This window comes from Colwellia sp. C1TZA3, from assembly GCF_007954265.1.
Lineage (GTDB): Bacteria > Pseudomonadota > Gammaproteobacteria > Enterobacterales > Alteromonadaceae > Cognaticolwellia.
Genome location: NZ_VOLS01000002.1, coordinates 1 through 57,671, shown reverse-complemented (window position 1 = coordinate 57,671; position 57,671 = coordinate 1). Strand labels below are relative to the sequence as shown.

At 38.9% G+C, this 57,671-nt stretch carries 42 protein-coding genes and 3 pseudogenes (1 of these 45 running past the window's edge); 6 read left to right on the top strand and 39 right to left on the bottom strand.

All coding sequences use genetic code 11. The annotated features are described in order from the left end of the window. Together asnB and ESZ39_RS01205 are read left to right on the top strand one after the other, a co-directional pair. Nucleotides 1–368, top strand: the end of a protein-coding gene (gene asnB / locus ESZ39_RS01210; protein ID WP_146877966.1) for an asparagine synthase B. It extends 1,297 nt beyond the left edge of the window; the window shows 368 of its 1,665 coding nt (coding positions 1,298–1,665); the start codon falls outside the window, past its left edge; it ends in the stop codon at nt 366–368. Between the two features lie 173 nt (nt 369–541). Further along, complete coding sequence (locus ESZ39_RS01205) at nt 542–1,300, top strand: hypothetical protein (RefSeq protein WP_146877965.1); 759 nt, start codon at nt 542–544, stop codon at nt 1,298–1,300. A 481-nt stretch (nt 1,301–1,781) separates the two neighbouring features. Here ESZ39_RS01205 and pyrD read toward each other — a convergent pair whose 3' ends face one another. From pyrD to yceD, 35 genes and pseudogenes are all read right to left on the bottom strand, one after another. Beyond that, nucleotides 1,782–2,801 (bottom strand): quinone-dependent dihydroorotate dehydrogenase, encoded by a 1,020-nt coding sequence (gene pyrD / locus ESZ39_RS01200; RefSeq protein ID WP_146877964.1) that lies wholly within the window; start codon nt 2,799–2,801, stop codon nt 1,782–1,784. Between the two features lie 106 nt (nt 2,802–2,907). Next, entirely contained in the window at nt 2,908–7,749 is a 4,842-nt protein-coding gene (locus ESZ39_RS01195) for an NAD-glutamate dehydrogenase (protein ID WP_146877963.1), read from the bottom strand. A 259-nt stretch (nt 7,750–8,008) separates the two neighbouring features. After that, nucleotides 8,009–10,327, bottom strand: a complete 2,319-nt coding sequence (locus ESZ39_RS01190; RefSeq protein ID WP_146877962.1) for an efflux RND transporter permease subunit — start codon at nt 10,325–10,327, stop codon at nt 8,009–8,011. Between the two features lie 5 nt (nt 10,328–10,332). After that, a complete protein-coding gene (locus ESZ39_RS01185) occupies nt 10,333–11,337 on the bottom strand; it encodes a WD40/YVTN/BNR-like repeat-containing protein (protein ID WP_223270192.1) in 1,005 nt (334 codons plus the stop codon). Between the two features lie 217 nt (nt 11,338–11,554). Then, on the bottom strand, nt 11,555–12,943 hold the full coding sequence (locus ESZ39_RS01180; protein ID WP_146877961.1) for a DUF1329 domain-containing protein: 1,389 nt from the start codon (nt 12,941–12,943) through the stop codon (nt 11,555–11,557). A 21-nt stretch (nt 12,944–12,964) separates the two neighbouring features. Next, entirely contained in the window at nt 12,965–15,040 is a 2,076-nt protein-coding gene (locus ESZ39_RS01175) for a DUF1302 domain-containing protein (protein WP_146877960.1), read from the bottom strand. A 306-nt stretch (nt 15,041–15,346) separates the two neighbouring features. Next, nucleotides 15,347–15,562 (bottom strand): DUF2835 family protein, encoded by a 216-nt coding sequence (locus tag ESZ39_RS01170; RefSeq protein WP_146877959.1) that lies wholly within the window; start codon nt 15,560–15,562, stop codon nt 15,347–15,349. A gap of 9 nt (nt 15,563–15,571) precedes the next feature. Next, the gene (gene pepN / locus ESZ39_RS01165) at nt 15,572–18,133 is read right to left on the bottom strand and encodes an aminopeptidase N (RefSeq protein WP_411266849.1); all 2,562 of its coding nucleotides are present in this window, start codon (nt 18,131–18,133) and stop codon (nt 15,572–15,574) included. A gap of 266 nt (nt 18,134–18,399) precedes the next feature. Continuing rightward, entirely contained in the window at nt 18,400–19,857 is a 1,458-nt protein-coding gene (gene nhaC, locus ESZ39_RS01160; RefSeq protein WP_146877957.1) for a Na+/H+ antiporter NhaC, read from the bottom strand. Between the two features lie 446 nt (nt 19,858–20,303). Then, nucleotides 20,304–22,340 (bottom strand): carboxy terminal-processing peptidase, encoded by a 2,037-nt coding sequence (gene prc / locus ESZ39_RS01155; protein ID WP_146877956.1) that lies wholly within the window; start codon nt 22,338–22,340, stop codon nt 20,304–20,306. Between the two features lie 15 nt (nt 22,341–22,355). Next, nucleotides 22,356–23,147 (bottom strand): RNA chaperone ProQ, encoded by a 792-nt coding sequence (proQ, locus tag ESZ39_RS01150; RefSeq protein WP_146877955.1) that lies wholly within the window; start codon nt 23,145–23,147, stop codon nt 22,356–22,358. Nucleotides 23,148–23,167: 20 nt separating this feature from the next. Then, a complete protein-coding gene (locus ESZ39_RS01145; protein WP_146877954.1) occupies nt 23,168–23,455 on the bottom strand; it encodes a hypothetical protein in 288 nt (95 codons plus the stop codon). Continuing rightward, nucleotides 23,455–23,931, bottom strand: a complete 477-nt coding sequence (locus ESZ39_RS01140) for a GAF domain-containing protein (RefSeq protein WP_146877953.1) — start codon at nt 23,929–23,931, stop codon at nt 23,455–23,457. Before ESZ39_RS01140 ends, ESZ39_RS01145 begins: the two co-directional genes overlap by 1 nt. A gap of 203 nt (nt 23,932–24,134) precedes the next feature. Next, nucleotides 24,135–25,328 (bottom strand): 2-methylaconitate cis-trans isomerase PrpF, encoded by a 1,194-nt coding sequence (gene prpF / locus ESZ39_RS01135; protein WP_146877952.1) that lies wholly within the window; start codon nt 25,326–25,328, stop codon nt 24,135–24,137. 327 nt (nt 25,329–25,655) lie between these two features. Further along, complete coding sequence (gene acnD, locus ESZ39_RS01130) at nt 25,656–28,298, bottom strand: Fe/S-dependent 2-methylisocitrate dehydratase AcnD (RefSeq protein WP_146877951.1); 2,643 nt, start codon at nt 28,296–28,298, stop codon at nt 25,656–25,658. Nucleotides 28,299–28,448: 150 nt separating this feature from the next. After that, nucleotides 28,449–29,573 carry a 2-methylcitrate synthase gene (gene prpC / locus ESZ39_RS01125; protein WP_146877950.1) on the bottom strand — a complete coding sequence of 375 codons (1,125 nt, stop codon included), beginning with the start codon at nt 29,571–29,573 and terminating at the stop codon, nt 28,449–28,451. Between the two features lie 125 nt (nt 29,574–29,698). Beyond that, complete coding sequence (gene prpB, locus ESZ39_RS01120; RefSeq protein WP_146877949.1) at nt 29,699–30,589, bottom strand: methylisocitrate lyase; 891 nt, start codon at nt 30,587–30,589, stop codon at nt 29,699–29,701. Between the two features lie 60 nt (nt 30,590–30,649). Next, nucleotides 30,650–31,330, bottom strand: a complete 681-nt coding sequence (locus ESZ39_RS01115; RefSeq protein ID WP_146878027.1) for a GntR family transcriptional regulator — start codon at nt 31,328–31,330, stop codon at nt 30,650–30,652. 273 nt (nt 31,331–31,603) lie between these two features. Then, complete coding sequence (locus ESZ39_RS01110; protein WP_146877948.1) at nt 31,604–32,833, bottom strand: nucleoside recognition domain-containing protein; 1,230 nt, start codon at nt 32,831–32,833, stop codon at nt 31,604–31,606. 394 nt (nt 32,834–33,227) lie between these two features. Next, a pseudogene (locus tag ESZ39_RS17920) lies at nt 33,228–33,344 on the bottom strand (hypothetical protein); the annotation flags it as partial. A gap of 150 nt (nt 33,345–33,494) precedes the next feature. Then, nucleotides 33,495–33,656, bottom strand: a pseudogene (locus ESZ39_RS01100) (TatD family hydrolase); the annotation flags it as partial. A gap of 105 nt (nt 33,657–33,761) precedes the next feature. Then, nucleotides 33,762–33,923 (bottom strand): annotated as a pseudogene (locus ESZ39_RS01095) (TatD family hydrolase); the annotation flags it as partial. A gap of 89 nt (nt 33,924–34,012) precedes the next feature. Then, nucleotides 34,013–34,792, bottom strand: a complete 780-nt coding sequence (locus tag ESZ39_RS01090) for a TatD family hydrolase (protein ID WP_146877947.1) — start codon at nt 34,790–34,792, stop codon at nt 34,013–34,015. A 138-nt stretch (nt 34,793–34,930) separates the two neighbouring features. Continuing rightward, entirely contained in the window at nt 34,931–35,263 is a 333-nt protein-coding gene (locus ESZ39_RS01085) for a PilZ domain-containing protein (protein ID WP_146877946.1), read from the bottom strand. Nucleotides 35,264–35,288: 25 nt separating this feature from the next. Then, on the bottom strand, nt 35,289–36,314 hold the full coding sequence (locus ESZ39_RS01080) for a DNA polymerase III subunit delta' (protein WP_146877945.1): 1,026 nt from the start codon (nt 36,312–36,314) through the stop codon (nt 35,289–35,291). Continuing rightward, on the bottom strand, nt 36,315–36,953 hold the full coding sequence (tmk, locus tag ESZ39_RS01075; protein ID WP_146877944.1) for a dTMP kinase: 639 nt from the start codon (nt 36,951–36,953) through the stop codon (nt 36,315–36,317). Nucleotides 36,954–36,992: 39 nt separating this feature from the next. Next, nucleotides 36,993–38,030 (bottom strand): endolytic transglycosylase MltG, encoded by a 1,038-nt coding sequence (gene mltG, locus ESZ39_RS01070; RefSeq protein ID WP_146877943.1) that lies wholly within the window; start codon nt 38,028–38,030, stop codon nt 36,993–36,995. Between the two features lie 9 nt (nt 38,031–38,039). After that, entirely contained in the window at nt 38,040–38,852 is an 813-nt protein-coding gene (gene pabC / locus ESZ39_RS01065; RefSeq protein ID WP_146877942.1) for an aminodeoxychorismate lyase, read from the bottom strand. 109 nt (nt 38,853–38,961) lie between these two features. After that, nucleotides 38,962–40,194, bottom strand: coding sequence for a beta-ketoacyl-ACP synthase II (gene fabF / locus ESZ39_RS01060; RefSeq protein ID WP_146877941.1), 1,233 nt, complete (start codon nt 40,192–40,194; stop codon nt 38,962–38,964). Nucleotides 40,195–40,359: 165 nt separating this feature from the next. Continuing rightward, entirely contained in the window at nt 40,360–40,593 is a 234-nt protein-coding gene (gene acpP, locus ESZ39_RS01055; RefSeq protein WP_077286054.1) for an acyl carrier protein, read from the bottom strand. Between the two features lie 164 nt (nt 40,594–40,757). Then, the gene (gene fabG / locus ESZ39_RS01050) at nt 40,758–41,492 is read right to left on the bottom strand and encodes a 3-oxoacyl-ACP reductase FabG (RefSeq protein ID WP_146877940.1); all 735 of its coding nucleotides are present in this window, start codon (nt 41,490–41,492) and stop codon (nt 40,758–40,760) included. 6 nt (nt 41,493–41,498) lie between these two features. Then, complete coding sequence (fabD, locus tag ESZ39_RS01045; RefSeq protein ID WP_146877939.1) at nt 41,499–42,434, bottom strand: ACP S-malonyltransferase; 936 nt, start codon at nt 42,432–42,434, stop codon at nt 41,499–41,501. Nucleotides 42,435–42,557: 123 nt separating this feature from the next. Then, on the bottom strand, nt 42,558–43,583 hold the full coding sequence (gene plsX / locus ESZ39_RS01040; protein ID WP_411266848.1) for a phosphate acyltransferase PlsX: 1,026 nt from the start codon (nt 43,581–43,583) through the stop codon (nt 42,558–42,560). A 15-nt stretch (nt 43,584–43,598) separates the two neighbouring features. Beyond that, complete coding sequence (gene rpmF / locus ESZ39_RS01035) at nt 43,599–43,769, bottom strand: 50S ribosomal protein L32 (RefSeq protein WP_077286058.1); 171 nt, start codon at nt 43,767–43,769, stop codon at nt 43,599–43,601. Nucleotides 43,770–43,807: 38 nt separating this feature from the next. Continuing rightward, nucleotides 43,808–44,320: a 23S rRNA accumulation protein YceD gene (gene yceD / locus ESZ39_RS01030; protein WP_146877937.1), complete on the bottom strand. Its 513-nt coding sequence runs from the start codon at nt 44,318–44,320 to the stop codon at nt 43,808–43,810. 119 nt (nt 44,321–44,439) lie between these two features. Here yceD and ESZ39_RS01025 point away from each other — a divergent pair, with 119 nt between their 5' ends. Together ESZ39_RS01025 and ESZ39_RS01020 are read left to right on the top strand one after the other, a co-directional pair. After that, nucleotides 44,440–45,036, top strand: a complete 597-nt coding sequence (locus ESZ39_RS01025) for a Maf family protein (RefSeq protein ID WP_146877936.1) — start codon at nt 44,440–44,442, stop codon at nt 45,034–45,036. Nucleotides 45,037–45,982: 946 nt separating this feature from the next. Beyond that, nucleotides 45,983–46,558, top strand: a complete 576-nt coding sequence (locus ESZ39_RS01020; RefSeq protein ID WP_146877935.1) for a CBS domain-containing protein — start codon at nt 45,983–45,985, stop codon at nt 46,556–46,558. Nucleotides 46,559–47,065: 507 nt separating this feature from the next. Here ESZ39_RS01020 and rluC read toward each other — a convergent pair. Next, nucleotides 47,066–48,028 (bottom strand): 23S rRNA pseudouridine(955/2504/2580) synthase RluC, encoded by a 963-nt coding sequence (gene rluC / locus ESZ39_RS01015; RefSeq protein ID WP_146878026.1) that lies wholly within the window; start codon nt 48,026–48,028, stop codon nt 47,066–47,068. A gap of 677 nt (nt 48,029–48,705) precedes the next feature. Between rluC and rne the strand changes: the two genes are divergently transcribed. Continuing rightward, the gene (gene rne, locus ESZ39_RS01010) at nt 48,706–52,065 is read left to right on the top strand and encodes a ribonuclease E (RefSeq protein WP_191321675.1); all 3,360 of its coding nucleotides are present in this window, start codon (nt 48,706–48,708) and stop codon (nt 52,063–52,065) included. Nucleotides 52,066–52,536: 471 nt separating this feature from the next. Here rne and ESZ39_RS01005 read toward each other — a convergent pair whose 3' ends face one another. From ESZ39_RS01005 to ESZ39_RS00995, 3 genes are all read right to left on the bottom strand, one after another. After that, nucleotides 52,537–53,010, bottom strand: a complete 474-nt coding sequence (locus tag ESZ39_RS01005; RefSeq protein ID WP_262984476.1) for a low molecular weight protein-tyrosine-phosphatase — start codon at nt 53,008–53,010, stop codon at nt 52,537–52,539. A gap of 812 nt (nt 53,011–53,822) precedes the next feature. Further along, nucleotides 53,823–55,832, bottom strand: coding sequence for a TonB-dependent receptor plug domain-containing protein (locus tag ESZ39_RS01000; RefSeq protein ID WP_146877934.1), 2,010 nt, complete (start codon nt 55,830–55,832; stop codon nt 53,823–53,825). A gap of 96 nt (nt 55,833–55,928) precedes the next feature. Then, nucleotides 55,929–56,303: a hypothetical protein gene (locus tag ESZ39_RS00995; protein ID WP_146877933.1), complete on the bottom strand. Its 375-nt coding sequence runs from the start codon at nt 56,301–56,303 to the stop codon at nt 55,929–55,931. 526 nt (nt 56,304–56,829) lie between these two features. Here ESZ39_RS00995 and ESZ39_RS00990 point away from each other — a divergent pair. Continuing rightward, entirely contained in the window at nt 56,830–57,171 is a 342-nt protein-coding gene (locus ESZ39_RS00990) for an RNA-binding S4 domain-containing protein (RefSeq protein ID WP_146877932.1), read from the top strand. Nucleotides 57,172–57,671: the final 500 nt, after the last annotated feature.

The window sequence follows — 57,671 nt, the reverse complement described above, 5'->3', positions numbered from 1 at the left end:
TACGCTCATCTTTTGAAGGTTACTTGCCAAAAGAGATTTTATGGCGTCAAAAAGAGCAATTTTCTGATGGTGTGGGTTACTCTTGGATTGATGGTCTAAAACAACATGTTGAGGCACGAGTCAGTGACCAACAATTGGCCAGCGCAGAGTTTAAGTTTCCAGTGAATACACCAGAGACTAAAGAAGCTTATTTTTATCGCACTATTTTTGAAGAAAACTTTCCGCTAGCATCAGCAGCAGATTGTGTACCTGGCGGAAAATCAGTCGCCTGTAGTACACCCGAAGCCTTAGCTTGGGATGAAAGTTTCGCTAATATGGCTGATCCATCAGGACGTGCCGTGCAAAGTGTGCATAATGATAGTTATTAATCTTAGCTAACTAAGTTACTTTGAGCTCAAAAATTAAAAACCGACTAATAAAGTCGGTTTTTTTGTACAATATTTGCTAAATATTATACAGTTACTCTCAACTTGGTATGGTACCAAATAAATCAATTCATTAACCCAATGGCTATTATAGCCACTGTTAGTAGGAAGCTCTCTTGTCAAAACGTGTAGAACCTGAAATTCCAACGATTAGTATCGATCAAGATCAAGTTAAGATGGCTCGTGAACCTGTTGCTAAAACACACAAGTCAGAGCCAGTGCACTCTGCAGATAATGCACCCAAAGCATTATCTGCGGTGCAAACATTATTAATATTAATACCTTATTTCGCTCTAGCAGGTACTGGCTGGTATTTTTATCAACAGCAAATAAGTGTAAACAATATTTTAGTGTCGAGCTCTGCGCGAATTCAACAGCTAGAAAATCAACTTTCAGCTACCGGTGAAGAAATGGGTGAGTCAACTATTGCTTTAAAGGTGAAGTTAGAGACAATTAGTGAAAAAACAGAGTTATTATTATCTGAAATGGATAAGCTTTGGGCTTCTGCTTGGCGAAAAAATCAGCAAGAAATTAAAGCCTTAAATTCAAAAAGTATAAAAATAGCCCAACAGCAAGATAAAAACACTCGTTCGGTTAGCCAACAAAATAACGCACTTAATGACTTAAAAGATAAAATTACCACCAACGAGTTTTCAATCAATGCTGTGTCTGAGCAAATGGTTACTGCCAGCAGCTTAAAAGAGCAATTTAAAAAATTATCTACTCAGCTCAATACCTTAGATGCCAATGCAAAAAGTCGTGATAAACAACAAATGTTTACCGCAACTAGTGTCAATCAGTTTGATACTAGTCTGCAATTATTGGTGGAGCGACTAGAGCGCTTAGAAGCTAGGTTAGTAAAGCCAGGTCTTTAAACTAAGAAGGTTAAAACACTAAGGCAGTTGTTACATAATTAGTCCTTCTGCCTTTCTCACCTCCTACTTTCCTCCCTGTAAAAATAATAAAATAATTCACAGGGAGAAAAGAAGGAGGACGGCAGAAGAAGTTAAAGTTAAAGTTAAAGTTAAATGATATTTTAAATCAGCATGATGGCATGACAACCGACCCTACAATATTTAAATCGCTACTCATTCTTTTCTCCTGCTTTCCTCCCTGTAAAAAATAATAAAATAATTCACAGGAAGAAAAAAAGGAGGACGGCAGGAGAAGTTAAAGTTAAAGTTAAAGAAGAAGTTAAATGATATTTTAAATCCGACTGTCTTGATTAAAATACGCACTGTACACTCAATAAATACGATCACAACTACAGTGAGCAATTAAAAAAGGCGATTACCCGTTGTTGGTAATCGCCTTTTTTATTTTTTCATTTATCTTAAGTGCTATTGATAATGCTTATCAGCTTAACTTTAGTGTCTGAACAATTTCTTTAACTAATGGTGGGCCTTGATAAATAAAGCCGGTATACACTTGGACTAATTTTGCACCCGCCGCTATTTTTTCTTGAGCATCTGCGCCCGATGCAATACCGCCAACACCAATAATGGGCAGTTTGTTATCAAGTGCTTTTGCTAGTAATTGAATAACTTCAGTACTTTTTTCTTTTACCGGTGCGCCACTTAATCCACCCTGTTCATTACCAAAAGGTAAATGTGACACTTTATCCCGTGCTAAGGTGGTATTCGTGGCAATTACGCCATCAATATTATTGGCAATTAAACACTCGGCAATAGACTTTATTTCCTCGGCATTTAAATCTGGCGCTATTTTTACCGCAACAGGCACGTACTTACCATATTGCTCTGCTAACGCAGTTTGCTCAGTTTTTAATGCGGATAATAATTCATTAAGTGCATCGCCATATTGCAATGAGCGTAAACCTGGGGTATTAGGTGATGATATATTAACCGCAATATAAGTAGCATGGTTATAAACTTTGCGCATACAGTGAATATAATCATCTTTGGCATTTTCATCTGGCGTATCTTTATTTTTACCAATATTAATACCTAAAACACCGCGGTACTTAGCTTTAATTACTTGGTCAACAAGATAATCAACACCTTTATTATTAAAACCCATACGGTTAATAATAGCGTTAACTTCTGGTAACCTAAAAATTCTTGGCTTGTCATTACCTGGTTGAGGTCGCGGTGTTACGGTTCCTACTTCAACAAAGCCAAAACCTAACGCTTCAAAGGCTTTAATACATTCGCCATTTTTATCTAATCCTGCGGCTAAACCAACTGGATTAGGAAAATTAATGCCCATAACCTCGACCGGCTTATTTGCTATGGTTTGCTTATAAAGCAAATTAAGCGGCGAAGCGCCAGTTGCTTTAAAGCCTTTAATCGTTAAATCGTGAATTGCTTCTGCATCGAATTTAAAAAACACTTTACGAATAGCTGAGTAAAACATAATACCTCTTTAATTAAATATAATTGCCCTGCGAGAAACTAACATCAATCGCTAAACATAAACTTGATGACAAAAAAATCCCCGCTCATGGCGGGGATCTTAACACTTATTTCACGGGGTCGCAGTTCAAACTTAACAACATTAATTCTCGTAAAGCAACTGAGAATTTTGCAAACTCATGAGTTTGACCAATTCTAAAGTTAGCCAAAATATGCTGCCAACGCTCAAGCGGTTGAGCATTATCTACAAACCAGTTTTCCAACATGGCATCAATATCAGTCGAATTTTTATTACCACGTAATATTACCGAAGTTAATGAACGTTGTTGCCAATCAAGTTCTTCTCTAAATGACGACCTTGCCAGCGCTTGCCAGTGATTCGACACCGGTTGTGTGGTAATTTGATCTAAGAACCAGTGTAAGTCTAATCTCGCACCTAGTTTAAAGTAAAGATCAGTCGCTAATTCGGTTGGCACCGCTTCAGATTTTGCAATTTCTGCAATATCCATTACCGAGAACAAAGTGCTCAGTAATGAAATTCTTAATGCCACAGACTCAGGCGCACCCGCTTGAATCAAATCATCTTCCACGCGCTTAATTTGCGCCGCTTCATTGTCAACCATATAACTTGTAATGTTACTCGAAAGTGCAGCAAATGTTGTATGGTAAAATTCAATTGACTGAGCAATATTCAATGACTTAGTACGATGACGAAGGAACCAACGCGTAGCGCGGCGCACGGTTCTGCGTAACTGAAATAGCATTTCTGTTTGAATAGAGGTAGATATTTTATTATCTAAATCACTGATCTGCTTCCAAATATCAGACAACTCAAACACTGCACTCGCCATACTATAGCAATTAGCTATTTCAGATGTTGTTGCCCCTGTTTCTTCTTTCATACGGTGAACAAAATTAAAGCCCATATCGTTACCAATATTATTAGCTAATTTAGTCGCTATAATTTCAGCTCGCAGAGGATGGTGTTGCATTTGCGCACTGTAATTATCTTGTAGAAATGTTGGAAATGCTTTAATCAATAAGCTCTGATGAAATTCATTATCACTAATTTCAGGACAAACAAGTTCTTCTTTTAACACCATTTTACTGTAAGCAAGTAAAACAGAAAGCTCAGGGCGTGTTAGCCCTTTACCTAAAGATAAACGCTCGGCAATTTCTTCATCGCTTGGAATAAACTCTAACGCTCTATCTAATTTACCAGAACGTTCTAACTCAGTAATAAATTGCGCTTGCTCTTTTAATTGCTTAACACCACGTAACTCTGTAATTGACAAAGAATGGGTTTGGCGATAACAATCGTCTATTACAATATCACCGACTTCTTCGGTCATGTCATAAAGAATTTTATTACGCTGCTTAACGGTTAAATCTCCTTTTTGTACTAAACCGTTTAATAAGATTTTGATGTTAACTTCGTTATCTGAACAATCAACGCCACCGGCATTATCAACAAAGTCGGCATTAATTCGGCCACCTTTAGCGGCAAATTCAATTCGCCCTAAGTGCGTTAAACCTAAATTACCGCCCTCACCAACAACTTTGGCTTCCAAATCTAAGCCGTTGATACGTAGTGAGTCGTTAGCACGGTCACCTACTTCTAAGTGAGATTCTTTTGAACCTTTGACATAAGTACCGATACCGCCGTTCCATAACAAATCAACCTTCATTTTTAATAAAGCTTGAATTAAATCATTGGGCGCCATACTTTGTTTTTGTGTACCAATCATTTTCTTAATTTGCGGCGTCAACTTTATTGACTTAGCAGAGCGATTGAATAATCCCCCTCCTTCTGAAACCAGAGACATATCAAAATCTTCCCATGAACAACCTGGAAGATTAAATAAACGCTCACGCTCAACATAAGTAGCAGCAGCATCTGGCGTTGGATCAATAAAGATATGCAAGTGGTTAAATGCGGCTTGTAGACGGATGTGCTTTGATAATAACATGCCATTACCAAAAACATCACCAGCCATATCACCAACACCAACGACAGTGAAATCAGTGGTTTGACAATCAACATCCATTTCGCGAAAGTGACGTTTTACTGACTCCCATGCGCCTTTAGCAGTAATTCCCATGCCTTTATGGTCGTAACCGACACTGCCACCTGAGGCAAATGCGTCGCCTAACCAAAAATTAAACTCGTCAGAAATACCATTAGCAATATCCGAAAATGTCGCGGTACCTTTATCGGCGGCAACCACTAAATAAGGGTCATCTTCATCGTGGCGGACAACGTTTAATGGTGGCACTATTTCACCGTTAATAATATTGTCGGTAATATCAAGTAGGCCACGAATAAAGGTACGGTAGCACTCTTTACCGGCTTCAAAAATTTCATTTCTGCTGCCACTAGGTAGTTGCTTACAAACAAAACCACCTTTTGCACCCACAGGGACAATAACGGTATTTTTAACTTGTTGGGCTTTCACTAAACCTAGCACTTCAGTGCGAAAGTCCTCACGGCGATCAGACCAACGCAAACCACCACGCGCCACTTTACCGCCGCGTAAGTGCACACCTTCTACTTGCGGTGAGTAAACGAATATTTCAAATTTAGGCAAAGGCAAAGGTACGTCAGTAATTTTCGCCGGTAAAATTTTGAATGAAATATAAGACTTCTCACCCGTAACAGGATGCGGCTGAAAATAGTTAGTACGAATAGTGGCACTAATCATTTCAACAAAACGACGAATAATACGATCATCATCTAAGCTAGCAACACTGTCTAAAGACGACTCAATGCTAGTGTGGACCTTATCTATTAATTTTTCATTTAACTTTTTAGTGGGTGAAAAACGTAAATTAAATAGTTTAATTAATAACTTAGCAATACTTGGATAGCGTGCAAAAGTGTTTTCAGTATAATTTTGACTGAAGGTACCCCCAATTTGACGCTCATATTTAGCATAGGCACGGATAATCGATACTTCACGACCACCTAATTCAGCGCCTAAAATTAAACGGTTAAAACCGTCATCTTCTAACTGCCCTGACCACACTTTTGCAAAAGCATCTTGGAATAAGCTTTGAACAATCTCTAAGTTAAACTTACCTTTACCAGTAAGTAACATTGAAAAATCTAAAATCCAATAGACTTCACCGCTTTCAGATTTTACTGCATAGGGGCTTTCACCGATAACACGTAAACCAAAGTTTTCTAACATCGGTAAAACATCAGATAAATGCAATGGTTCACCTGAGTGGAACAGCTTTAGTTTTACCGAGCGGCTGTTAGCATCTTCTTCTTGCGGTTGGTAAAACAACATTTCAAGTTTGTTATCAGCAGATAAAGCTTCAAACTTTTCAATATCGACGATGGCTGTACCCGGTAAAACTTCATCTTTATAAGCTTGTGGGAAGTTAGTATATTTTCTACTTAACGCTTTACCTTTCGCTTCGCCTTTATGTGAGTTTAATGAATCAGCTAAATTATCATCCCAACTGCGTGCAGCATGGTTTAAATTCTTTTCAATTTCTTTCACATTAATGTCTGCTTTTGTCGAATTAACTTTAACGATATAGTGTGTACGAGCTTGTGCGGACTCTGAGAAGTAAGTGGTGAATTCTACTTCTTCATTGCTACCTAATGCTTCTTGTAGCAACTTTTGAGTATTAACACGTAACGCAGTGTTGTAACGTTCGCGTGGGACATAAACCATACAAGAGTAAAAGCGGTTGAAGGCATCACGGCGCATAAACAAGCCTGAATAATCACGCTCTTGCATTTGAAATATACCCATAACATTTTTCAATAATTCAGCGGGTAAACTTTGTAAAATCTCATCTCTTGGGTAAGTTTCAAGTATGTTAATTAATGCTTTATAAGCATGGGTGCCTTTAGCAAAACCAGAATTGTTACAAGCGGCTAAAACTTTAGACTTGATTAGTGGCAAGTCTAACGCGCTATTGGTGTAATAAGCCGAACCAAATAAACCAACAAAGCGCTCTTCACCAATAACATTACCTTTATTGTCAAAACGTTTAACGCCAATATAATCAAGGTGAGCGGGACGATGTACACGCGACTTGGCATTGGTTTTTGTTAAAACAAGTAGGTTATTGCCTAAAGCTACTTCTCGAGCTGATTCGCTCAAATCAGACATCAGGCGCTCTTTGCTGCCGCCATACTGGTTCATTAAGCCTAAGCTAGAGTCAATATCGGCCGACAGCGCTATATCGCCTTCCAAGGTTTTAATTTGGTAAGAGCGATAACCTAATAAGGTAAAATTATCGGCTAACATCCATTCTAAAAAGCTCACACTATCGCCTTGCTCTTCTTTAGAACAAGGTAAAATAGCTTGCTTAACTTCGTCAATAACACTACGTAAGCGTGCTTGCATGGGTTGCCAATCGTTCACCGTCACCGCAATATCACTGACAACTGAATGTAATTCTTTGGCAATACTTTCTAGTACCTTAGTGTCTATTTGACGATCAATTTCGATAAAAAATACCGTTTCAACTGACGTTGACTTAAACGCTTGGTCGACAGAAGAGGAAAGCTTGGTGATATTTTTGCTTTTATCACGAATAATTTTTATTGGCGAATTTAGCATTAAATGTGGTGTTAGGTTCAATCGACTTAAGGCAATACGCACAGAGTCAACTAAAAATGGCATATCACGGACAATTATTTCGATGATGGTATGGCTAGATTTCCAACCATTTTTTGACACCTGTGGATTAAACACTTTAATCACAGGTTTGTCATCTTGAGAATCGTTTAACGTATTCCAAAGGCTTAGCGTGGCACCGTACATGTCACTGTCATTTCTATGATCTAAATCTAAAGTTGAAATGTTTTTATAAAGCAACTCAGAAAATTGATTTACAAGGGGAGCTGTTGCCGGTGGAACTTTTTTTTGTATTAACTGTGCTACGTTTGAGAGTATCACTGAGGGTAAACCGTCTACTAACGTCATGCCTTTTTCCTTTTTGGATAAAACGCTTGAAATAATTACTATTTTTTAGTCTTTGTAAGCGAAGAGACTATAACAGTGATCTTATTAATAAACATAGGGGAATGCGAGGACTATTTTAGATACATTACTTTAAAAACTGTACATTTATGTCCCTATCAGAGCGACATTTTCTATTTATTCATTAGTTATAAATAGAAAATGACCTTTCGGTCATTTTCTTGTTTATTTATGCATAATTATTCTTTCAATTAATTAGCATTTATTTTCGTTGTGGCCATAAAAATGCAGCGATAGCTGGTAATACTAGTACGGCAGCAATCATATTGACTAAAAACATAAAGGTTAATAATATGCCCATATCAACTTGGAATTTCAAATCAGAGAAAAACCAGGTTGAAACACCAATAGCTAACGTCACTCCGGTGATTAATACCGCACTACCTCGCTCTTTAAGTGCGTCAAAATAAGCACTTTGAACTGTAGCGCCATTGCGAAGCTTAACACTCATGGTAGACAGAATATAAATGCCGTAATCAACACCTATACCGACACCTAATGCAATAACCGGTAACGTCGATACCGTTAAGCCAATATCAAGTGCGGTCATCAGCCATTGTGCAAGCGTTGATACCACGTAAAGTGGCACAACTACTGCGATTGTTGCTCTTAAACTTCTAAAGCTTAATAAACATAAAATAATCACCGCACCATAAACATAAAGCATCATCGGGATCTGAGCAGCTTCTACCGCTTCATTAGTCGCCGCCATAACCCCAACAGGACCAGAGGCAAGCTTAAACGATAAGTTATCATTACCAAAATCAATCGCAGCTAGTTTTGCTGCATCAACCACACGATTAATTGTTTCAGCTTTATGATCTTCTAAAAACAAAATCACCGGCATAGCACTACAATCGCTATTGAGTAAACCACTCGAAGATGGCACTCGTGCAATTGATTGCACTAAGGTTTGTGGGTTACGTGATAGTACACGCCATTTTGGATTACCTTCGTTATAGCCCGAATTCACTATTTTTGCGATGGACGGTAAACTCACCGCTGACTCTACACCTGGAATATTTTCCATACGCCACTGAAATCTATCAATAGTGTTCATGTGATCATAGTAAGTACAAGCGTCTGCCGTAGTTTCAACAATAATCGACATATAATCGACACTAATGGCATATTTATCAGTAATTAAAAAGGTATCTTGGTTATAGCGCGATTCTTCATGAAGTGACGGTGCACCGGCATGTAATTCCCCTATTTTCATATCCTGGGCTTTTTGGTAGCCAACAATATAAAGCACAGCGGTACAGGCTAATATAATCAATGCTACCTTACGTGTTGCGAATAATGACATAAAATGCCATATACCATCAGCTGCAGAAGCCGCTTTACTTGGCTGCTTTGCTTTGCTTTTTGGTACATGCAGATAAGAAACTAACAGCGGCAACAACACCAAGTTGGTCAAAATAATCATCGCAACACCTAGTGAGGCGGTGATGGCAAGCTCACGAATAATACCAATATCAATAGATAACAGTGTCATAAAGCCAACCGTATCTGACAACAGTGCGATACCACCTGGCACTAACAGCACCCGGAAACTCAATTGCGCGGCTTCTTTACTGGTTTTTCCACTATTAACCATTTTGGAGACTGAGTTAATCATTTGCACACCATGACTAACACCAATTGCAAAGACTAAAAAGGGCACCAATATCGACATCGGGTCTAAGCCAAAACCAAGTGTTGATAACATACCAAGTTGCCATACCACAGCAATCAATGAACATGAAATGGGTAAAATAGTTAAAGCAAGTGAGCGACAAAACCAAAATACCATTAATGTAGTAATAGCAATGGCAATAGCAAAAAAGGTTACAACCCCTTTTGCTCCTTTTGCAACATCGCCCACCATTTTGGTAAAGCCAATGATATGTATTGAGATATTATCTTTTTCAAACTCACCCCGAATTTCATTTTCCAATTGTCCGGCAAGTACAATGCTATCTAACTTCTTACCGGTATTTGGATCAATTTCCATTAATGAGGCTTTCACCATAGAACAACTGTAATCATCAGCAACAATACTACCAACAATACCCGCTTTTTCTATATTACCTTTTACAATAGCTAAACCCGCGGCATCTGGTTGAAAGCTTGCAGGTATTACCGGGCCACCGGCAAAGCCATCTTCAACAATTTCAACAAATCGTGTACTCGGTGAGAATAAAGATTTCACCTGAATTCTATCAACACCGGGTATAAAAAACAGCTGGTCGTGTACACCTTTTAAGGCGGTAAAAAACTCAGGATTAAAAATATCCCCGCTACTGTCACACACTGAAATTAATACGTTATTTGCACCACCAAAATTCTCCCTATGCTCGAGATAGGTTTTCATATAAGTGTGGTTAAGTGGAATATGCTTAGTAAAGGCCGCATCAAGTTTAATTTGTGTTGCTTGAAACAACAAAAAAATACTGGTTAGAGCAAAAAATACCAATACCGCTAAACGACGACGAAAGAGTGTTGCTTCTACAACATTAATAATAGAGTTAAATTTCATGACAGTTACTTAGTTACGTTAATGGTTTTGATGCCAACATCAGAGACGGCGATAATTTTATTTTTATACCAAACCCCGGCTATAAGTGCTTTACCGTCTTTTTGAAGATGTTGGGTAAAGGTAGCACCATCATCGCGACTTTCTAATAATACGCCGTTATTACCCAATATAAACACCCGTTGATCGTCACTAAGCACAATAGCGCTTAACAAGGCGGTAACATTGCTATCAATTGCTTGCCATGGTGTACCATTTCGTAAACTACGAAAGATATGACCTCGCAAACCCACAACCAGTAAGTTGCCTTCCTGTGTGCGATTTATATCGTAAAATGAGCCTGGATATATCTCATCAAGTTTTTGCCAACTAACACCAAAATCATTACTTTTTGCAATTAGGCCCATTTCTCCGGCTATGTATAAGGTACGACCATCGGCAACAACGCGATTAAAATGCGGTAATATACTGCTTTGCACATCTAAATACGCCTCTTCATCTTCCCGTTTTAATTCGGCTAAATACGCTTGGTCTTCTGGATAAAGAAGTTCATTATGATGCTCTATAGCCCAATGCTCGCCACCATCATTTGTGCGATAAAATAAACCATAGGAGCCAAGAGCAATGCCATTTTTTTTGTCCAAAAACAATACATCCAACAGCGGCTTCTCTACTTGTGGCAGATGCTGTTGTACTTGCCAAGAAATACCACCATCTTTTGACGATAATATGGTCGCGTCATGACCAACTGCCCAACCGTTGTTTTTATCGGTAAAGTAAACCGCGGTTAATGTCACTTGTACCGGCACTTGTGCTTGTTGCCATTGCACACCATCTGTCGAAAATAGAATGTGACCACGCTCACCGACAACAACTAATTTTGACTGATTAATCACCGTAATATCAAGCAAGAGTGATTTACTCGCCAGTGGAGCAATGACCGAGTCTAGTGTTTGCGCATTAATAATAGGGATAGTAAGAAAACTGAGTAAAATAACGAGAAGACGCATCATTAACTATATTAGCTCCATTGATTTGAACTGTAGAGACCGTAGGCCTCAAGTTAGATAGGTTAAGGAGAAAATGAGCCTGAGTGATGCCCATTGATACCATGATATCCCCAGTCTTTAGCTTAGCTAAAAAACAGAGGAATGAAAAATTTAATAACGCTTTGAAAACTTTAAAACAAAAACGGCTAGCACTAGCCAGCCGTTTTATTAACCTTCTTACTTATCTGCGACCTTCACGACGTAATGCTGAAGACGTAAAGTCTACATCATTTAAATCGGCGGAAAAGTCATACATACTAGCTTCATTGTCTAAGCCCATCGCAATATAGCGGCGAGATTGTAGATCATGAAACACTTCTAAAGTTGACCATTGCGTTGGTACTTCATAGTAATTAATACCATGAGCAACACCCACTCGATATAGCTCATCACGGTTGTCATAAATGTCAGTAACCGCTACTTGCCAGCTATCTTCGTCAATATAGAACACCCGTTTTTTATAGGTATGACGCGTATCTGATTTTAAGTTCGCCTCGACCACCCAAACGCGATGTTTCTCGTAACGTACTAGTTCAGGATTAATATGACCCGGTTGTAAAATTTGATCATATTTTAAATCATCACTATGCAAACGATAATCATTATAAGGAATTAACAACTCTTGCTTGCCTTTTAATGTCCAGTTATAACGATTAGGTGCCCCGTTAAACATGTCAAAGTCATCTGTTGTTCTTAAGCCATCTGACGCTGTACCTGGTGCGTCATAAGCAACATTAGGTGCACGACGAACACGACGCTGGCCAGTATTATAGGTCCAAGCTTGACGAGGCGTCTTTATTTGATCCATAGTTTCATGAACCAATAAAGCCGTACCCGCTAAACGTGCTGGCTCAGTCACTTTTTGTTTAAATTTAAATAAAATATTGGTTTTTTGAAGCTCTTCAGCTTTAACACCCTTAACGCCATAGGGTATAAGTAACTGATCATCAAAGCCCATATAGGTATAATCGCCTGATGCTGTTGGCGCTGCTTGACCACCTTCACGAACTATTTTTTCACCGCGATAACGTAAAATGTGATTCCAAATGGCTTCTAAACCGTCACTTGGTACTGGAAATGGGATACCAATTGCCGCTTGAATAATACCATTGCCACCTTCAACTAATTCAGTTCTAGTGGCATTGTCCAAAGTCGCCTGATAAACATGCTCAGGATACGATGCTGAACGACGAGATTGATAAACACTCATTTTGTAAGTATCAGGGTAGGTTTCAAATAACTTAATTTGGCCTGGCGTTAATAAGTCTTTATATTGCGCAAGATTCTTAGCCGTGATGGTATACATCGCCTTATCATCAGCAAATGGATCTATATGATGATCGCCTACAGTATAACCCGCCGGTGCTGATTTAATACCACCGGTCCATGCAGGAATAGAACCATCGGCATTAGCTGCACGAACAGCACCAAACGGCGTTAATTCTTTTTGTAACTTAGCCGCATCTTGATCGCTAATTTTTGCAGTAGCACCGGTTGATGCTAATGCGACGGTCACCGCTATTGATACTAGCGTTGCCTTTTTAAAGGTATTTTTAAAAATATTTTTCATGTAAGTAGTCCTCATACAGCTTTAAATTGAATACTTGATGTTAAAAGATACATAATCGCGATCTTCCATTTGATTAGTCGTGCCTACGCCACCAAAAAAGCTGTTGTAACTAAAGTCTGCAGACCAACGGTTTTGGTAGTCAAAACCTAAACCTAATGACACTGACTTTCTCTCTTCAACAAACAAGAATAATGGATCCGGTGTAATACCGTTCACATCATGTGAAAAGACAACTTTTGGTGAAACGTTAATGCCAGCAAACACATTGGTATAATCCAACTTACCCACAAAGCGGTAACCCCATGCAAATGCACTTGGGAATGGGTTTGTTTCAACGCCGTCTTGTAGCGCTAGTTCTAAACCTTCTTTACCTGCAACACCACCATTTCGACTAGTGCCGGGGCCATTTAGACGTAAAACTTCTTGATCAGGCATATCACGAATATCAATACCACCCACTTCAAGTAAAGTCACAAATTGACTAGCACCCAATGTTGGGCCCCATAAATGGGTTAAGGTCATTTGTGCTTGTATGGTATCAGATAAAATATAGCCATTAGCACGGGTACCACCAGCGAAAACAGGCATTTGTGAAATACCATCAAGCTCATTACGACCTAAATCGTTAGCTAACTGTTGTGGCATAGCCGCAAATAACAATTCAACATCATCTATTTGCAAGGGTTCATCTTGACGGAAGGTCACTTCACCGGCAACCGATGTTGTGCCAATAGCGGTATTAAAGCTCAAAGCGTAAAGCTTTATATCTTCAATATAATCCAGTTCAACACGTGAAAAAGCTTGTAGATTTGTATAGTTTTGTTCGGTTATTTCGTTAGCTAATAAATAGCCAAGATCACCTCCAGGCACGCCTGTTGTTAGTAAATCACCAATTAACGCTTGCTCAGAAAAATCAGCTGTAATACCTGAAAAAACTGGACGGCGACTATGGTAATTCATGTGGTATAAACTAATTTCAGTGTCATTAAAATCAGGCAAATACCAAGATAGTCTCAAGCCATATTGGCCACCATCTTCAGGTTCATTTTCAGCGCCAGCTTCACGCAAGGTTAATTTTGTTGGGAAACCTCCAACATAAGCACTCGTCGCGTCGGCAATTGGTACAGTGCCATTTAAAATTTGCGCTCTTAGTACGTTCAAATTTGTAACAACTGAGTCTAAATCCATATCTGGATTACTAGCAAAGTTTAATTGCACATTATTATAGTGACCACCGTCACCAGCAAAATCATTGGTTGAAAAATAACTTCCTGGGGCAGGTAAAACCGTTTTTTCCCAGCTATATTGATAAAACATTTCAACGTTAAAGTTTTCTGAAACACCTAACGATGCCCACACGGCGCCAAAAGGAATAAAGGCTTCTTTTAGCTCTGCGCCTGGCGCTTTTAAGCGGGCAATATCTACCGGGTTAAGTTCACTAATACCGTGAGAGATTAAGGTACTTTCGCCCCAACTAATCACCTGTTGACCAACACGGACAGAAAATGGCATGGCACCAATATCAAAATCACCATAAACGAAAGCATCTAACATACGAACGTCACGACATACTTGATCTTTCGCTTCATTGTCACGACATGGGTCATTGACCTGACCAGAACTTGGATTTGTCCAAGCTCTCGATTTATCGACCATTTCAAAATCATAAAAATACATCGCACGGCCAAAAAAGCCTAAATTTTCATAACGTACACCAAGCTCATGGGTACCTTTAATTAATTTTGAAAAGCTTTCACCCGAATTAAAGTTTAAATTACCGTTGTCACCATTAGTAGAATAACTTCCAGTACCATCCCATACAGTAGCGGCACCTGGATTTGTATTGAGTATTGGATGATATTGGCTAAAATCAAAGCCATTATTAACGTTATTAGATTTTCCAACGTTATCATTCCAATTACGATCTTCTACTCGCCAGCTTGTACCTGCTGAAAATGTAGAATCAAAAGTAATGTCAAAATTTCCTAACTCAAAGGTTTTTGCCTGAACATTAACGTTAGCGAATGTTATCAAAGCAGCGGCTATACTCAGAGCAAGCGGCTTTTTGTAGAAGCCGTTACGAAGGTTCTGTTTCATTTTCTATCTCCCCAGATGTGATTTTGCATTTTATTTTTATATGCTACGTACATGGTATAAAACAATAATTACATCATTTTGACCCAGTGGCAAGCGCTAAAGTCTTTGTTAAAGCCCTTTATATTCAAGACTTGAATCAAGTCATCTGATGAGAACAAAAAGGCGTTTAAAACACTTGTTTTAAACGCCTGATCTTAATAAGCTGCAATCCTCAAATAGTGAACAGAAATAACCGCCGACATACAACCTAGAATTAACGACACTTATTTCAAATGGTCTGACCACTGTTTAAAGCAAAAACTCTAATCATAATGTTTTATCTAATGATAAAAACTTATTGTTAAGTGTTTGTAAGCAAAAGCGCCCTTTTATGCCATTTCCAGTTAAGTAAACGCGTAAATGCATAGCTGGAAATTCAATCTTTACTCTCTGCTCCGTCATAACAATAATTGAGTTAACTCGCCCTTGATAATAAGGTAAATATTCTTGACTCGTTATATTCAAGCTAAAATAGTACTTCATGCTCCTTTCCTAATGCGCCAACGCAGCATCAAGTTTTTCCTTTAAATCTTTTGAAATATTTACTTGCTTAGCAAATTGTTCAAGCTTGGTTTTTATCATGGTTTGCCTGTGCTGATCAAACGACTTAAATTGAATAAGCGGCGTAATTAATCGTGATGCCACTTGTGGATTAATATCGTTAAGCAGAATTAATTGTTCAATTAAAAACTGATAACCCCGGCCACTTGCACAATGAAAGTAACGCGGATTATTGGCGACAAAGGCACCAATGAGTGCGCGAGCTCTATTAGGATTCTTTAAGCTAAATAAGGGATGTGCAATAAGGAGCGCTAAATTTTCATAAATAACCTCTTCATTAACACTTGCTTGTATCGCAAACCATTTATCCATCACTAAGGGTGTATCACGCCATTTATGCTCAAAGTCTGACATCATAACTCCAAAAGATTGATGATGATTTTTCGCCGCGCAGTTGAGCACAGCTAAAGTGTCGGTCATATTATTCGACTGCTGAAACTGTCTGGTTAATAAAATTTCTTGGCCACTAAGCGAACTCAAATAAGATAGGCAAATATTTTTTAATGCCCGTTTGCCAGTAGCAATACCGTCGCTGGCATATTCAGCTTGTGTATTTTGCTGATACTGCTTTAAAAATAACGGGGCTAACTCTTTCGCTAACACTTGCTTAACACTATCAATGGCGTCAAGTAGAGCGATAGGGTCAACTTCTTCAATATTGTCAACTAATTCACTAAAGCTGGGTAATGTTAATTGTTCCGCCTTAAAAGCGGCTGAAATATCGGCGGTTAAAATTGTCCTAAAGGCCTGATATATATGTGCAGGTAGACTCAATGTCGGGTCTAGCATTAACTGAGTGATATAAGTGGTTAGTAGCTTTTGCCCCGCATCCCAACGACAAAATTCATCTTTAGCATGTGTCATAATACATTGCAGGTCTTGATCCGATCGTGCGAATTGAGTTTTAACTGGAGCAGAAAATCCGGTCAATAAGGCCAACACAGGTTTTTTGTTAAAAGCTTTAAAAGTCCATGTTTGCTTTTGCTCGGTTAATTGTAGCAACTGCGACCGGTTTGGCTGACCATCATTGGTAATGAGTTCAATACCAACAGGAATATGTAAGGCCAGATTTTCACCATTAGCTTGTGCTATGGTTAATTGATATTCAGACAAAGCTTCATCAAAGCTTTCGCTAACCTGTAATACAGGCGTGCCTGCCTGGGTATACCAGCGCTTAAATTGACTAAGATCAACACCCGAAGCATCTGCCATGGCACTGATAAAGTCATCACATGTCACTGCCATACCATCGAAGCGTTGAAAGTATAAATCTACACCTTTTCTAAATTTATCCACGCCAAGCAAGGTATGGATCATACGTATAACTTCAGCACCTTTTTCGTAAACTGTTAAGGTGTAAAAGTTATTCATTTCGATAACTTTTTCTGGGCGAATCGGATGTGCCATTGGGCCAGCATCCTCGGCAAATTGCAGCGAACGTAACACCCGCACATTTTGAATACGGTTAACGGGCGCTGAATGCATATCGGCACTAAACTGCTGATCTCTAAATACTGTCAGCCCTTCTTTTAAACTGAGTTGAAACCAATCTCGACAAGTAACACGATTACCCGTCCAGTTATGAAAATATTCATGGGCAATAACCGCCTCAACATTAAAGTAATCAACATCGGTTGCGCTCGCTTCATCTGCTAAAACAAATTTGCTATTAAATACATTCAGTCCTTTATTTTCCATCGCGCCCATATTGAAAAAATCTACAGCGACTATCATGTAAATATCAAGGTCGTATTCAAGCCCAAAGGTTTCTTCATCCCAGTTCATCGCATGTTTTAACGACGCCATGGCATGATGCGCCTTATGAATATTGCCCTTATCAACAAATATTTCTAAAGCAACGTCACGGTCAGAGCTCGTGGTATAAGTGTCTTTTAAGACATCAAAATCACCGGCAACTAAGGCAAATAAGTAACACGGTTTAGGAAAAGGGTCATGCCATTGCACAAAATGCTGACCATTGGCTAAATTACCTACTGCGATCTTATTGCCATTTGATAACAAATAGGGAAACTGCGCTTTATTGGCAATAACTTTAGTGGTGAACGTTGCCATGATATCGGGACGGTCAAGGTAATAGCTAATACGCCTAAAACCTTCCGCTTCACACTGAGTACAATAGGCCTCGCCTGACTTAAATAAGCCTTCAAGTGCGGTATTTTCTATCGGATTAATTTCAGTCACAACTTCTAAGGTAAATTCGTTGCGATCAATAGCAATAGTTAAACTGGTATCACTAACGCGATAATCATCACTTGAAAGCGGCTTGTCATCAATCAAAACTGATAATAAAGTTAAGTGCTCGCCATCAAGTATTAGCGGGTCGTTGTTTGACACCTTTTTGATCATTTGCATACGATTGATAACACGAGTTTTATATTCATCGAGTTCAAAAGTTAACTCAACGGTAGAAATAGAAAAGTTTGCTTCGCTATAGTCAGCTAAATAGCGGGGGGTAAAATCACTCATGCGCATCCTTAATAGATTACATTGTATATTATACCGATCCCATTAATTTATTACTCACTTGTGCCAGTTAAAATAGTTCAAGGTTGTGTTGCGCTCGCTCCCAATAGCCAGCTATTGGTCAATCGAACGCCTTACCTTGATTTATTTTTCCTGCACGCAACAAAATCACAAACTTAATGGAACGGGTATTAGTTAGAAATTAACGCCTGAAATAGACATTAAAAAGCCTGTATTAAACAGGCTTGGTGAATATTTATTAATTTTGTAAATTTTTAGTTCTTTGTCACTAATCTCTTTATCTTAAAGCCCATATAACCATATGTCACGGCTAAAATAGGGTTAATTAAGTTAAAAAAGCAATAAAATATATAATCATAAGAGGTTAATGCCATCGCGCCAAACATAAAGGCACCACAGGTATTCCAAGGTATTAATGGTGAAGTAATAGTGCCAGAGTCTTCTAATGTTCGGCTTAATACAACAGGGGCTAAGCCCCTTTTTTCATATTCTTCTTTGTACATTCTTCCCGGCATCACAATAGCCATGTATTGGTCGGCCGTAATCAAGTTAGTGCCAATACATGTGGCTACGGTACTGGCAATTAAGCTACCTGTTGATTTGGCTTTCGCTAAGATTGATTCAACAAACTTTTTCAACATGCCTAGATGTTCTAAAATTGCACCAAAGCTTAATGCAGTAACCACTAGCCAGATGGTATTTAACATACCTGACATGCCGCCACGGCTTAGTAGCTGATCAATTTCAGTATTACCTGTTTCAACCACTACGCCATCAAAAAATGCCGTCCATACCACCATAATGGTAGCTTTAGTTGAATCTACACCTGCTTGAGCCATGCCCGAGATCAAATCTTGTTGAAAAATCACCGCCCAAATAGCACCTAATACCGCGCCGATAGCAACCGCCGGAAAAGCGGGCATTTTTTTATAAGCCATAATTAATAGTAGCAGCAAAGGAATTAAATTCAAGGCTGATATGTTGTAGGTGTTTTCCAACGTGCTAGTCAATGACACAATACTGTCGGTGTTACCCACCCCTGAAGTAGAATGATTAAAACCAATAATAAGGAATAAAATGAGCGCAATAGTAATCGAAGGAATCGTGGTCCATAACATATAACGAATGTGAGCAAATAATTCACTACCAGCTACGGCAGGTGCTAAATTAGTCGTTTCAGATAATGGTGATAGTTTGTCGCCAAAATAAGCGCCTGATATCACGGCCCCCGCAGTAACCGATGGTGATAATTCAAAGCCACCAGCAATACCAATAAACGCAACACCTACGGTCGCAGCCGTGGTCCAAGAGCTACCTATGCTCATCGCTACAATACCGCACACTAAGCACGTTGCGGCATAAAACCAACTGGGGTCTATTATTTTCAAGCCATAATAAACCATCGTGGGCACAGTACCTGATAACAACCATGTACCAATTAATGACCCTACCGCTAATAAAATAAGCACCGCGCCTAAAGAAATTGATATGCCATGGATAATTGCTTTTTCCATCGCGTGCCATTTATGACCATTTTTCAGCCCGATCACTGCGGCGACACCCGTTGCTAAAAGCAAGGCTATTTGGTTAGGTCCTGATGATGAACTATCACCAAAAAAAGTTACTGCGGCAATTAATAAACAAATAAGGACAACGATTGGAATAAGAGAATCCAACATGGAAGGTTGTCGCAAAGATTGAGGGTCAGACATAGATAAATTTACACCTTATTATCTTAATTATTATAGTGGTTAAATTATTTGTGCTAGTAAGATGCCGACTGTTCGCAGATAGTGCAAGTTATTTTTGACAATAACCATCTAACTAGCCCTTTGTTTATAAGGATTTAAAGAATAATTATGCAATTATTTCAGCTAAAAAGCAGTCATGCCTGTTGCATTAAGTTTGTGTTCTTGTTGTGCGCAGAAAAATAAATCAAGCAACGGTACTCGATTAACTCATAGCTGACTATGGGTATTGAGAGCACAATTTTTTAGTTTTATAAAAATCTAAGTACTCACCACCAGAGAGGCGATATAGTCTTAGCTTTTTTTAATCTAGCACAAATAGGTAATAACTTAATAAAATGGCGTGCAAAACACCCTAGCACTAAAAAGCCACCCAAAAGGTGGCTTTCATTATTATATCAATAAAATTGTTATTTTTTTGCGACTTTACCCAGTGACACTAAGTCAAAAGTAATTTTTGCTGTTTCGTCTAAAAACGGGTCTAGTGCTTCTAAATCTTCTGGTAAGTCATCTAAATCAGCGACTTTTTCTTTACCCATAACGGTAAGTCGTTCATTAGCTCGCTTTAATTGCTTAGCTTTACGGCTCTCTCTTTTTTCTTTACGCTTAGCTAAGTTTAGCGAAATGTTTTTATCATCTTTTTCAGCTTTATATTCTGCAATATCAGAAAGTAAATAATTAAACTCTTGGTTTTTTTCGATACGTGAACTATGCAATGAAGTCAAATATGATACCGCTTGACTAATATCATTAAGCTTACGATATCGGGCTTTTGGAATTTGATCCCAAGGTAAGGCATTTTCTTCCTTACTTTCGCCCCAATCAGCTGGATCTATTGCCGATGGAAATTCAATATCAGGTAATACTCCCCGATGTTGGGTACTGCCGCCATTAATACGATAAAACTTGGCAATAGTAAATTGGATACTGCCAAACGGTTTTTCGTACAAATCATAAACCCGGCCTAAACCTCTATGTTGCTGCACAGTACCTTTGCCAAAGGTGTGCTCACCAACAATAACGCCGCGTCCATAATCCTGAATTGCCGCTGAAAATATTTCTGACGCAGAAGCACTGTAGCGATCAACCATGACCGTTAACGGCCCATCATAAAAACTGATACCGTCTTTATCACTGTTAACTTGTACGCGGTTAGCGCCATCACGCACTTGTACTACTGGGCCTTTATCAATAAATAAGCCAGTAAGTAAAGTCGCTTCTGTTAACGAGCCACCACCATTGCCACGCAGGTCAACAATGATACCTGCCACGTTTTGCTCTTTAAGTTTAGCTATTTCTAGCTTAACATCACGAGAAAGATGGTTGTAGAAGCTCGGAATCGTGATCACACCCAGTTTTTTAGTGTTTTCATCGCCTTCTTTTTCAAAATAAACTTCTGATTTTGCCGCGCGATCTTCAAGTTTTATGGTATCTCTAACAATAGAAACCACTTTAATACTGCTATCATCTTCTGATTCTGGCCCTAAAACTTGTAACCTGACCTTGCTGCCTTTAGGTCCTTTAATCAGTTCAACCACGTCATCTAAACGCCAACCAATGACGTCAACAAACTCTTCATCAGCTTGTGAAACACCGACAATACGATCTTTAGGGCTTAATTCGTTAGACTTATCTGCTGGGCCACCAGAAACCACACTTTGGATAACGGTATAGTCTTCTTCTGCACGTAAAACTGCGCCAATACCTTCCAGTGATAAATTCATTTCCATTTGGAAACGTTCGGCATTACGAGGAGATAAATAGGAAGTATGTGGTTCAACTACGCGCGCAAAGCTGTTCATGACGACTTGAAAAACATCTTCACTCTCACTTTGCTTTAAGCGTTTAATCGCATAACGATAACGTTTACCTAATACTTCTTGAATTTTTTCCCACTCTTTACCCGCTAAAGTTAAGTTTAGTGCATCAAATTTAACTTTTTTACGCCATAACTCGTCTAGTTCATCAACAGATTTAGGCCATTGAGCATCTTCACGATCAAAGTTGTAGGTTTCATCAAGCTCAAAATCAAAAGGTTTTTCGCTTAATAAAAGACTTAATGCATATTGATAGCGTTCTAATCGGCGTTGTAAATTAAGGTTATAGATTTCGTAAGCAACATCGAGTTTACCGCGAGAAATTACCGTATCAAACTCATCACGATATTGCTCAAAGCCCTGAACATCAGAAGCCAGAAACACGTTACGGGCGTAATCTAACTGCTTAATGTAACGATCAAAAATTTGCTCAGAAAGTAAATCGTCAATTTTTATTTTTTTGTAGTGTGCACGCGTAAATTGTGCCGTAATTCGCTTTGTAGAAGTGGCATGTTGGCTTTCTGGCGCCAATATCAACAAGCTTTCATTGTCTGCCTTGGTCTCAGCAAAACCTGAGATACTGACAAGTGACAATGATATTGCAACAGCTATACAACAAAATTTATGCATTCACGTACTCCAAAATTATTCGGTAAAAATATTTTTAACTTGTGTTTTAACAACCATACCCGAGTTTAATTGCACACTAACATCCTTGCCGGAAACTTCTGTGATAACAGCGTCCATTGAAGATTGTCCTAATTGCACTTTGATATTTTTGCCTACAACAACATTACTTGTTTCAACCGGTTTAAGTGTAACAGCTGGTTTTGCAACTACACGCTTGGTTGATTTAACCGTATTAAACTTTTCTTTACGGCTATTATCGTCTGTAGAGTCTTTACTCGAAGGTTTAGTTCCCTTAGCAGCATGACTTTTGTAAGGTTTTTTAGCGACTTTGTCTTTGGGCTTTTTGTTACCAAACTTTTCTTGGCTTTCTTTTAATGTTTTGCTGGCATAATCTGCTTGTTCTTGATCAATTTCTGCCGAGTCATTGCCATCAATGTCAATGCGAAAACAGCCGAGTTTAATCGCTTTCAAATAGCGCCAGCTACTTGTGTAATGTCTGAGTGCTTGACGTAGACGAGTTTTACTTACCGTTTCATCACCAATTAGTTTTTCAGCTAAGTCTTGAAAAATACCAATTTTCAATGGTTTTGCAGCACCTTCAATAGAAAAACATGCTGGAAATTTTTTCGCTAAATAGGCGATAATTTCTTTCGTGCTAATGCGCTTCACTTCAGCATCAGTATTTGACGTTGTTTCAACTGCTGCGTTTGTTACTGGTGTTATTTCAACTCCCGCATCTGTTACTGACGTTGTTTCAACTGCCGCATCTGCTACCACTTTTACTTCACTTTCTGTTTTAGTTTCCATAAATACAACTTTTCAAAATTTTAATTCTGCTCTGCTAGATATTGTTCACGATTTTCCAACATATGTCGGCACCAATCATAAATATCTTCACTTTCGATTTCAGCTAAGGCTTCTTGCCCTATCCACGTGTCCCACACCAAAGAAAGCAACTGCTCTAAAACCTCTGGTGCAATATCTTCTTCTGCTAAGTCATAAACGGTATGATAAATCTCGTTAATACGCTCAGCAACTATCTCTTCATCACCTTCCCAATCACCAACAACGGCTTCTGATACTAGGTAGTCATGAATAACAACAATCTCTTTCATCAGTTTACCACGCCATGGTTAATCATAACATTTTCAAACAAACTAATTATTTTTTCTAATCCTGCCTGATCATCTTTATCAAAACGATTAAATGCGATGCTATCAATATCAAGTACCGCTATAACCTTTTTGTCTAACGTTAAAGGTAATACTATTTCAGAATTAGTACTCGCATCGCAGGCAATGTGACCGTCAAATTCATGGACATCGGCAACACGCTGCACTTTGTTTTCACTTGCAGCAGTGCCACATACGCCACGGCTTAAAGGGATGCGTATACAAGCCACTTTGCCTTGAAATGGACCAAGTACAAGTTCGTCATTGACCATACGGTAAAATCCAACCCAATTAACTTCAGTTAATTGTTCAAATAACAAAGCACTGACGTTGGCCATGTTAGCAATAACATCAGTTTCATCACTGATCAACGCTTCAACTTGCTTATATAAGTCCCGATAAAAGGTGTTTTTTGTCATTAATGATCATGCCTGCAATAAAAACGCATAACATACCCTGATAGCGCATAAAATTAAAGCGCTATCAGCAGCAATTGGCAATTATCTGGTAATTTTATGATAAATGCTAACTTTAGTGGCGCATTTATCATTTTTTAATCGTTAAATCGTTTACGACTAGCTTTTTTACTAGATTTTGTCTTATGGGTTAACTTGTCTTGAGCTTAAAACGAATCAGCAGGAATTCGCACCCAACCTTCCATTAATACCCGGGCACTTCGACTCATAATGGCTTTATTTACCGTCCACATACCATCAATTTTTGACGCTTGAGCTCCCACTTTAAGGGTACCCGATGGATGACCAAAAACCACAGCCTCACGTTCACCGCCACCTGCTGCTAAATTCACTAAAGTACCCGATATTGCCGCGGCAGTACCAATAGCAACCGCCGCTGTGCCCATCATCGCATGGTGTAATTTACCCATTGATAGCGCGCGAACATGCAAGTCGATATCTGCTGAAAAAACCGTTTTACCACTTGATGTTAGATAGTCTTTAGCGGTACTGACAAAAGCAACCTTCGGTGTATGTTGACGTGCAGCCGCTTCAGAGACATCGTTAATCAAGCCCATTTTAACCGCGCCAGCTGCACGAATAGTTTCAAAACGCGCTAACGCTGCTTCATCATTATTAATAGCATCTTGTAATTCTGTACCGGTATAACCAATATCTTCTGCATTTAAGAAAATAGTCGGAATACCCGCGCTGATCATCGTTACTTTATATTTTACGGCTTTGAAATTACCAACAGCGGGCACGTCAAGTTCATCAACGACATTACCGGTTGGAAACATTGCCTCTGACGGATCCACTGGCGCAATAAACTCCACCGGCACTTCTGCGGCAGGAAATGTTACGCCGTCGAGTTCAAAATCACCAGTTTCTTGTACTTGGCCATCGGTAATTGGCACGCGAGCAATAATAGTTTTATTAATGTTTTTTTGCCAAATACGTACCGTACATACTCCATTTTCAGGAATACGACTGGCATCAACTAAATCTGACATAATAGCAAATGAGCCCACTGCTGCGGTCAAATTACCACAATTGCCACTCCAATCGACAAAGGCTTTATCTATCGCTACTTGACCGAATAAATAATCCACGTCGTGATCGACAACCGCACTTTTAGCCAAAATAACGGTTTTACTGGTACTTGATGTCGCCCCACCCATACCATCGGTTTGTTTACCGTAAAGATCTGGGCTACCGATAACTCGAAGTAACATATTATCACGAGCTTGACCTGCAATTTGGCAACGCTCGGGTAAGTCAGTTAAATTAAAAAACACACCTTTTGATGTACCACCACGCATATAGGTTGCGGGGATTTTTACTTGAGGAACTGAAGACATTTAACACCTCTAAATTTTATCAATATGAGTCACTTGGTTCATCTTCCATAATAGCGACTTAACATTTGTTTAACGCATCAACGTTCTTTCACATCCATGTGATCACGTCATACCGTTCGTCCTGAACATCAACGTTCTTTCACATCCATGTGATCACGTCATACCGTTCGTCCTGAACATAAAAAAGCAGCAATTGAATTGCTGCTAATCATTCTTCATCAGAATTTACTACTAAGGGCAATTATTTTGATTAAGAACAACGTATATGTACACAAGCTACATTTATAGCTCAGCACAGGTAACGCCACTATTTTCAAAAATAAGCTTTTAGCCATTAGACTCTAAGAAATCATTGGCAAACTTTTGTAAGACACCACCGGCCGCATAAACAGAGACTTCTTCAGCGGTATCTAAACGACATTTCACTGGGATCTCTATAACTTCGCCCTGACCTTCATCTGAGTGACGAGTCATAACCACCGTCATCGCACCACCTGAGGTTGGTGTACCCACTACATCGTAGGTTTCTGAACCATCAATATGATAAGTATGACGGGTTTCACCGTTAATAAATTCTAACGGTAACACGCCCATACCGACTAAGTTAGTGCGGTGAATACGTTCAAAACCTTCAGCAACAATCACTTCAACGCCCGCTAAACGAACACCTTTGGCTGCCCAATCACGTGAGGAACCTTGGCCATAATCAGCACCCGCGATAATAATAAGCGGTTGCTTGCGTTCCATATAAGTTTCAATGGCTTCCCACATCCGTGATTCAGTGCCTTCTGGCTCAATACGTGTGAGCGAGCCTTGCTTAACTTCACCTTTGTCATCACGACACATTTCGTTAAATAATTTAGGGTTAGCAAATGTTGCACGTTGCGCCGTTAAATGGTCACCACGGTGAGTTGCATACGAGTTAAAATCTTCTTCTGGTAAGCCCATTTTATCTAAGTAGGCACCTGCAGCACTATCTAATTGAATAGCATTTGAGGGTGATAAATGGTCAGTGGTAATGTTATCACCCAATACCGCTAGTGGACGCATATCTTTCATGGTACGTTCACCGGCTAATGCACCTTGCCCCTCAGTATCCCAGTAGGGAGGACGACGAATATAAGTGCTGGTATCGTCCCACGCATATAACGGACTTTCTGCCGGCTCAAAAGCGCCTAAATCAAACATGGGTGTGTAGATTTTTTTGAATTGCTCAGGTTTAACGCATGAGGCCACAATCGCATCAATTTCTTCATCACTGGGCCAGATGTCTTTCAGGGTAATGTCGTTACCCTTTTGATCTTGACCTAAGATGTCTTTTTCAATATCAAAACGAATAGTACCGGCAATCGCATAAGCAACCACTAAGGGTGGTGACGCTAAGAAAGCTTGTTTGGCATACGGATGAATACGACCATCAAAGTTACGATTACCTGATAATACCGCTGTTGAATATAAATCACGGTCAATAACTTCTTGTTGAATTTTTGGATCTAACGCACCACTCATACCGTTACACGTTGTACAGGCATAACCCACGATACCAAAACCTAGCTTTTCCATTTCAACCAGTAAACCCGCTTCTTCTAAATAAAGCTTGGCTACTTTTGAACCTGGCGCAAATGAAGATTTAACCCAAGGTTTACGCACTAAGCCAAGTTCATTGGCACGTTTGGCGATAAGACCTGCAGCAACAACATTGCGCGGATTAGAGGTGTTTGTACAAGAGGTAATAGCAGCAATAATAACCGCACCATCAGGCATTTGGCCGTTAGCTTCTTGTACTTTACAAGCATCAAGGTCTTTAGCGATGTTTTTTGAGGCTAAATCAGCTGTCGCTAAACGACGATGTGGGTTAGAAGGACCGGCTAGATTACGACCTACGCTTGATAAATCAAATTCGATTACCCGTGGATATTGCGCTTCTACTAAATCATCAGCCCAAAGGCCAGTGTGCTTAGCATAAGTTTCAACCAGTGCTATTTGCTCTGGTTCACGCCCAGTAATTTTCAAATAATCAATGGTTTGTTCATCGATGTAGAACATACCTGCTGATGCACCATACTCTGGGGTCATGTTTGAGATAGTGGCTCGGTCACCAATAGTTAAGCTTTTAGTGCCTTCACCAAAGAATTCTAAGTAAGCAGACACCACTTTTTGATTACGTAAAAATTCAGTGATAGCTAAGACTATATCAGTTGCTGTGATACCTGGTTGACGTTTACCGGTCAGCTTTACACCAATAATATCAGGTAAGCGCATCATCGATGGACGGCCAAGCATAACGGTTTCAGCCTCTAAACCACCAACACCTATAGCAATAACTCCTAAGGCATCAATGTGCGGCGTGTGAGAGTCAGTACCAACACAAGTATCAGGAAAAGCTACACCATCACGCGCTTGAATAACCGGTGACATTTTCTCTAAATTAATTTGGTGCATAATGCCGTTACCGGCGGGGATAACATCAACATTTTTAAAAGCAGTTTTGGTCCACTCAATAAAATGAAAGCGGTGTTCATTACGACGGTCTTCGATTGCCCGGTTTTTCTCGAAGGCTTCGCTATCAAAACCAGGAGCTTCTACCGCTAGAGAATGATCAACAATTAATTGTGTTGGTACAACAGGGTTAACTTTGGCTGGATCGCCACCTTGATCAGCAATGGCATCTCGAAGGCCCGCTAAATCAACTAAAGCGGTTTGACCAAGGATGTCATGACAAACAACGCGTGCTGGGTACCAAGGAAAGTCGAGATCTTGCTTGCTTTCAATAATTTGTTTTAGCGCATCGGTTAATGTTGCAGGGTCACATCGGCGAACTAATTGTTCAGCAAGCACACGTGAAGTGTAAGGTAGTGTTTTATAAGCACCAGGTTTAATTGTTTCAATCGCTTCTCGCGTATCGAAAAAATCTATCGTGACACCATGATGTTTATAACCTGGCAAAGCTTTGCGGTAATCGTAATTCATAATTTACTCCACATAGTAAAAAAGAGTACAACAGACTCTTTTTAAGTAATTTAATTAATGACACGGCATATCACTAGCAACTTACAAAAGCCTTATCGGGATAGATAAGGCTTTATTTATCTAGATGCTAAGTAATAAATGCCTGCCAGCCTACCTATTAGCGATAGGTTGCACTTTACGAGGCTCTGCACCAATATAGTCAGCCGATGGGCGAATAATACGGTTATTTTCACGTTGTTCCATAACATGAGCCGCCCAACCTGTTAGGCGTGAGCAAACAAAAATAGGGGTAAATAATTTCGTTGGAATACCCATGTAATTATAAGTTGAGGCATGAAAAAAATCGGCATTACAAAATAATTTTTTGCTGTCCCACATAAACTCTTCACAGGCTACTGAAATATCGTACATCGATGTGTCACCATTTTCAGCGGCCAGTTTTTCAGACCAGGCTTTGATGATGACATTACGTGGATCAGACGTGCTGTAAATCGCATGTCCAAAACCCATTATTTTTTCTTTACGCTCAAGCATACCGGCCATCTGTACTTTAGCATCAGCAGGTGAGTTGAATTTTTCAATCATGTCCATGGCGGCTTCGTTAGCACCACCGTGCAGGGGCCCACGTAAAGTACCAATAGCACCCGTCACACATGAGAACATATCAGACAACGTTGAAGCACAAACACGTGCCGTAAACGTAGAAGCGTTAAATTCATGCTCAGCGTATAAAATTAATGAAACATCCATCACGCGCTCATGCTGCTTAGACGGACTTTTACCATTTAATAAACGTAAAAAATGCCCACCTAACGACGCTTCATCTGAAGTACAGTCAATTTCTAGCCCCTCATGTGAAAATTTATACCAATAACACATGATGGCAGGAAAAGCAGATAACAAGCGGTTTGCGGCTTTATTTTGTTCACTAAAATCATTTTCTGGCTCTAAATTACCTAAAAATGAACAACCCGTACGCATAACATCCATTGGATGTGCTTCTTTTGGGATCAGCTTAAGTACAGCTTTTAAAGCTTGCGGTAAATCACGCATCGCCAATAAATCAGTTTTATAGCTAACTAGCTCTTTTTCATTAGGAAGTTCACCGTTAAAGAGTAAGTAAGCCACTTCTTCAAAGGTTGAATTTTCAGCTAAATCAGCGATATCGTAACCACAATAAGTTAAGCCCGAGCCTGATTTTCCTACGGTACATAAAGCGGTATCGCCAGCACTTTGACCACGTAAGCCAGCACCTGATAATTTTTTATCTTTCATTATTCTTTCCCCTAGTACTTAACAACGATTAATTTACTGTTAAGGGTTAAAATTTAATTTCTTATTGATGTATTTTAATGGTGATACCCGTTCCACTTTGAGCTTTTAAAGTAGAGCGGATATAGCTACTTGTTTTTACCTTCAGAAAACAAGACATCAAGCTTTTGCTCATAATCGTGGTAGCCCAAGTAGTCATATAAATCCATACGTGTTTGCATGTTGTCTATTTCTGTTTTTTGGTCGCCATCTGCAAGCAATGTTTTATAAACAGACTCAGCTGCTTTATTCATCGCTCTAAATGCTGATAATGGATAAAGCACCATGGCACAGCCCCACTCGCCTAACTGCGCTTTATTCCACAGCTCTGTTTGGCCAAATTCAGTTATGTTCGCTAATACCGGCACATCAAGTGCTTCAGTAAAAGCTCTATAATGCGCTTCTGTTTGAATCGCTTCAGCAAAAATACCATCCGCACCGGCCGCTACATAAGCTTTAGCACGTGCAAGCGCGGCTTCTAAACCTTCCTGAGCAAAGGCATCAGTGCGAGCCATAATAAAAAAGTCGCTATCAATACGCGCGTCAACCGCAGCTTTAATTCGATCAGCCATTTCTTCTGTAGAAACAATTTCTTTATTAGGACGATGACCACAACGCTTTTGCGCCACTTGATCTTCAAGGTGTACTGCAGCAGCACCGGCTTTTTCCATATCACGAATAGTTTTAGCAATATTAAATGCGCCACCCCAGCCGGTATCAATATCGACTAAAAGCGGTAAGCTACAAGCTGAAGTAATGCGTGATACATCCGCAATAACATCATTCAATGATGTCATACCTAAATCAGGTAAACCATAGGAGGCATTAGCAACACCACCACCAGATAAATAAATGGCTTGATGACCTAATTGTTCGGCCATCATTGCACAGTAGGCGTTAACGGTACCGACAACTTGCAAGGGTTTATTATTTGCTAAAGCTTGGCGAAACTTAGCACCAGGAGATAATTGTTTAGACATTGCTTTATCCTTTTTTAGTCATGTATATGTTGTAATTAAATTAATGTTAAAAGCTTGCCGCTATTGTTGCTGGGCAATTTTATTTTCGATATTTTTACGCGATGCGGCAATGTGACGCCTCATTAGCATTTCGGCTAATTCACCATCACGATCAGCTATCGCTTCAATGATGCGAGAATGTTCATCAAACGCTTTGGTTGCTCGAGGGCTATTCATGCCGAATTGGCAGCGGTACATACGAACAAGGTGATAAAGTTGGCCACACAAGATATTAATGAGTTGTTGATTATGACTACCGAGTATCACTTTATAGTGAAAATCTAAATCGCCTTCTTCTTGATAGTAGGCGATACCGTCACGCAATGCCTTAGCACTTGCATGTTGTTTGAGCATAGCCTTCATTTCGATAATTTCATCTTCAGTCATATTGATCGCTGCTTGGCGACATGCCATACCTTCGAGAGCTTCGCGAACGACATAAATCTCTAGCAACCCAGCGATTGAACATTCAACCACACGAGAGCCAACATTGGCTTTACGTTCAATTAAATGACATTTTTCCAAACGATTTAACGCTTCACGCAAGGTTGAACGACTAATTTGATAGTTTTTAGCTAATTCAGGCTCACTAATTTTACTACCTGATTTGATGGTACCATCAACAATGGCATGTAACATTTGCTCGAATACTTTATCTGCAGTAGTAACCGCGGCTTGTGTTGTAGGGTTGTCTAACGCCATTAGTATTGTCGACACTTATAAAAACAATACACTGATGATACCGAAACTTCAGCATTAGTCAATGTTAGTCAAAGACAATTGTCGACAATACCCACTATACTTTGGTCGTAAACATGATAAAAATTGTTTGATGACATGGAATATTACTGCTAAAAAATAAATCAATTAATTGTTAAATAAAGAAATTTTTAAAATAAAAGCCCCTTAGTTCATTAACCTATACTTGTTACCACCATTTTTAAAGATACTGAATAAATGTCGACAATTTATCGATTAGCCAAAAAACCAATAACAAACACCAATAGCAGCGGTAATACCAGCAAGATCGGCAATAAGTCCACAAGCCAAGGCATGGCGACTATAGCGAATACCAACCGAACCAAAATAAACCGCTAAAACATAAAATGTAGTTTCGGTAGAGCCTTGCACAATGGAAGCTAAACGACCAGCGAATGAATCAGCGCCATGTGTGTTCATGGTTTCTATCATCATGGCACGAGCGCCAGAGCCACTTAATGGCTTCATAAATGCAGTAGGTAGCGCATCAACAAAGCGGGTGTCACCGTTAAAAAGCAAAACTAACTCTCGTATGCCATCAATCAAAATATTTAAAGCACCACTGGCCCTAAATACCCCTATTGCACACAACATGGCTAATAAATAAGGAATAATCTTAATACTTGTTTCAAAGCCCTGTTTAGCCCCTTCAATAAAACTGTCATATACATTCACCTTGCGTTTTAAGGCGACAAACAAGAAACTAATTAGCGTGGAAAATATTAATAAATTGCCCATCAGGGATGATTGTTGTGCCAAAAGCTCTGCACTTAAGGTAGTGAAATAAACCACCACGCCACCGACAAGCGCGATGCCTGCGGCTAAATATAATAAAATAACTTGCTGATAAATTTTTATTTTTTGCACAAATGCAACCGCGAACAATCCTGCCAGAGTCGAGGCAAATGTTGCCAATAAAATAGGGACAAAAACGTCGGTCGGGTTTAGCGCCCCCTGTTGTGCGCGATAAACAAAAACAGTCACAGGGAATAATGTCACCGCGGAAGTATTTAACACCAAAAAGAGTATTTGCGCATTGGATGCGGTTGCTTTGTTTGGATTCAGTAATTGCAAATCTTGCATGGCTTTTAAGCCTAAAGGCGTAGCCGCATTATCTAAACCTAAGAAGTTTGCTGACAAGTTCATGGTCATCGACCCTATGGCTGGATGCCCTTTGGGTACCTCTGGCATAAGACGAACAAATAATGGTGAAATAAACTGTGCTATTTTGTCGATAATACCGGCATGTTCCGCTATCTTCATCATGCCTAACCAAAAACTTAAAATACCAATCAGGCCAATCGCAATATCAACTGTTACCCTAGACATATCAAAAATAGCGTTAACAATTTCTTCAAAAATTAAAAACTGATCAAAAATCAGCCACTGCACCATGGCTGAAATAAAGGCCACAAAAAAAAATCCGCTCCAAATACGATTTAACAAAACTGATCTCTTTTATTTTTATACTTAAGATAAATATCATGACACACAACACTAAAATCACCTAGCTGGGTAATAGGTAATAAGCCATGTAGTGCATTGAAAAATCAACAAACAGTGCTCCGGCTATTTAATGTTTCAATGTAATATCAATTTCAATTTCATTAATTAGATGGTCTACTTTATACACAGGAAAAACGACCCAATATAAGGCATTTATTTTAATAACTCGTTGTGCTAATTATTAAATAAATAACGCAGTAGTGGGTGGTTTTAACCAGGTGAAATGAGTAGGTAATTAATCAACTTGGTATAATAGCTTCGTTGAACCAGCCTTTGAGTCCAAAATCAACCATGGTTTTAGAGCTTTTTTGGCTGATCATATTTGATAATTCTATTAGCGAATATGCGACTGAAGAAACAAACGATGAAAGTTCTCACTTGATTGCTGTGCAATTTCTGTAACCGAGGTACCACGAATACTAGCAAGATGCTTTGCTACTTCAACCACATACGCTGGCTGATTTTATTTACCACAATGGGGCACGGGTGCTGACCATAAATATCGCGTATCAGTTTCAATTAACATCGCTCTGCAGCTAGTTATTGTACGACTTTATTGTTTAATACTATTTTTATCTAATAATATTTTTATCTAATACCATTAAACCGTTTGAGTCTCAGGGAACAAACGATGAAAGTTCTCACTTGATTGCCGTGCAATTTCTGCAACCGAGGTACCACGAATACTAGCAAGATGCTTTGCTACTTCAACCACATACGCTGGCTGATTTTGTTTACCTCGATGGGGCACGGGTGCTGACCATAAATATCGCGTATCAGTTTAAATTAACATCGCTCTGCAGCTAGTTATTGCACGACTTTATTGTTTAATACTATTTTTATCTAATACTATTTTTATCTAATACCATTAAACCGTTTGAGTCTCAGGGAACAAACGATGAAAGTTCTCACTTGATTGCTGTGCAATTTCTGCAACCGAGGTACCACGAATACTAGCAAGATGCTTTGCTACTTCAACCACATACGCTGGCTGATTTTGTTTACCTCGATGGGGCACGGGTGCTGGCCATAAATATCGCGTATCAGTTTCAATTAACATCGCTCTGCAGCTAGTTATTGCACAACTTTATTGTTTAATACTATTTTTATCTAATACCATTAAACCGTTTGAGTCTCAGGGAACAAACGATGAAAGTTCTCACTTGATTGCTGTGCAATTTCTGCAACCGAGGTACCACGAATACTAGCAAGATGCTTTGCTACTTCAACCACATACGCTGGCTGATTTTGTTTACCTCGATGGGGCACGGGTGCTAAATATGGCGCATCAGTTTCAATTAAAAAGCGGTCTGAGGGAACTTTTTTAGCAACTTCTCTTAAGTCAGTCGCATTTTTAAACGTCACGATACCGGAAAATGAAATATAAAACCCCATCGCTATCGCTTGTTCAGCCATCTGCCAACTTTCAGTAAAGCAATGTAGGATCCCGCCAACATTTTCCGCCTGCTCAGCCCTTAACATAGCTAGGGTATCTTCTTGAGCATCTCGAGTATGAATGATCAGAGGTTTTTTTAACTGATTAGCAACACGGATATGTTTTCGAAAAGAGTCTAACTGTACCTGTTTTGTTTCTGGCGCGTAAAAATAATCAAGGCCGGTTTCACCAATAGCGATTACGCGTGGGTGAGCCGCTAAACGAGTTAATAGTGCAGGGTCAATTTCATCAGCTTGATTAAGCGGATGCGCGCCACAGGTTAGCCAAACATTGTCATATTTAGCCGTTGTTTCTGCCATCGCTGGAAAATCTTGCAAAGTGACGCTAACGCACAACAAGGTATTGACCTTTTCTGCCAATGCGGCATTAACAACATTATCTAAATTATTGTCAAAATCTTCGAGTTTTAAACGGTCTAAGTGACAATGAGAATCTATGAACACAGGGTTACTCCGCACAAATGTGCTTAATGTTAGTTTGGAAATTTATCATAGCTATTGAATTAATGAGTTGCTGACATGATGAAAATTTTCTCAATAGGCATAGTATTTAATAGTGCTATTTCAGTTAAAATAGGCCTTTTACATCGATAATGTTGGTTCAGATGAACTCAATAAATGCCCTATTGATTTGTCAATTTGGCTACGAACATTATCAGGATCTTCGACAAAGCTAACACCTATACCAGCAGGTGTACCATTTTGTGCACCAATGGGGGTAATCCAAGACACTTTGCCTTTAATTTTAGAAGGCTCTAAGGAGTCGGGCAAGGTAACAAGTAAGTTCACATCAGTGGCTAATTCATAATGCTCTGTGGTGCGAATAAATAAACCGCCATTTTTTATAAATGGCATATATGACTGATATAAATCACCATCTGACATAAAGTTAAGTGTAATATTTTCCAAAATCATCCCTCTGTTTTTGTTCGCTTTTTTGTTAATTTTTTTGTTTAACGACAACGCTAATATCAGCGAGTAATTTTTCACTTAAAAACTGCCGGTTAATTTGTACTAAGGTCTTTAGCTTAATATTGGCCGCTTGTACTAAGTTATACACCTGCCATAACTGTTGTTTATTGATAACACTTTCTTGTTCGTTTTGATGCCCTGCTGTTGGCCAGCCCCAATGATTGCGCATCAAATTGACTACAATTTTTTCCAGCCAACGAAAACCATCACGGTGTTCAACCAATATGGCTAATAGCTCTGCACGATGTTGGTGAGCACATAAATAGCCTTTGACCTTATCACGAAACGCTGTAAACGCAACGGCTGTTGCTTCGTCGGTTAATTCGCTAAGATGGCTGAGGTTTACAAAAGCATCATCACCCTGTTTTTTATATTCAGCCAAAAGTTTTTTGCCCACTGGTGGACGAATTTCAAATTTTTGACAACGACTAATAATAGTAGCTAGCAGCACATCACTGCTATGCGTTGTTAGCATAATGAAACTTTGAGAGGTTGGCTCTTCTAAGGTTTTTAATAAGGCATTTGCTGCTGAGACGGTCATAGTATCAGCATGATTGACTAAGGCTGTTTTAGCGATGCCGATATGAGCGGTTTTCTCAAAAAATTGGCTCAGTTTCCGTATTGCATCTACGCCAATAGTATTTTTGTCATTAACGATAGTCAGATGATCCGGATAACTATTATTTGCAAACAACTTACAGGTTTTGCAATCACCACAAGGCTGAAAAGTAAACGGCTTATCGCTGGCTGCTTCTTGGCTTACTTGGCTTAAGCTCTCGTCTTTTTCTTGTGTTATACCTTGTGTTATACCTTGTGTTAAGTCTTGTGATGCGTCTTCTTTTAAGTTTTGGCATAGCAGCACATTAATTAGCCAGTGCGCTATTTCTTCTTGGCCAGCACCATCAACCCCAGAAAATAATAAGGCATGAGGCAGTTTGTTTTCACGAATTTGTCGAGACAATTGCTGTTGAAGCGCAAGTAACCAAGTTTTCATCTATTCGCCTTGTTCAACGTGGATAAAAGCTTCAATTGCTTTAACAACAGCTTTGTGCACCACGTCCATCGCTTGACTCGCATCTATAATGTTTGTGCTGTTTGACGCTTGTGCTAAAGCTAAGTATTTGTTTCGTACGCGCTGAAAAAATTCAATTTTTTCTAACTCAATCCTATCTAACTCGCCTCGGGCTTGTGCTCGAGCTAAGCCAAGTTCTGGCGCAATATCTAAATAAACGGTTAGGTCGGGTGTAAAACCCTTTAAGGTAACATCGGCTATAGCATTCATTATTGCATCGTCAAATTGCCGACCGCCACCTTGATAAGCGCGTGATGATAAGTCATGACGATCGCCAATCACCCATGTACCCTTTGCTAGAGCGGGTAAAATTTTATTGGCTAGTAGTTGGCTGCGGCTAGCATACATCAACAAAAGTTCAGTTTCTTGCGTTAGCTCTTCATCATGGCTGACTGATTTTACAATCTCTCGCAGCGCTTCGGCTAATGGTGTACCACCAGGCTCTCGAGTTTTTATAAAAGGGATATTATGTTTATTCAACACCGCTTCAATCACGCTAATTGCTGACGACTTACCCGCGCCTTCTATGCCCTCGACAACAATAAACTTACCTTTATTCATACTGAAATTATCCAAAATATTTTTATTGAAATGTTAACGTTAGTTTTTTTTACGCTGGTACTTTGTTACCGCACGGTTATGATCGGCTAGATTTTTGGAAAATATATGCTCGCCCTCACCATTGCTGACAAAATACAAATATTCACTCAACTCTGGCTGCAATGCAGCTCGCAGCGCTTGGGCGCCAGGCAAGGCGATTGGTGTTGGCGGTAAGCCTTTTATTTTATAAGTATTATAAGCGGTTTTTTCCCGTAAGTGTGCGTAGGTGATATCGCCTTGGTAACGCTCACCTAAGCCATAAATTACCGTTGGATCGGTTTGCAAACGCATTTTTTTATTGAGGCGATTAACAAATACTGACGAGATACGCGGATGCTCTGTATGGCGACCACTTTCTTTTTCAATAATTGACGCCATGATAAGTGCTTGATATCGCGATTTATAAGGTAAATTTTCAGCCCTATTATGCCATTGCACTTCTAACACGCTTTGCATTTTTTCATAAGCACGTTTAATAATACTGAGATCCGTTGTATTTTGGGTAAAGGCATAGGTCTCGGGGAACAACCATCCTTCTGGATTATCTTGCTCAATGGATAATTTTTTCGCGATGGTCGCTAATGGTAAATTAGCAAGTTGATGAGTAATATGTGGATGTTGTGCTAACTGAGCTAATACTTGCTTAAAGGTACTACCCTCTATAAAGGTAATAGAAAATTGATGTTCTTTACCTGACACTACTAAATTCAGCAGTACTGCTGTACTCATATTTGCCTGGACTTGATAGGTACCTGATTTTATTTTGCTATCTTGAGGATTAAATTTTACATAACTGCGTAGCCAGAAACGCTCTTGCAACCAGCCTTTATTAACCAATTGCTTAGAAAAAGCATTAAATGAAGTGCCTGGCTTAATGGTTAAAAACTCAGCTTGTTTAATCGCTAGTGGCTGCTGAACTTTCATTTCTGACATTATCATAACAACAACAACAGCCAAAATACTTAATAGCGTGCAAACCGTTAAGGTCATTAACGTTCTGCTAACTAACAACGGCAAGTTTATAAATTTTTTTTTCATCTTTATATGTTAACTTTCAGTGCTAAGGCATTGGCTTTGTATGCTTTTAACCTGTGAAATATCCAATTGTTGACCATTAAAAATATTAACCGGCACTATACCTAAAATAGCGTTACTAATAAACATTGCATCAATATTATCTAATTGAGCAAGTGGATAATGACCTTGTTGAATATTTGGATAATGTAGCAAAATTTTTGCCCGCATTAAGCCCGCGACACCAGCGGTGGTTAAGACTGGTGTTTGCCATTGGCCTGCCTTTAACCAAAAGACATTAGCACTACAACATTCAATAACACTGCCATTGATATCACTAGCGACTATATCATCTTCTGGACGCCTATCTAATTCGGCTCTTAACATCACTTGCTCTAAACGGTTTAGGTGCTTTAAACCAGCCAACATAGGGTTAATACCTAACTTTTGCTCACTAATCCCTACGCAGATCCCCTGTTTTTGCCATTGAGGATAGAATTTAGGGTAATCACTAACAGAAATAATTACCCGCGCCTGCTCTGCGCCAAGGCGCGAATAGCCACGGCCGCCGCTGCCACAAGTGATAATAATTTTGACGATGCCAATCTTAATCCCTATGCTGATCTTTTTTATACTTTCTTCTAGCGCAGGCAATGCTAATTCAGGCAAGCCTAGTTGCTGGCTTTGCTGTGCCAAACGATTGAGGTGCTCTGACAACATAACCACCTTACCATCAGTAATCAAAGCGGTGGTAAAACAACCATCACCATAAGCTAAGCCACGATCATCAATTGATATCGAATTAGCTATTTTTCCGTCTACAAAACTTAATACCATAATTGCCATAAAAAAGCCTGAATACAGCAGTATTCAGGCTTAAGCTTTTAAATTCAAGCGCTATTAGAATTAAAAGTACATTTGATGTAATAATCTACTCTTTGGTGTTTACAACTGACTAAATTCTTTTAAAAATTAGTGAGCCATTTGTGCCACCAAAACCAAATGAGTTACACAACACGTAGTCTAAATTAGCATCTCGTGCAGTATGCGCAACATAATCGAGATCACAGCCTTCATCAGGGTTATCTAAATTAATGGTCGGTGGCACCGCATTATTAACTAATGCTTGAATGCTGAAAATTGCTTCAACGGCACCAGCAGCACCGAGTAAATGTCCGGTCATTGACTTCGTAGAACCTACCATAACATCAGCAGCTGAAGCGCCAAATACAGACTTAATCGCATTAGTTTCGGCAATATCGCCTGTCGGTGTTGAAGTACCGTGAGCATTAATATAGCCAATTTTAGCTATATCAACTTTCGCATCATTGATGGCATTTTTCATCGCTAAAGCCGCACCTGCACCATCAACCGGTGGTGAGGTCATATGATATGCATCACCACTCATACCAAAACCTGCTAGTTCAGCATAAATTTTTGCGCCACGGGCTTTTGCATGCTCATACTCTTCAAGTACAAGTACACCTGCACCATCACCCAAAACAAAACCATCACGGTCTTTATCCCATGGACGTGAAGCTTGTTGTGGTGCCTCATTTCGGGTTGACATCGCACGTGCAGCACCAAATCCCCCTAGGCCTAATGGGCTTGAAGCTTTTTCTGCGCCACCAGCAACCATAGCATCAGCATCACCGTAGGCAATCATACGCGCGGCATGGCCAATATTGTGTACACCACTGGTGCAAGCGGTAACAATCGATATATTAGGACCTCTCAAGCCAAACATAATAGATAAATGGCCCGCAATCATATTAATAATGGTAGAGGGTACAAAAAATGGTGACAATTTACGCGGACCGTTATTTAACAATTTCGCATGATTTTCTTCGATAAGACCTAAACCACCAATGCCTGAGCCTACAGCCACTCCGATACGAGGGGCATTTTCTTCGGTAATTTCTATACCGGAATCTTTAACGGCTTGCACACCAGCAGCAACGCCATATTGAATAAATAAATCCATTTTTCTGGCGTCTTTACGAGCCATATAGTCTTCTGCATCAAAATCTTTGACTAAACCGGCAAAACGCGTTGGATACTCAGTGGTATCAAAATGCGTAATGTCAGCAATACCACTTTTACCAAGTAGTAAATTTTGCCAGGTTGATTCAGGGCTGTTGCCTAAAGGGCTAAGCATGCCAAGACCGGTTACTACAACGCGTCTCATGAGATTTGCTGCCTCCGATAGAATTGAATAGTAGCGGGAGTTTAATTTCAGCTCACTTAACGCTTAATTTGACTTAAGTTAGGTGTTTGCTGTAAATATTTTCAAACCATAAAAACAAATCAGGCGGTAATTAAACCGCCTGAAATTAATCACATTCGTTTATTATTACTGGTTAGCAGTAACGTAATCGATTGCGGCTTGAACTGTGGTAATTTTTTCAGCTTCTTCATCTGGAATTTCAGTATCGAATTCTTCTTCTAAGGCCATTACTAATTCAACAGTGTCTAAAGAATCGGCACCTAAGTCATCAACAAAAGAAGCTTCAACTTTAACTTCGTCTTCGCTTACACCAAGTTGCTCAATAGTAATTTTTTTTACACGTTCTTCAATAGTACTCATTTTTCTTCCTTTACTAGAAAATACAATTTTTCAAAATTGTATATAGTTTATTCGTCAAAAGCCAACCATGCAAGCTTCTAATTTTACTTTTTTGCTGGTCTAAACTCTTGACAGTATATAATTTATTCGAATTTAACACAAAGTCGCCAAAAAGCACACTTTCATTAAACCATGTACATGCCACCATTTACGTGTAGTGTTTCACCCGTAATATACGCCGCACCGTCAGATGCTAAAAAAGCAACAGCGTTAGCAACTTCTTCCGGTTTACCTAAGCGATTTGCCGGCACTTGGGCAAAAATGCCTTCTTTTTGTTCATCCGTCAATGTTTGGGTCATATTAGTATCAATAAAACCAGGTGAAACTGTATTAACGGTAATACCACGAGAAGCGACTTCACGTGCTAAAGATTTCGTAAAACCAATTAATCCGGCTTTCGCTGTCGCATAGTTAACCTGACCCGCATTACCCATAGTACCAACAACAGAGCCAATATTGATAATACGACCATTACGTTTTTTCATCATCGCGCGCAGTACCACTTTACTGATTTTAAAAACTGATGTCAGGTTAGTATCTATAATATCATCCCATTCATCATCTTTCATACGTATCATTAAATTATCACGCGTAATACCGGCATTGTTAACTAATACATCAACCGAACCGTGCTTTTCTTTGATTAAATCGAACATAGCGCTAATTGAGGCATCGTCAGTGACGTTTAATACCAAACCTTGACCTTCACCTAAATACTCACTGATATTAGCGGCACCGTGTTCAGAAGTTGCCGTACCAATAACATTACCACCTAAGGCTTTAAGTTGTGTTGCAATAGCTTTACCTATACCACGACTTGCGCCTGTCACTAAAATGACTTTACCGTCTAATGAAAACATATAATTTTACTCTACTGATTCTAATGCTTTAGTTAACGACGCACTGTCATTAACAGATTGACAACTGATGGTTTTATCAATGCGTTTTAACAAGCCCTGTAATACTTTACCTGGTCCTGCTTCAATCGCAACTTCAATGCCCTGTTGTGCTAAATACTGAATAGTTTCCGTCCAACGAACTGGACTATATAGTTGCTTGATTAGGGCTGTTTTAATCGCTTCAACCGAGTTTTCAGTAGCAACGTCAACATTGTTAACTACAGGAATACTCGGTTCATTAAAGCTAACATTATTAAATTCTTCTGCTAGTTTTTCTGCTGCATCTTTCATTAATGCACAATGTGATGGCACACTTACCGGTAATGGAAGTACGCGCTTTGCACCAGCTGCTTTACATAATATACCTGCACGCTCAACTGCTGCTTTATGACCCGCAATCACTACTTGGCCAGGAGAGTTAAAATTCACCGCTGAAACAACGTCATCATTGGCTGCTTTTGCACAGGCATCAATAATAATTTTATCGTCTAAACCAATAATAGCCGCCATCGCACCAACCCCCTCTGGCACCGATGCTTGCATGAACTCACCACGTTTCTCTACGAGCTTAACAGCATCTGCCAACGATAACACCCCTGCGCACACTAGCGCAGAGTATTCACCTAAACTATGACCCGCTAATAGTTTGGGTGTTGTTGATGAATTAGCATGCCATACACGCCAAATGGCAACACTAGCAGTTAATAAAGCAGGTTGGGTGAAATTTGTTTGATTTAATTTTTCAACTGGTCCTTGTTGAACCAATTGCCATAAATCGTAACCTAGTGCTGCAGATGCTTCAGCAAAAGTACTTTGTATTACTTCATTTTCAGCAAAATCAGCCAACATAGCTAGAGATTGTGAACCTTGACCGGGAAAAACAAACGCTAAATTATTTTGCATTATTAGACCTAATTAAATTTAATTTTTCACTGTATCAACGTAAATCATTACCTGATCTACGTTGCTGTAATTGCTTAAGCTTATATTCACTTGTTACATGACTATATAACCATAAAAATATAATTATTTATGGCATAAACTATGTTCAAGCTTATCTTTAATTTTTGTCGGTACTTGCCGATCAACCTCGGTAATAGCTTCAGTAATCGCCGTATAAAAAGCTGTTACATTGGCGTTACCGTGGCTTTTTACCACAATACCGCGCAATCCTATCAAACTTGCGCCGTTATACTGGTCGGGGTTCATGGGTTTAAAGAGTTTTTTTAAGGTTTTAGACAAGAGTTTGCCCATTATTTGTGCTAAAAAGTGTTTTTTGATGATTTCTTGTAGTTGTGTGTAGACCATTCTTGCCACACCTTCACACGTTTTGAGCGCAACGTTGCCAACAAAACCATCACAAACAATGACGTCAGCCTTATTAGTAAAAATATCATTACCTTCTATAAAACCAATATAGTTAATCTCATCGTTGGCCTGCAAATAACTAGCGGTTTGTTTGATATGATCACTGCCTTTATTATCTTCTGAACCCATGTTCAACAACGCAACTTTTGGGTTTTCAATACCATCAACCTCTTTTGCCATGACTGAGCCCATAATAGCAAATTGGTATAATACGCTCGAGTCACAAAAAACATTCGCCCCTAAATCCAACATAAAAACATGTTGATCAGGCTTGTTACTAGGTAATGCAGAGATTAGCGCGGGGCGCTCCACCCCAGGTAAGGTTTTTAGAACAAAGTGAGCCATTGAAAACAATGCCCCGGTATTACCTGCGCTCACACAAGCTTGTGCTTGGCCGTCGTGAACCAAATCTAAAATTTTACGCATCGATGATTGTTTTTTATTACGCAGAGCAAAAATAGGCTTGTCATTCATCTCAACAACTTGAGTTGTTGGATATACGGTTATCCTTGGATGAGGGTAAAATTGTTTTCTTGAAAGTGTTTCAATAATGACGGATTCGTCACCACACAGTAATAAGTGAAGATGGGGGAAGTTTTCTATTGCGAGCATTGCCGCAGGAAGTGTTACGTGGGGGCCTTGATCGCCCCCCATAACATCTAACGCTATGGTTAGATTAATCAAGGTAATCGTTACAGATTACTTATTGATTACTTTAACACCTTTGTAAAAGCCATCAGCTGTTACATGGTGACGACGGTGAGTTTCACCAGATACTGGATCTGTTGATAAATGCGTTGCCGTTACTGCGTCATGTGAACGGCGCATGCCACGTCTTGAACGAGACTTTTTGCTCTTTTGAACTGCCATTGCCTACTCCTAAAAATTCGGTTATTAGCTAAAATTAACTACTTAAGTTTTTTCAATACATCAAATGGACTCGGTTTTTCAAGCTCTTCAGGCAACTTACCCCAAACACTATCAGCCGGAGACTGACAATCTTTGATCGAGTGCCTTGGAATTAATGGAATCGCGAGTAAAAACTCATCTTCCACCAACTCAAGCAAGTTGACCTCACCATTTTCATCTAATTCAATTGCGTCATAATATGACGGCAACTCAGCTTCGGCTTCAACGTCTTTCACCGGACTAAAAGTAAAACTTACTTCTAGTTCCAATTCGAACTCTTCAGTACATCGCTGACAAGTTAATGCAACTGTTGCCGATGAGGAGCCTGATATTACTATCAAGCCAACTTCATCCACATCAAAAGTGGCATTTACTTGGACCTGCTCAGACCGTGTTTGACACACAGCAAGCAATCTCTTCATCCCAGATACTTCAAAGTATCCGTCACACACTAACTTTCGCTGTGCGCTTCTGGATGGGTCTATCGTTATCGGGAGTTTAAGATTTTTCATAAGGCGCGCATAATAAGGTGCCAATCACCTAGTGTCAAAAGAAAAATAACTAAATTTGTTTAAAAACTCAAGATAGGCCATATATTAACAGTAATCTGTGTATATTTTGAGTGATATTAATGAAGAAACTTGTTTTAGGCTCCACCTCCCCTTTTCGTAAAGAAATTTTATCGAAACTTAATATTCCCTTCGTCTGTGCTAAACCTGATATCGATGAAAGCCCGTTTGACAACGAATCACCGGTCGAGTTAGTTGAACGTTTAGCCATTGAAAAAGCTAAAGCGGTTGCTGGCGAATTTCCTGATGCTTTAATTATAGGCTCAGATCAGGTAGCCATGTGTGACGGTGAAATACTTGGCAAGCCACATAATTTTGAAAATGCCGTTAAGCAACTCGAAAAATTTAGCAATAAAACTGTCGTTTTTTATACTGGCTTATGTGTTTATGATAGTGGTTTAGATTATACAACTGCCTTAATAGAACCTTTTTTAGTGCATTTTAATGAGCTCTCACTAAGCGACATTGAAAATTACCTGCACGCCGAGCAACCCTATAATTGTGCGGGTAGTTTTAAAAGTGAAGGGTTAGGCATTTGTTTGTTCAAAAAATTGGAAGGTGATGATCCCAACACTTTAATCGGTTTACCCCTTATCAAACTGATTGAGCTATTAAAGCAACATGATATTGATGTGTTAGCTGAACAAATAAGTGTTTAAATAAGTCCACTGGGCTGCTTATATTGAGGCTTAATTTGACGTTTAGTCGCCTCGGGTAATACAGAATAATATTATCTGTTCTAATCGCCGCTCAATATAAGCACTTAGATTTAAATAATAAGTGCATAACTTGAATTTTCGCTATCACCACTCCATAACTTAACGTACATTAACAATTTATTTTAAGTTTACCTAGGCAAGGTTTAAAACAATGTTTAAATTTCTTTTCATTATAAGCATGCTATTACCTACTGTTTCAGCGCATGAAATAAATTTAATCTCTTTAAGTGATGTAAACTTTACAAAGTCGAATGTCACTGAAATTGAACCCACTGACCAGCTAGATTTTGATAACAATTCATTCTTTTCTCAATCCCCTGTTCAGTTTCAACATTATAGCTATATTAATTTAAATTATTTTAGTCCCTTCATTGTGCAGCATTATTCTCACAGTTTTCACTCTAGAGCTCCCCCACTAGTTATTTCTCACCATACGCTTATCGCATAACATTAAGGTTTGATGTTACTGATTATTCGCTTTCTCGCTTATTAAAATTAAGCACAGCAATATATCGCTAATACCAAAACCTGACTTTGAGGTGAATAAAATGGCCCAAGACCTTATGTTTAACGCTATTTGTTTTCCATGCACAGTGTTTGTCTCGGTTTTTAATCCAGAATTTACAACCGTTAACTCACACTCAGTAGCTTGTTTTTAGTCAGACGAGTCTGCTTCGATAAGCACTAGGTTATCAACCTTGAGAAATAAAAAGTATTCAATAACAACTAGCAAAATTAAGTTATTGATAATTAATAATTTTAACATTTATATTCTCACTTATTATTCTAATGTGAGGTTAAATAGATAGTTAAAAAGCATTTGTCTAAATATCAATCGCCTAAACATATTACAGGCAACAAATGCGCAAAAAATTTAGAGGTAAATATGAAAAAATTACACTTAGTTAACTTAGACGCTACAGATAATATTGTTTCACCAGAGCAGTTTGATGAAATTAGCTTACAATCACCTGCGGTAAAAATATTTACTGATTTTAAAGTTCACAAAGCCATCATGATTGACGGCGATACGATGGCCGTAACCGCATTAGAATTAATGTTAAAAACCCACGTTAGAATGAACATTGTGATATCAGAAAAAAATGATTTTATTGGCCTTATTAGTACAAATGAATTGTCAGAGCAGCAAATTGTGGCAAAACTATCTAAAGGGGTTTGTCGGGAAGATGTGTTAGTGAAAGATTTAATGATCCCAAAATCAGATTTTCACGCTTTTGATTACAGTGAACTGTTAAATGCCTCCGTTAGTGATGTCGTGTCAACTTTAGAAGATTATCAACTTCGTCACTGCCTAGTGCTCGATAGAGAAAGTCATCATATACGTGGGGTGATATCATCTAGTGATATAGCGAGAAAACTCCATATGAATATGGATCTAAATGTTAAACAATCATTTGGTTCGATCTATGATGTCGTGCATCAAAAAGCAAGTTCAATGTAAGCAAGTACATATGCTGAACATCACAGACTTAAATAATAAGCTTCGATAACCCCGACTGGCGTCAATCTAATAATCGGCTATTAGATTGGTGTCACTCGTGATAGTAGGACGGTAGTTTTCCTACTTTGAGAGAATATGTAACATGCAGGTTGCTATACTGCTTGCATTCTACATTTTCAAACCGATAACATTGCGATAGTCGATAGTCTAATAACTTGAGCGATGGCAAAGCAGCTAAATACTCAATAACTTTTTAATTTCAGATAATGACTCATCAATAGCTTTTGACTTATACAAAGCTTATATAAACCAAAAGTAGGTCATAAGCGTTTATTATGTACACCAGAGGTAACGATGATAAAGCGGCAGTTTGTTGCTCATAACGCTTCAACAATACAATACTAATAGCTTTAGTAAACTTATAAACCCTGTTACAAAATCAGTTACAAAATCAGTTACAGGGTCATATTAAACCAACAATATCTTTATTTGCTCAGTATTTACGTTTTACTGAACATCTGCTTTAGTCAATTTCTTTAATACTTTTTCTAATGATGGTTCTAAAGGTGCTTCAATTTTTATACGTTCATTACTTAATGGATGAATAAATTCAATACTAGCCGCATGTAAAAACAAACGCTTTAAACCTAAATGTTTCATTTCGTGATCAAAGTCTTCATGGCCATATTTTGCGTCGCAGGCAATTGAATGGCCTTTAGTTTGACAATGGACACGAATTTGATGGGTACGCCCTGTGACGGGAAAAGCTCTAACGAGGGTGGCATTTTTATAGTGTTGAATGACTTTAAAACGAGTTTCTGACTCTTTGCCGTTGATATTATCTACCACTACTACGCGTTCACCAGACTTTAAGTCATTTTTCTTTAAACCTTCCACAACACGGGTTAGTTTTGTTGACCAACGACCTTTAACCAAAGCATGATAATACTTTTGCACAGTTTTATTTCTAAGTTGCTCATGTAAGTGTCGTAATGCCGAGCGTTTTTTTGCGACAACTAAACAACCGGAAGTATCTCGGTCAAGTCGATGCACTAGCTCTAACATGCGCGCATCGGGTCGCAAAGCTCGCAGTGCTTCAATTAAACCAAAACTTAATCCACTGCCACCATGCACCGCCATACCAGAAGGTTTATTAATAACAATTAAACGCTCATCTTCAAAGAGAATTTGCTGTTCTAAATTAGCGACAACATTTAATTGTGTCGACACCGTATTAGTGTTTTCCGACACACGAATAGGAGCAACACGAATAATGTCTTCATCCACTAATTTGTACTCAGGTTTGGTACGCTTTTTATTAACACGGATTTCACCTTTTCGCAGCAGGCGATAAAACATACTTTTTGGCACACCTTTTAATGTTTTCATTAAAAAGTTGTCAATACGCTGACCCGCATCTTCACTGTCTACGGTAAAAAACCTCACTTGAGGTCTAGGGCTATCTGTCATGTCTGTTTTGCTAGGCGCTTTTGGGCTATCTGTCATATCTGTTTTACTAGGAACCATAATTATCGGCAGTTTAACATATTTTTTTTCTAATTATAGGCAATTAAAACGAGGATTTAATTGCCTTATCCATAAATAAAGTGTGATAATAAGATGGTTATTGCTACATATTAGCCATAACAAGTAAAAAGGATGCTTTAAGCGAGACGTAAGAGGCAAGTATGCGGCCACGTTAGTATGAAACAATTTTATCAAACATCATTGTTGAGATATTAACAGTAAGGCCTATTGTGAATTTGACGCGTGTAACTTGTCAAAAATAACGCATAAACATATTGTCCAGCGCAATTAAAGCAATTATGTAATTAAACAGAAAAAATAAGTCACATTTTCAACCGTTAAATTATTAGAAAACACGATAATAATATCGAACTAAAATTAACGAAGCACTTAATTTTCTGTTGCGCACAGCACACAGGCTGAGCACATAAAGAATCGATTTTACTGCGGTGTCGAACACCTCAGTTATATTAGACAATCAGAATTTTTAACAGCTTGCTACGTAATATGGCGTAGTAAGATTGACACCCGTGAGGCTGACAAGTTGCTGTTACCATAGCGATAGGTTACTTTGTGTTCTAAGCAATGGTGTGTTGTGACTAAAAAGAGTCACACAAACTATGAAACGTATGTTAATTAATGCTACACAATCAGAAGAATTGCGTGTAGCACTTGTCGATGGTCAACAACTTTATGATTTAGATATCGAAAGTCCTGGTCACGAACAAAAAAAATCAAATATTTATAAAGCCAAAATCACCCGTATTGAACCGTCATTAGAAGCGGCGTTTGTTGATTACGGCGCTGATCGTCACGGTTTCTTACCGATGAAAGAAATCGCGCGTGAATACTTCCCTAAAGGTTACAGCTTTCAAGGCCGTCCTAATATCAAAGAAGTACTGCGTGAAGGCCAAGAAGTTATTGTGCAAATTGATAAAGAAGAGCGTGGCCAAAAAGGCGCTGCGTTAACTACTTTTATTAGTCTTGCCGGTAGCTATCTAGTACTAATGCCAAACAATCCTCGTGCTGGTGGTATTTCACGTCGCATCGAAGGTGATGAACGCACAGACTTAAAAACGTCATTAGGTAAGCTTACCCTACCTAAAGGTATGGGCTTAATCGTTCGTACTGCTGGCGTTGGTAAAGAATATGAAGAGCTTGAATGGGATTTAAATGTTTTATTACACCATTGGAACGCTATTTCAGAAGCTGGCGCAAGTCGCCCTGCACCTTTTTTAATTCATCAAGAAACTAACGTTATTTTACGTGCTATTCGCGATTATTTACGCCGTGATATTGGTGAAGTATTGATTGATCGCCCGAAAATATTCGAAAGTGTTAAAAAACATATTGAAGTTGTGCGTCCAGACTTTTTGAGTAAAGTTAAGCTTTATAGCAATGACGTACCTTTATTTACGCATTATCAAATTGAAACGCAAATAGAAACAGCCTTTCAACGCGAAGTGCGTCTACCGTCTGGTGGTTCAATCGTTATTGACCCAACAGAAGCGATGACCTCTATTGATATTAACTCTGCCCGTGCAACTAAAGGCAGCGATATCGAAGAAACAGCATTCAATACTAACTTAGAAGCCGCTGAAGAAATTGCTCGCCAATTACGCTTGCGCGATTTAGGTGGTTTAGTGGTTATCGATTTTATCGATATGACCCCAGTTCGCCATCAACGTGAAGTTGAAAATAGAATGCGCGATGCCGTGAAACAAGACAGAGCTCGCATTCAATTAGGTCGCATATCTCGCTTTGGCTTGCTTGAAATGTCGCGTCAGCGTTTACGTCCTTCTATTGGTGAAACTAGCCAAAGTGTATGTCCTCGTTGTAGTGGTACCGGTCATGTTCGTGGCGTTGAGTCATTGGCATTATCAATATTACGTCTAATGGAAGAAGAAGCCATTAAAGACAATACACAACAAGTGCAGGCGCAAGTTCCTGTACCAGTTGCAACTTATCTATTAAATGAAAAACGCCGCTCAGTATTTCATATTGAAAAACAACATAGCGTCAATATTCTTATTATCCCTAATCCGAATATGGTCACGCCACAATATGAAGTTATTCGGGTAAGAAATGACGAAGGTATCGAAGAAGCCAGCTATGATGTGGTGATTAGAAAAGCAGCATCTGAAGAAGCTGTCATGCCAAAATTTGATAAAGAAGTTAACAAGCGTGATGAGCCACTACTGCAAGGTATGTCTTCACCTAAACAAGCACCGAAAAAGCCAGAGCCTGTTGAGCCTGTTGTAGTAAAACAAGCTGAAACAAAAAGCTTACTTGATAGCGTTGTGTCTTGGGCTAAGTCTCTTTTTGCTGCAGAAGAAAAAGAAGAAGTTAAACCTGAACCCATAAAACCTCAAGAGAGCAACACTAAGAGCAGTGAGCGTCGCCCTCAAAGAGCCCGTCAAGGTCAGCGCCGTAATAATCGTAATGATTCTCGTAACGAAAACCGTAGCGAAGGTCGTAATGATTCTCGCAACGAAAACCGTAACGAAGGTCGCAATGACTCTCGTAACGAAAACCGTAACGAAGGTCGCAATGACTCTCGCAACGAAAGCCGTAACGAAGGTCGTAATGACAAACGTAAACCTCAAGATGCCAGTAACGATAATGCAAATGGTACAAACAATGTAACATCTACTACACCTGCGGCACCTGCAACAACTGCAACAACTGCTAAGCCTCAAAAAGAACGTGTGCAAAAACCTAAAGAAGAAAAACTAACTGAGCGTCGTCAACGACGTAATATTCGTCAAAAAGTGCGTGTTAATAGTGATGTTAAAAATAATACACATGTTGAGAATATAAAAGCTGAAGGTAACGTAGCTCAAGTGGCGACACCTGAGCACAATACGGTTGAAACTATTCCAGCTGAGACTAATAAAGTTGAAACTAGTAAGGTTGAGACTAATAAAGTTGAGACTAATAAAGTTGAAACTAGTAAAGTTGAAGCTAATAAAGTTGAAGCTAGTAAAGTTGAAGCTAATAAAGTTGAAACTAGTAAAGTTGAAGCTAGTAAAGTTGATAATTCAACAGTCGTAGACACGGTTAGTAACGTTGATAATTCAGCAGTCGAGCAGACAGCTAACAATGCAAAAGAAGAGCAACGCCCAAGAAGCCGACGCTCTCCTCGCCACATGCGTGCGCACGGTCAACGTCGTAGACAAAATACTGAGCTGAACGATGTTAAGAGTGAAATTACTGAAGATCCAGTCACGGCTCGTTATCCAGAACAAAACACAACTGAATCTAATCATGATGTAGATGATGCTAATGCTACTACTGCAGTACCTAATTCAACATCTAATGTTGAAAAAGTTCAAAAAGTACAAGCAGACGCATTAGCACAAGTGATTGATGATACAGAAAATGAAGTTCAACAAAACTTACCTTTTGATGAACCTGAAACAGTTGTTATTAAAGCTGATGTGGTTGTTAATGAGCAAGCAGCAGACGTAACAACCGAAGCAGCAACATCACTGGTTAATGAAGTAACGCTAACAGCTGAAGTACAAGTAGAAAATACTGATACTACTAAAGCAGTTAACAGCAAAATACCTGAGGCACCTGTAGCTGAAGCTAAGATAGAAGAACCCGTTTCTATCGAGCAACCGACAGTAGCACCAGAGATTTTGGTAGCAACAACTGAAGTAGAGACGCCAGAAGCGGTAAATACTGTTGCAGCCACTACTGAAGATAAACTAGCACCTGTTGATGAAAAACCTAAAAAAGTACGTGCTAAAGTAAAAAACATTAAACGTAAAGTTAAAGCGGCAGCAAGTAAAACATCGGGTAAAGCATCGGCACCAATGACGAAGCCAGAAACCATTGTTAGTGATGGCGCTATTCCTCGTGATTTTGTAGCGAATGAACAAAGAGCGTCGCATATTAAGTCAGGTAAATCAGCACTTTTTTCTAGTGCTACTAGCCGAAATTCAGCTGGTCCAACTAAACCAACACTTGGTTAAGTCACCCAGTAATCTTCAGTGTAAATATCTGAAAGGCTAAAAAATAAAAGCCAATTGCATCATGCAATTGGCTTTTTAATTTATGTTTTTTTATCTATTTTAGCTATCTGTCTTCTAGTTATCTAATACCATTTCATTAATATTAGTTTTCTGATCATTTTTGGTCGTTCAAACAACCAACTACTGCGTTATTTATTTAATCATTAGAACAACTAGTTATACCAATCCCATTAAGTTATTACTCACTTGTACTAGTTAAAATAGCTCAAGGCTGTGTTGCTCTCACTCCCAATAGCCAGCTATTGCTCAATCGAGCGCCTTACCTTGAGTTATTTTTACTGCGCACAACAAGATCACAAACTTAATGGAACTGGTATTATTAAAATAAATGCCTTATATTGGATCGTTTTTCTTGCGTATAAAGTAGACCCGCTAATTAATGAAGCTGCCATAACACAGCTTAAAAGACGTTTATGCACTTATCAGATCTTTAATTAAGCCATCACTAGCATCTTCTACTAAATCTAAAACAAACTGGAAGCCTTTTGCACCACCGTAGTAAGGATCTGGCACCTCTTTATCCTCAAAATTTTGGGCATAATCTAAAAATAGCTGCACTTTATACTGAAGACCTTCAGGTGCGACTTTCATTAAATCTTTAACATTTTTTTTATCCATCGCTAATATCAAATCAAAATTTTCAAAGTCTTGTTCAGTAACTTTACGCGCCTTAATTTTATCAAATGAATAGCCTCGTGCTATACCCGCTTTTTGTGCGCGGTGATCAGGTTTTTCACGGGCATGTGAGCCAACAATTCCAGCTGAATCTATTGTTAATGAAAGCGCTTGCGATTTTTGACGAAAAACAGCTTCTGCACTTGGCGAACGACAAATATTGCCCATACAAACAAACAATACAGACTTCACATTTTTTAAGTCTTTCAAAATTAATTCCTTTATTATAATCAAATACTTAACAAATCCAACCGTACAACTAACTGTATTATTAAGGGTTAAAATAAACTTTATTAATATCAATAGGTTACATTTTTTAGGGAAGAATATAAGTCACTTTAGGGTATTCCTAGAGTACTTTCGAGTTACCCTTTTAATGCTAGTGTAGGTAAATACTCATTATTTTTCTATGCAACAGCATAGTATATTTAGGCATTTTCTTCAGTAATGGAATAATTTTTAGGATCGAGATTAAATAAATATGAGGCAAAAATAGCTATAAATATATCCTAATAATTTGAATTTTCATGCCTTGTAGGAGTTCAGCTTGGTATAATACCAATCCCATTAAGTTATTGCTCACTTGTACTAGTTAAAATAGCTCAAGGTTGTGTTGCTCTCAATCCCAATAGCCATCTATTGCTCAATCGAGCGCCTTACCTTGAGTTATTTTTCCTGCGCACAACAAGATCACAAACTTAATGGAACTGGTATAATGCATTATGTTAAAAAATTAACTTGAATGTGTATTTAGAGGTGTCGCTATTTCTGAAGACCTAAGGTTTTACAAGCATAATGTCAGCTATGGGTAATAATCGCTCATAAATTTAGAGCTAAAATAGCATAGTTAACAGGCCTATGAGAACGAAAGGGTAGCAAGCACACTACCCTAACTTGATCATTCTAAGACAACAGAAGACACCAGTTCTTCGAGTTAGGGGCTAGCTAAAACTAACTGCCCCTCCTAAAAATAGTTAATACAATATAAATCCAACAAATTTTTATACTAATATAGTATGGTTTTAACTGCCAAATTTAAAACGTAAACCAGCATTAACGGTAAAACCATCGTTTCTTGACCAAATGTTTGTTGTCCATCGACCGCTAGGCGCTTGTTCCGGTAACACTAAAGAGTCTTCCTTCGTTTGTCGCACATTTAACAAGTTTTCAGCATTAACAAAAAAGCTTACTTGTCCGATGGTAATTTGACCTAATAGCCCTAAGTGCCAATAAGGGCTGCTTCGTTCTCGGTACGGGTTGTTTTCAAGTTGCTGTGTGCCCGTATAGTAAGCTTCAAACCCCACCATATGACTGCCATGCTCTTCCCACATTACAACAAGGCCAGCAGAATGTTTAGGGGTCAACGCTAAGGGTACTCGGTCAAAACCCAAATCCCTTGCTTTAGTGGCGTCTGTATATAGATAGCTACCGGTAAATTTAATATCTTGCCAGCGATAGCGTAGTAATAATTCAGCACCACTAATTTTACTTTCACCCACAGTATTTACGATATGAACTTGCTTCCCCGAAGTGTCATCAACACGATTAATGACTTCTAATTCAGTCACGTTATCAATATCTGATGCAAATAATGTCAGGCTAGTTTCTACGCTGCCCAGCACATAGCTAATATCAATAGAAGCGGTAGATGCACGTTCCTCATCAAGATTTTCTAGCGGCGCAAGACGGGATAAACCTGCTTCATCAATATCTTCAATGAAAGGGCTTGGCGCGAAAAAACCTTGTCCATATGCCCCTCTAACCGTCCAGTTTTCTGGGCGGTACAATAATGAAATTCGAGGACTTACTTGCGTGCCATATTCATTATGCCAGTCAGCGCGTGCACTAAGCGACATAGAAATATCATCTCTTACTTCATAATCTAGTTGCGAGAATAGTCCAGGTACTTGATAAGAATAATTAAATTCAGGAAAGGTATCAGATTCGAACTTTTCAGACTGAAGTGCTAAGCCAACTAGCCATGCCGCTTTATCAGAATACCCTGATACACTTGATTCAATAAGGCTGCTTGTGTGGCTGTCGTCCTCTTGAACAATACCAAATTCATGCGCGTGGTTTTGTTTCATTGCAGCGCCACGGACATTAATAGTCATCACCTCTCCTAATGGACGGTCGTATATAAAGCCAACATCGGTTCTAAGCGTATCCTGTGTTTGAGGAAACTTATTACCATCAGGTACAGTAGCTTCACCTAAAGTGCCACCATCCCTTTGTTCTTTCATTGCCCCCAAGGTAAGGTAAAGATTTGCACCATTGTCGTCCTGCCAATAGAAACGAGGCCGGACACTATGCCTTTCGTAGCCAGCCAAATCGATCCAGCAATCATCATCTAAGTCTTGCGCTTCTTGATGATGTATTCCGGCAGTTATTGATGCACTTAAGGCGTTAGTTAACGGTGAGGCAAAGTACGAAGTAATGTCTTGACCATTTTTAGAGGTAGCATTGACTAACACTTCGCCTTCATAAACATCTGCCGGCGTGCGTGAAATGAGATTGATCACCCCACCAAGTGCTGAGCCACCATAAAGAGAAGAAGCAGACCCTTTGATTATTTCAACATTGGCAAGGTCTGTAGGTGGAATCTGTAACAGGCCAATTGAAGCTGTTTGGCCTCCGTATAAGGGTAAGCCATCACTTAACAGCTGTGTGTAACGACCATACATTCCTTGTAGTCGAATGTTAGAACTTCCTAACGCAGGCGAAGTGGTTTGCACTCTAACACCACCGGTTTCAGCCACTAACATAGAAATATTGCCAGGGCGCATTAGCGCTTTTTCTTGTATTTCTTCCCCGTTGATAATTTCGGTTCGTGTTGCCGACTCGGTAACAATACGGCCTAAACGAGAAGCGCTTACTTGAATTCTTTCAATCTTGCTATCGTTATGTTCATGGTGCTCTTGTTCTTTATCGTGATCGTGTTCACTCTTATGTTCAATGTTATTTTCATTCGCGTAGGTAAACGCAGGTATTAACAGTATTGCTACTGCCGTTTTCAATGACTTTTTAAACATTTTTTTACCTCAGGTATTACTTGATAATCATTCAGCACGATGGCGCTGATTAACTTGAAAAGTTATAAATTGTACAATTTTTGGTGTGCTAAGTTCTTATGAGGTAAAAATGGGAGGGCGATAGAGTAACGTAGCAATGGACTTAGGCTGTGCAGATTGTTGCATATAAAAAACCTCAGCTAAAACAGCTATTTTAGCTGAGTTAACTACAGTATTAAAATATACAGATGATGAACATGCATTAACAATACAAGTGCAATTAACATCGCAACATTCAATACCACAGCAATCTTCTAGGCTAACTGTATTAAGGGTGCTTAAATCGTAATGCTTTACGCGTTCACTGGTCTTAGAAGAATGAGAGTTTACTGAAGTTTCGCAAGACATAGAGCTATTAAAGGTCATTGCTTGCCCGACAAAGGCAACAAGCATCATCGCTATAACAAACATTCTTGAAACTGCTTTTAACATATAAACCTCTAAACACAATACGTACAGTATTATAATAGTTTATTCATGATATGTGAACATTCATGCGCAACTTCATGCTAGTGCTGGATTAATACCAAGTTGATTAATTACCTGCTCATTTTTAATGGTTAAAATGAATAACTACAGCGTTATAAAATTTATAAGGAGAATAACTACTGACTAAATTTTATGCCTTGTATTTATCCCTTTTTCCTCATGAAAAAGGTGATCACTTAATTAATCAAATTGGTATAAGTTGTCGCTGTAAACTGCCTAGGAGCTGCTTAATGATAATACCAGGTTTACCGGATCAGCAGATGTTAGTATTATAAACATTGGTGTCAGCAATACGCACAAAGTTAGCATTAGCCATTTTTTGATGAACGACCGCTTTGGAGGCGCAGGAGCCAGTCAAGTTGAGGAACAATCAGAATTGATGCGTCTCCTGCAAGCTCAGTATTATAAAGTATCATTATATATGTTAGAATTTAGCAATATTATTATTTAAAATCATTAGGTATATTTCATGTCTGAACACTCAATTATCAACATTTGTGTTGAACCTATAGAACTTTGTAAATTACTCAAAATAGCCGATATGGTTGGCGGTGGCGGCGAAGCTAAAACCATGATCAGTGAAGGTAATGTTTTAGTAAATAATGAAGTTGTAGTTCAAAAGCGTAAAAAAATTCGAAACGGCGATATCATCGAATACAACGGTAAAATTATTGAGATCGCTTATAATCCCACCAAAAAATCAGCAGCGTTTATCAATACCGTAGTTTTAGCGGGTAAAAAAGAACAAAGGAAAAAAAGAGCTAAAAGTAAAGCGCGGATTCTTTCACCAAAAACTGTTACTGAATCATAGCTCGAACGTTAAAAGGCTAAATTTGTAGAACCTACTACCCTCTAAATAGTTCCGCAAAGTGGTAGAACCTGTCACAAGCCAAATGTGAGTTCTTGTACTAACTACTTTTAGCTTTGCGCACTAAAGATCATGCTTCTGCAATTATGTGAACGACCGCCCTGCTGGCAAAGCTGACTATTAGAGCAAGTTGATTAATTACCTGCTCATTTTTAATGGTTAAAATGAATAACTACAGCGTTATAAAATCTATAAGGTGAATAACTACTGACTAAATTTTATGTCTTGCATTTATCTATTTTTCCTCATGAAAAAGGTGATCACTTAATTAATCAAGTTGGTATTACTAGTGATAAATTCACGTCTAATCTATATTATACCAGTTCCATTAAGTTTGTGATCTTGTTGTGCGCAGGAAAAATAACTCAAGGTAAGGCGCTCGATTGAGCAATAGCTGGCTATTGGGAGTGAGAGCAACACAGCCTTGAGCTATTTTAACTAGT

Coding starts and splice junctions, on each gene's coding strand:
- pyrD (WP_146877964.1), bottom strand. CDS start 2,801: ATGTTTTACTCAGCTATTCGTAAAGTGTTTTTTAAATTCGATGCAGAA.
- ESZ39_RS01195 (WP_146877963.1), bottom strand. CDS start 7,749: ATGACGTTAGTAGACGGTTTACCCTCAGTGATACTCTCAAACGTAGCA.
- ESZ39_RS01190 (WP_146877962.1), bottom strand. CDS start 10,327: ATGAAATTTAACTCTATTATTAATGTTGTAGAAGCAACACTCTTTCGT.
- ESZ39_RS01185 (WP_223270192.1), bottom strand. CDS start 11,337: ATGATGCGTCTTCTCGTTATTTTACTCAGTTTTCTTACTATCCCTATT.
- ESZ39_RS01180 (WP_146877961.1), bottom strand. CDS start 12,943: ATGAAAAATATTTTTAAAAATACCTTTAAAAAGGCAACGCTAGTATCA.
- ESZ39_RS01175 (WP_146877960.1), bottom strand. CDS start 15,040: ATGAAACAGAACCTTCGTAACGGCTTCTACAAAAAGCCGCTTGCTCTG.
- ESZ39_RS01170 (WP_146877959.1), bottom strand. CDS start 15,562: ATGAAGTACTATTTTAGCTTGAATATAACGAGTCAAGAATATTTACCT.
- pepN (WP_411266849.1), bottom strand. CDS start 18,133: ATGCGCATGAGTGATTTTACCCCCCGCTATTTAGCTGACTATAGCGAA.
- nhaC (WP_146877957.1), bottom strand. CDS start 19,857: ATGTCTGACCCTCAATCTTTGCGACAACCTTCCATGTTGGATTCTCTT.
- prc (WP_146877956.1), bottom strand. CDS start 22,340: ATGCATAAATTTTGTTGTATAGCTGTTGCAATATCATTGTCACTTGTC.
- proQ (WP_146877955.1), bottom strand. CDS start 23,147: ATGGAAACTAAAACAGAAAGTGAAGTAAAAGTGGTAGCAGATGCGGCA.
- ESZ39_RS01145 (WP_146877954.1), bottom strand. CDS start 23,455: ATGAAAGAGATTGTTGTTATTCATGACTACCTAGTATCAGAAGCCGTT.
- ESZ39_RS01140 (WP_146877953.1), bottom strand. CDS start 23,931: ATGACAAAAAACACCTTTTATCGGGACTTATATAAGCAAGTTGAAGCG.
- prpF (WP_146877952.1), bottom strand. CDS start 25,328: ATGTCTTCAGTTCCTCAAGTAAAAATCCCCGCAACCTATATGCGTGGT.
- acnD (WP_146877951.1), bottom strand. CDS start 28,298: ATGAATTACGATTACCGCAAAGCTTTGCCAGGTTATAAACATCATGGT.
- prpC (WP_146877950.1), bottom strand. CDS start 29,573: ATGAAAGATAAAAAATTATCAGGTGCTGGCTTACGTGGTCAAAGTGCT.
- prpB (WP_146877949.1), bottom strand. CDS start 30,589: ATGTCTAAACAATTATCTCCTGGTGCTAAGTTTCGCCAAGCTTTAGCA.
- ESZ39_RS01115 (WP_146878027.1), bottom strand. CDS start 31,330: ATGGCGTTAGACAACCCTACAACACAAGCCGCGGTTACTACTGCAGAT.
- ESZ39_RS01085 (WP_146877946.1), bottom strand. CDS start 35,263: ATGATTTTGGAAAATATTACACTTAACTTTATGTCAGATGGTGATTTA.
- ESZ39_RS01080 (WP_146877945.1), bottom strand. CDS start 36,314: ATGAAAACTTGGTTACTTGCGCTTCAACAGCAATTGTCTCGACAAATT.
- tmk (WP_146877944.1), bottom strand. CDS start 36,953: ATGAATAAAGGTAAGTTTATTGTTGTCGAGGGCATAGAAGGCGCGGGT.
- mltG (WP_146877943.1), bottom strand. CDS start 38,030: ATGAAAAAAAAATTTATAAACTTGCCGTTGTTAGTTAGCAGAACGTTA.
- pabC (WP_146877942.1), bottom strand. CDS start 38,852: ATGGCAATTATGGTATTAAGTTTTGTAGACGGAAAAATAGCTAATTCG.
- fabF (WP_146877941.1), bottom strand. CDS start 40,194: ATGAGACGCGTTGTAGTAACCGGTCTTGGCATGCTTAGCCCTTTAGGC.
- acpP (WP_077286054.1), bottom strand. CDS start 40,593: ATGAGTACTATTGAAGAACGTGTAAAAAAAATTACTATTGAGCAACTT.
- fabG (WP_146877940.1), bottom strand. CDS start 41,492: ATGTTTTCATTAGACGGTAAAGTCATTTTAGTGACAGGCGCAAGTCGT.
- fabD (WP_146877939.1), bottom strand. CDS start 42,434: ATGCAAAATAATTTAGCGTTTGTTTTTCCCGGTCAAGGTTCACAATCT.
- rpmF (WP_077286058.1), bottom strand. CDS start 43,769: ATGGCAGTTCAAAAGAGCAAAAAGTCTCGTTCAAGACGTGGCATGCGC.
- yceD (WP_146877937.1), bottom strand. CDS start 44,320: ATGAAAAATCTTAAACTCCCGATAACGATAGACCCATCCAGAAGCGCA.
- ESZ39_RS01025 (WP_146877936.1), top strand. CDS start 44,440: ATGAAGAAACTTGTTTTAGGCTCCACCTCCCCTTTTCGTAAAGAAATT.
- ESZ39_RS01020 (WP_146877935.1), top strand. CDS start 45,983: ATGAAAAAATTACACTTAGTTAACTTAGACGCTACAGATAATATTGTT.
- rluC (WP_146878026.1), bottom strand. CDS start 48,028: ATGACAGATAGCCCTAGACCTCAAGTGAGGTTTTTTACCGTAGACAGT.
- rne (WP_191321675.1), top strand. CDS start 48,706: ATGAAACGTATGTTAATTAATGCTACACAATCAGAAGAATTGCGTGTA.
- ESZ39_RS01000 (WP_146877934.1), bottom strand. CDS start 55,832: ATGTTTAAAAAGTCATTGAAAACGGCAGTAGCAATACTGTTAATACCT.
- ESZ39_RS00995 (WP_146877933.1), bottom strand. CDS start 56,303: ATGTTAAAAGCAGTTTCAAGAATGTTTGTTATAGCGATGATGCTTGTT.
- ESZ39_RS00990 (WP_146877932.1), top strand. CDS start 56,830: ATGTCTGAACACTCAATTATCAACATTTGTGTTGAACCTATAGAACTT.